Annotated in this window: 44 protein-coding genes and 1 other annotated feature; of the genes, 34 read left to right on the forward strand and 10 right to left on the reverse strand. The window is 29.7% G+C overall.

Annotated features, from left to right (window positions below):
* Nucleotides 1-193 precede the first annotated feature (193 nt).
* From JX287_RS01220 to ftsZ, 12 genes are all read left to right on the forward strand, one after another.
* Complete coding sequence (locus tag JX287_RS01220) at nt 194-1,189, forward strand: hypothetical protein (protein WP_204641417.1); 996 nt, start codon at nt 194-196, stop codon at nt 1,187-1,189.
* On the forward strand, nt 1,173-2,558 hold the full coding sequence (locus JX287_RS01225; protein ID WP_239650298.1) for a DnaD domain protein: 1,386 nt from the start codon (nt 1,173-1,175) through the stop codon (nt 2,556-2,558). The genes JX287_RS01220 and JX287_RS01225 overlap by 17 nt, the downstream gene beginning before the upstream one ends.
* A complete protein-coding gene (dnaI, locus tag JX287_RS01230; RefSeq protein ID WP_204641418.1) occupies nt 2,558-3,442 on the forward strand; it encodes a primosomal protein DnaI in 885 nt (294 codons plus the stop codon). Before JX287_RS01225 ends, dnaI begins: the two co-directional genes overlap by 1 nt.
* 146 nt (nt 3,443-3,588) lie before the next feature.
* The gene (gene mraZ, locus JX287_RS01235; protein WP_204641419.1) at nt 3,589-4,020 is read left to right on the forward strand and encodes a division/cell wall cluster transcriptional repressor MraZ; all 432 of its coding nucleotides are present in this window, start codon (nt 3,589-3,591) and stop codon (nt 4,018-4,020) included.
* 11 nt (nt 4,021-4,031) lie between these two features.
* A complete protein-coding gene (rsmH, locus tag JX287_RS01240) occupies nt 4,032-4,967 on the forward strand; it encodes a 16S rRNA (cytosine(1402)-N(4))-methyltransferase RsmH (RefSeq protein WP_204641420.1) in 936 nt (311 codons plus the stop codon).
* Between the two features lie 16 nt (nt 4,968-4,983).
* Nucleotides 4,984-5,310, forward strand: a complete 327-nt coding sequence (locus JX287_RS01245; protein ID WP_003145776.1) for a cell division protein FtsL — start codon at nt 4,984-4,986, stop codon at nt 5,308-5,310.
* A gap of 192 nt (nt 5,311-5,502) precedes the next feature.
* Nucleotides 5,503-7,509, forward strand: a complete 2,007-nt coding sequence (locus JX287_RS01250) for a penicillin-binding transpeptidase domain-containing protein (protein ID WP_239650299.1) — start codon at nt 5,503-5,505, stop codon at nt 7,507-7,509.
* A 9-nt stretch (nt 7,510-7,518) separates the two neighbouring features.
* Complete coding sequence (gene mraY, locus JX287_RS01255) at nt 7,519-8,502, forward strand: phospho-N-acetylmuramoyl-pentapeptide-transferase (protein WP_204641422.1); 984 nt, start codon at nt 7,519-7,521, stop codon at nt 8,500-8,502.
* 1 nt (nt 8,503) lies between these two features.
* Entirely contained in the window at nt 8,504-9,844 is a 1,341-nt protein-coding gene (gene murD, locus JX287_RS01260) for a UDP-N-acetylmuramoyl-L-alanine--D-glutamate ligase (protein WP_204641423.1), read from the forward strand.
* Between the two features lie 6 nt (nt 9,845-9,850).
* On the forward strand, nt 9,851-10,816 hold the full coding sequence (locus tag JX287_RS01265; RefSeq protein ID WP_204641424.1) for a cell division protein FtsQ/DivIB: 966 nt from the start codon (nt 9,851-9,853) through the stop codon (nt 10,814-10,816).
* Nucleotides 10,817-11,046: 230 nt separating this feature from the next.
* A complete protein-coding gene (gene ftsA / locus JX287_RS01270; RefSeq protein WP_239650300.1) occupies nt 11,047-12,420 on the forward strand; it encodes a cell division protein FtsA in 1,374 nt (457 codons plus the stop codon).
* Nucleotides 12,421-12,440: 20 nt separating this feature from the next.
* A complete protein-coding gene (gene ftsZ / locus JX287_RS01275) occupies nt 12,441-13,532 on the forward strand; it encodes a cell division protein FtsZ (RefSeq protein WP_204641426.1) in 1,092 nt (363 codons plus the stop codon).
* A 112-nt stretch (nt 13,533-13,644) separates the two neighbouring features.
* Here the strand turns inward: ftsZ and JX287_RS01280 are convergent, their stop codons facing one another.
* The 4 genes from JX287_RS01280 to JX287_RS01295 all read right to left on the reverse strand — a co-directional run bounded on the left by JX287_RS01280 (nt 13,645) and on the right by JX287_RS01295 (nt 17,477).
* Nucleotides 13,645-14,109, reverse strand: coding sequence for an OsmC family protein (locus tag JX287_RS01280; protein ID WP_204641427.1), 465 nt, complete (start codon nt 14,107-14,109; stop codon nt 13,645-13,647).
* Complete coding sequence (locus JX287_RS01285) at nt 14,102-15,277, reverse strand: cobalamin-independent methionine synthase II family protein (protein ID WP_204641428.1); 1,176 nt, start codon at nt 15,275-15,277, stop codon at nt 14,102-14,104. The genes JX287_RS01280 and JX287_RS01285 overlap by 8 nt, the downstream gene beginning before the upstream one ends.
* 2 nt (nt 15,278-15,279) lie before the next feature.
* Nucleotides 15,280-16,104, reverse strand: coding sequence for a phosphate/phosphite/phosphonate ABC transporter substrate-binding protein (locus tag JX287_RS01290; RefSeq protein WP_204641429.1), 825 nt, complete (start codon nt 16,102-16,104; stop codon nt 15,280-15,282).
* Nucleotides 16,105-16,349: 245 nt separating this feature from the next.
* On the reverse strand, nt 16,350-17,477 hold the full coding sequence (locus tag JX287_RS01295; RefSeq protein WP_204641430.1) for an acyl-CoA dehydrogenase family protein: 1,128 nt from the start codon (nt 17,475-17,477) through the stop codon (nt 16,350-16,352).
* A 375-nt stretch (nt 17,478-17,852) separates the two neighbouring features.
* Here JX287_RS01295 and JX287_RS01300 point away from each other — a divergent pair, with 375 nt between their 5' ends.
* The 12 genes from JX287_RS01300 (at nt 17,853) to brnQ (ending at nt 31,305) form a co-directional block, all read left to right on the forward strand.
* Nucleotides 17,853-19,295 carry an amino acid permease gene (locus JX287_RS01300; RefSeq protein ID WP_204641431.1) on the forward strand — a complete coding sequence of 481 codons (1,443 nt, stop codon included), beginning with the start codon at nt 17,853-17,855 and terminating at the stop codon, nt 19,293-19,295.
* Nucleotides 19,296-19,444: 149 nt separating this feature from the next.
* Entirely contained in the window at nt 19,445-20,059 is a 615-nt protein-coding gene (gene coaE, locus JX287_RS01305; RefSeq protein WP_239650301.1) for a dephospho-CoA kinase, read from the forward strand.
* Nucleotides 20,034-20,777 (forward strand): ABC transporter ATP-binding protein, encoded by a 744-nt coding sequence (locus JX287_RS01310; protein WP_204641433.1) that lies wholly within the window; start codon nt 20,034-20,036, stop codon nt 20,775-20,777. Before coaE ends, JX287_RS01310 begins: the two co-directional genes overlap by 26 nt.
* Nucleotides 20,770-22,008, forward strand: a complete 1,239-nt coding sequence (locus JX287_RS01315; protein WP_204641434.1) for an ABC transporter permease — start codon at nt 20,770-20,772, stop codon at nt 22,006-22,008. Before JX287_RS01310 ends, JX287_RS01315 begins: the two co-directional genes overlap by 8 nt.
* An 11-nt stretch (nt 22,009-22,019) precedes the next feature.
* Complete coding sequence (locus tag JX287_RS01320) at nt 22,020-23,420, forward strand: protoporphyrinogen/coproporphyrinogen oxidase (protein ID WP_204641435.1); 1,401 nt, start codon at nt 22,020-22,022, stop codon at nt 23,418-23,420.
* A gap of 31 nt (nt 23,421-23,451) precedes the next feature.
* On the forward strand, nt 23,452-24,876 hold the full coding sequence (locus JX287_RS01325; RefSeq protein WP_204641436.1) for a leucyl aminopeptidase: 1,425 nt from the start codon (nt 23,452-23,454) through the stop codon (nt 24,874-24,876).
* Nucleotides 24,877-24,982: 106 nt separating this feature from the next.
* Nucleotides 24,983-25,178 (forward strand) — a binding site (T-box leader).
* A gap of 204 nt (nt 25,179-25,382) precedes the next feature.
* Nucleotides 25,383-26,204: a transporter substrate-binding domain-containing protein gene (locus JX287_RS01330; protein ID WP_204641437.1), complete on the forward strand. Its 822-nt coding sequence runs from the start codon at nt 25,383-25,385 to the stop codon at nt 26,202-26,204.
* 19 nt (nt 26,205-26,223) lie between these two features.
* Nucleotides 26,224-26,865, forward strand: coding sequence for an amino acid ABC transporter permease (locus JX287_RS01335; RefSeq protein WP_204641438.1), 642 nt, complete (start codon nt 26,224-26,226; stop codon nt 26,863-26,865).
* 9 nt (nt 26,866-26,874) lie between these two features.
* Nucleotides 26,875-27,594 (forward strand): amino acid ABC transporter ATP-binding protein, encoded by a 720-nt coding sequence (locus JX287_RS01340; protein ID WP_204641439.1) that lies wholly within the window; start codon nt 26,875-26,877, stop codon nt 27,592-27,594.
* A 164-nt stretch (nt 27,595-27,758) separates the two neighbouring features.
* Entirely contained in the window at nt 27,759-28,028 is a 270-nt protein-coding gene (locus JX287_RS01345) for a hypothetical protein (RefSeq protein ID WP_204641440.1), read from the forward strand.
* A gap of 313 nt (nt 28,029-28,341) precedes the next feature.
* Nucleotides 28,342-29,643 (forward strand): NCS2 family permease, encoded by a 1,302-nt coding sequence (locus JX287_RS01350; RefSeq protein ID WP_204641441.1) that lies wholly within the window; start codon nt 28,342-28,344, stop codon nt 29,641-29,643.
* Nucleotides 29,644-29,973: 330 nt separating this feature from the next.
* Nucleotides 29,974-31,305, forward strand: a complete 1,332-nt coding sequence (brnQ, locus tag JX287_RS01355; protein WP_204641442.1) for a branched-chain amino acid transport system II carrier protein — start codon at nt 29,974-29,976, stop codon at nt 31,303-31,305.
* Between the two features lie 52 nt (nt 31,306-31,357).
* On the opposite strand, the gene JX287_RS01360 is transcribed toward brnQ, so the two are convergent.
* Nucleotides 31,358-32,521 (reverse strand): class I SAM-dependent methyltransferase, encoded by a 1,164-nt coding sequence (locus tag JX287_RS01360; RefSeq protein WP_204641443.1) that lies wholly within the window; start codon nt 32,519-32,521, stop codon nt 31,358-31,360.
* A 236-nt stretch (nt 32,522-32,757) separates the two neighbouring features.
* Between JX287_RS01360 and JX287_RS01365 the strand changes: the two genes are divergently transcribed.
* The 6 genes from JX287_RS01365 to JX287_RS08880 all read left to right on the forward strand — a co-directional run bounded on the left by JX287_RS01365 (nt 32,758) and on the right by JX287_RS08880 (nt 40,142).
* Nucleotides 32,758-34,254 (forward strand): UDP-N-acetylmuramoyl-L-alanyl-D-glutamate--2,6-diaminopimelate ligase, encoded by a 1,497-nt coding sequence (locus JX287_RS01365; protein ID WP_204641444.1) that lies wholly within the window; start codon nt 32,758-32,760, stop codon nt 34,252-34,254.
* A gap of 20 nt (nt 34,255-34,274) precedes the next feature.
* Entirely contained in the window at nt 34,275-35,840 is a 1,566-nt protein-coding gene (locus JX287_RS01370) for a peptide chain release factor 3 (RefSeq protein WP_204641445.1), read from the forward strand.
* 185 nt (nt 35,841-36,025) lie between these two features.
* Entirely contained in the window at nt 36,026-36,460 is a 435-nt protein-coding gene (locus JX287_RS01375; RefSeq protein WP_204641446.1) for a GtrA family protein, read from the forward strand.
* Complete coding sequence (locus tag JX287_RS01380) at nt 36,460-37,293, forward strand: Cof-type HAD-IIB family hydrolase (RefSeq protein WP_204641447.1); 834 nt, start codon at nt 36,460-36,462, stop codon at nt 37,291-37,293. The genes JX287_RS01375 and JX287_RS01380 overlap by 1 nt, the downstream gene beginning before the upstream one ends.
* 137 nt (nt 37,294-37,430) lie before the next feature.
* The gene (secD, locus tag JX287_RS01385) at nt 37,431-39,725 is read left to right on the forward strand and encodes a protein translocase subunit SecD (RefSeq protein ID WP_204641448.1); all 2,295 of its coding nucleotides are present in this window, start codon (nt 37,431-37,433) and stop codon (nt 39,723-39,725) included.
* A 192-nt stretch (nt 39,726-39,917) separates the two neighbouring features.
* Nucleotides 39,918-40,142 (forward strand): hypothetical protein, encoded by a 225-nt coding sequence (locus JX287_RS08880; RefSeq protein WP_239650302.1) that lies wholly within the window; start codon nt 39,918-39,920, stop codon nt 40,140-40,142.
* Nucleotides 40,143-40,306: 164 nt separating this feature from the next.
* Here JX287_RS08880 and arsS read toward each other — a convergent pair whose 3' ends face one another.
* The 3 genes from arsS to JX287_RS01405 form a co-directional block, all read right to left on the reverse strand.
* Nucleotides 40,307-41,251, reverse strand: coding sequence for an arsenosugar biosynthesis radical SAM (seleno)protein ArsS (arsS, locus tag JX287_RS01395; RefSeq protein ID WP_204641449.1), 945 nt, complete (start codon nt 41,249-41,251; stop codon nt 40,307-40,309).
* Nucleotides 41,252-41,258: 7 nt separating this feature from the next.
* Complete coding sequence (locus JX287_RS01400) at nt 41,259-41,597, reverse strand: arsenosugar biosynthesis-associated peroxidase-like protein (protein WP_048802266.1); 339 nt, start codon at nt 41,595-41,597, stop codon at nt 41,259-41,261.
* A gap of 292 nt (nt 41,598-41,889) precedes the next feature.
* Complete coding sequence (locus JX287_RS01405; protein ID WP_204641450.1) at nt 41,890-42,573, reverse strand: TIGR04283 family arsenosugar biosynthesis glycosyltransferase; 684 nt, start codon at nt 42,571-42,573, stop codon at nt 41,890-41,892.
* A 241-nt stretch (nt 42,574-42,814) separates the two neighbouring features.
* Here JX287_RS01405 and JX287_RS01410 point away from each other — a divergent pair, with 241 nt between their 5' ends.
* The 3 genes from JX287_RS01410 to JX287_RS01420 are packed head-to-tail and all read left to right on the forward strand — an operon-like array spanning nt 42,815 to nt 44,712.
* On the forward strand, nt 42,815-43,207 hold the full coding sequence (locus tag JX287_RS01410) for a GntR family transcriptional regulator (protein WP_204641451.1): 393 nt from the start codon (nt 42,815-42,817) through the stop codon (nt 43,205-43,207).
* Nucleotides 43,191-43,904, forward strand: a complete 714-nt coding sequence (locus JX287_RS01415; RefSeq protein ID WP_204641452.1) for an ATP-binding cassette domain-containing protein — start codon at nt 43,191-43,193, stop codon at nt 43,902-43,904. Before JX287_RS01410 ends, JX287_RS01415 begins: the two co-directional genes overlap by 17 nt.
* On the forward strand, nt 43,897-44,712 hold the full coding sequence (locus tag JX287_RS01420; protein WP_204641453.1) for a hypothetical protein: 816 nt from the start codon (nt 43,897-43,899) through the stop codon (nt 44,710-44,712). Before JX287_RS01415 ends, JX287_RS01420 begins: the two co-directional genes overlap by 8 nt.
* 144 nt (nt 44,713-44,856) lie before the next feature.
* Here the strand turns inward: JX287_RS01420 and rplA are convergent, their stop codons facing one another.
* Together rplA and rplK are read right to left on the reverse strand one after the other, a co-directional pair.
* A complete protein-coding gene (gene rplA, locus JX287_RS01425; protein ID WP_204641454.1) occupies nt 44,857-45,549 on the reverse strand; it encodes a 50S ribosomal protein L1 in 693 nt (230 codons plus the stop codon).
* 13 nt (nt 45,550-45,562) lie between these two features.
* Complete coding sequence (gene rplK, locus JX287_RS01430) at nt 45,563-45,988, reverse strand: 50S ribosomal protein L11 (RefSeq protein ID WP_003145837.1); 426 nt, start codon at nt 45,986-45,988, stop codon at nt 45,563-45,565.
* Nucleotides 45,989-46,471: 483 nt separating this feature from the next.
* Here rplK and rny point away from each other — a divergent pair, with 483 nt between their 5' ends.
* The gene (gene rny / locus JX287_RS01435; protein ID WP_204641456.1) at nt 46,472-48,025 is read left to right on the forward strand and encodes a ribonuclease Y; all 1,554 of its coding nucleotides are present in this window, start codon (nt 46,472-46,474) and stop codon (nt 48,023-48,025) included.
* Nucleotides 48,026-48,183: the final 158 nt, after the last annotated feature.

Raw genomic sequence — 48,183 nt, forward strand, 5'->3', positions numbered from 1 at the left:
ACCGAACACAGAAGTTAAGCTCTTTAGCGTCGAATGTAGTTGGGCTTACGCCCTGTGAGACTAGAACGTTGCCAGGCAACAGTGAGAGCCTTCCTTTTGGAAGGTTCTTTTTTTATACTTTATTTCATATATTTTGATTTTCTTAACAAAATAGAGTATTATTATATAGTAATATATTATTGGAGGTTTGGGAATGTTTTATTTAGAGGATGAAAAGACGTTAGTGCTTACAAATGAAAATAAAAAAGATATATTGAAAGCATTAAAATTAATTAATAATATTTCAGATAATAAAAATATCAAAGTTGCTTATATAAAAATCTTAGGTAAAGTTTTAGAATTTAATAAAGCTATAGAAACTTATTATCACTCACAAAAACCAGGATACAATGAAATTTATCAAGAAAGAATCAACAATCTTGATAATAGTAGTGATGAGTTCAGACGTGTAAAAGCTGAATTAAAACCGGTATTTGATGAAAATAGTTATAGTGCAGACGCAGAGAAAGAATTTAATTTAATTCTTACAAGAATTGAAAGTAGAACAACAATTCTTTTTGAAGATGAAAAAGAGTACAATTTTAATAACTATTTAATTACATTAATTAATAATAAAAAATTGGAAGAGTTTATATGGTTAAATACTCTATATAATATTTATAAAGAAGGTAAGAGCTTAAATTCTATAGTTCAAGATTACCAAAAACTTAGCGATGTTGAGTTTTCAGATCTTTATAAAATATATCTATTTGTAACTGATTATAATATTAATAAATTACTTTTACAAAATGAATCTAAGATTATTAATAATGAGTATTTAGAGGATTTTGAATCATTTTTCAACTATATGTATGAACTTATCGATGATTTGAGAACATTTGTTGCCAAAAATGATAAAAAAAATATACTAAGTTTCTCAACGAAACTAGAGAGTTATACCAATATTAATACACCGACAAAAGAAGAATTCCTAGAATGTGTTTATAAAGTTTTTAACTTTTTGAGGGCGTTTTATGAGAATGACAATGCTAAATTATTATTAGATAATATATATCCAATCTTAGTAAAATCGTTTTTCGCACCTTTAAAAAATGACGATAAGATTAAGTATGACTATAATCAAGATTTTATATATGCTTTAGAGTATACTCAAATTATTATAGAAGTTATGGATGATAAAAATGAATAATACCTTCTCAGAAAAAGATTTTTATTGTGTATATAATGATTATGATATTGCAAAACGTGCTAAAGAATTAAATTTATTGTATCTTCCTTTATTAGGGAATGATGCAATAAGTCTATATCACTTTTTAGGCAGTAAGATGCTTAGTGATAAAAATCTTTCTAAGAATTATTTACATTATGATATTTTAGATAATCTTGCATTATCAAATCATAAATTTATGGTCGCAAGAAAAAAATTAGAAGCAATGGGATTAATTCAATCTTTTTATATTGATAATGCAGGTGTTGGACAATTCGTCTATAAAATTAAAGAAGCATTAGATTTCACAACTTTTTTTAATACACCAGTATTAGCCCAATTATTAGAGAACACTCTAGGAAGTAGTGAATATAAAGAAATAGTTAATTATTATTCATTTGATAAAGTTAGCTTTAGAAGTTTTGAAGAAATTACAGCTAAATTTTCTGATGTATTTCATTTAGAAAACCTAAATGATTTTAGTTTTGATTACTTATCAAATAAAAACTCTTCAGGACCTAATTTCGATGAGTATTATTTTGATTTTGATAAATTAAATTATTATTTAGCAAATAGTTATCTAACTGATGTCATATCTAATGACGATATAAAAAATAAAATTTTAGGTATTGCACATATTTATAAGATGGATCCACAAGACATGGCGAAGGCTATTGAAAAATCAGTAGAAATTTCCAATGGTACGAGTGAAATCAATATTAAGATATTAACGGATTATATTATTCAATTAAATGTCAATGTTAGAAAACAAGAAGTTCCAACATTAGAACGTATGGTGAATAAAAATCTTAGCAGTACAAAAGATAACCATGAAACAGAGGAAGATTTGTTTATTAAAGAAGTAGACAATACAAACTTTATAACATTCCTTAATAAACAAAAAGGTATAGTCGTATCTAACATTGATGCTAAAAATATAAATGACCTACAAAGTAAATATAATTTTCCAACTGGAGTATTAAATATTTTATTAGAATATTCTATTAATCAAACTGGAAAAAACTCAATACCGCATATTAATTATATAGATAAAATTGCAAGTTCATGGAGTGCACAAAAACTTTTAGGTGCAAAGGATGCAATTGATTTTGTTAGAAATAATCGAAACTATAAACAAAATAATATAACTAATACTAAAAAGGTGTCTAAAAAACAAACAAATTATACAAGTGTGAAAAAAGGAAATTATGCACCGTTTCCTGAATATTTACAAAGTCGTCAAAGTAATTTCAATGGTGCAAAGAAAATAGAAGATAGAGTTGTTACAAAAGAAGACGAAGATGCATATAATAAAATGATGCAAGAATTAAATAACAAGAGGGACGTGTAGTGAAAAAATTATCTAATATTGTAGCTAGTAATACACAAGACTCATTCAAGAAGTTTATGTCAGAAAAAGTATTAAACGATTCTGAAATAATTAAATTTATTCGTGATAATAATTTCTCAAAAATTGATATAGAAAATAATTTTGAGAAGTTCTATCAGTTTTATATTTCAAAGGATAAATTACTAAATATAGAGCATAAACCAAAGTTAGTTTATAAGAATGAAGCAGTCAATATTTTATATGAAGAGACTGAAGAATATAAACAAAAAGTAGCGAATTTAAAAACGTCGAATAAGGTAAAAACAGAATTTATACCCAAAAGAGTTTTAACATATACTTTTGAGAACTTATCAAGAAATAGAGAAAAAGGTATTTTAGCAACAGAAATAATAAAAATATGTAAAAGCATTATTAATAAACAATCAACAAGAGGTGTCTATGTTTATGGACCGACAGGAACTGGAAAAACCTACTTAATGGGATCTATTTATAACTATTTTAAACAAAATGGAAAAGAACCTGCAATCTTATATTATCCAGAATTTATTAGAAAGATTAAGTCTAAAATAAGTAATAATAGTTATGATTTATATATCGATTTAATCAGAGATGAAGAGATACTAATAATAGATGACATCGGTGCTGAAAATATTACAGAATTTATACGTGATGAAGTACTAGGACCAATTATTAATCATAGAGAAGCTGAAAAGTTACCGACATTTTTCTCTTCTAACTTAAGTATAGATGACCTGGCAGAATTACTATCAAATGGTAAAACAACAGTAGATAGAACGAAAGCTTTAAGGATTGTTGAAAGAATACATTCGTTATGTTCTTCTCATTTTTTAGATGGTGAAAACGAAAGAGAATATTATAACTAAATAAACCAGGTACTTATAAAATTTTTATTTTATAAGTACTTGGTATTTTTTTGGTAAAAAATTCAAAAAAATTAATTTTTTTTTAGAAATTAGTGGAAAAAAGTGGGGAAATGTGGTAAATTATAAAGGTAAGGTGGTGAGAAGTAGTGTTTATTGGTCAATACAATAATAAAATGGATGCCAAAGGAAGGCTTAGTATTCCAATTAAGTTCAGAGATGAACTAGGTGAAAAATTTATTATCACAAGAGGTCTAGACTCTTGTTTATTCGGCTATTCACTACAAGAGTGGCAAAAGGTGGAAAGTAAGATAAAATCACTACCTATCACTAAGAAAAATGCTCGTACTTTCCAACGTTTCTTCTTTTCTGGAGCCACTGAAGTTGAGATAGATAAACAAGGAAGAATTAACATTCCTAACGCATTAATAGAACATGCTTTTTTAGATAAAGAATGTGTGGTAAATGGTTTATCTAATAGGATAGAAATTTGGGCTAAAAATCGCTGGGAAGATTTACTTGTTGAAAGTGAAGCTAGCGTAGAAGAAATAGCAGAAGAATTAGAAGATTTTGATTTTTAGGATGGATGAAAATGTTTAAACATTATAGTGTATTATTAAATGAAGCTGTAGAAGGCTTAAATATAAAAGAAGACGGTATTTATGTAGATTGTACCTTAGGAGGAGCAGGACATAGCTTAGAGATTTTAAAACGTTTAAAAACTGGTAAACTATATGCTTTCGATCAAGATAATGTGGCATTAGAAAATGCCAAACAAAAATTAGCTGAGTACAGTGATAAAGTTGTCTTTATTAAATCTAACTTTGTTAATTTAAAAGAAAAATTAGCAGAGCATGGTGTTCATGAAGTTGATGGTGTATTATACGATTTAGGAGTATCATCACCTCAATTAGATACACCTGAAAGAGGTTTTAGTTATAATTATGATACTAAATTAGATATGAGAATGGATACTGATGCAAAAATCAGTGCCTATGAAGTAGTTAATGAATACAGTTATCATGATTTGGTTAAAATATTTTATCGCTATGGAGAAGAAAATTTTTCAAAACAAATTGCGAGAAATATTGAGAAAAAAAGAGAACAAAAACCTATTGAAACTACTTTTGAATTAGTAGAAATTATTAAAGATTCCATCCCTGCTGCAAAAAGAAGAACTGGAGGACACCCAGCTAAAAGAGTATTCCAAGCTATTCGTATTGCGGTAAATAATGAATTATCAGTATTTGAAGATTCACTTGAACAAGCGATTGAAATTGTTAGTGTAGGAGGAAGAATATCTGTTATTACATTCCATTCCTTAGAAGATAGAATTTGTAAGCAAATATTTAATTCATATGCAAAGGAAAAAGATATTCCAAAAAATCTACCAATTATGCCAGAAGAAAGTTTATCTAAATTAAAAGTAATTACGAGAAAACCTATATATCCTAGTGATATTGAATTAGAAGAAAATAATAGATCTAGAAGTGCCAAATTAAGAGTGGCAGAAGTTCAGATAAAATAGAGGAGGGAAAGTTTAAATGGCAACACTAAAGGTATATAGTAGAGAATACGGAGTAAGAAAAGTACAAGAAAAAGTAAAATTTAACTTTTTGGAAAAAACAGCTTATGGAGTTTTTGTAGGAGTTATTTTACTTGCTAACGTAGTTATGTTAAACTATAAGGGAGAGATTTATTCACTACGAAGTGCTCAACAAAAAAATGATATTGTAATATCAGAAAAACAAAAAAATAACAATGAACAAAAAGTTATGATAAACAATCTGTCATCTTACGAAAGAGTTAAAAAGATTGCTGAGACAGTAGGAATGAAAACTCAAAAAGATAGTATAAAGGTAGTGAGATAATTGATAAAACTTTTTAAGAAAATATTAACTTTAAAGTTTTTGGAAGATAGAAGAAGTTTAGAAAGAAAAGATTATATCTCTCGAGAAAGAACAAAAATTGTATTTTTTCTAATTTTTGTTTTTTTCTTTGTATGGATATTAATATTAAATATTGGACAAATGATGCTAATAGGGACTGTTAGAGGCCATAATTTGACAGAATTAGCAGATAAAAAGTATAAGATTGACAGTAGTTTACAACCAAATCGCGGGAAAATCTTTGATAGAAATGGCAACATACTAGCTGATAATATTGAATCTTATAAGATAGTCGCAGTAGTGTCTGATAAAGCAACTGATGATGATACGAATCCTCGTCATGTTATCGATATAGATAAAACTGCAGATGAATTATCTAAATTTATCAAATTAGATAGAAGTAAGATAAAAGAAATACTTAATAAAAAAGGTGTTTATCAAGTGGAATTTGGTACAGCTGGAAAAGATATTAGTGTTGAAGATAAGAAAAAAATAGAAGAGTTAAAACTTCCAGGTATTGAATTTATAGCAACAACAAAAAGATATTATCCAAATGGAAGCATGCTTGGAAACTTCTTAGGGTTTGCTCAGAATTCACCTGACAGTGATTTGATTACCGGTCGATTAGGAGTTGAAAAAACATTTGATTACTACTTAAGAGGAAAAGAGGGGCATATTACTTATGCTAAAGATGCATGGGGAAAAGTAGTTTCTAATATACCAAAAGTAGAAACCAAACCTGTAGATGGAGCGGATATCTATTTAACTATTGATAAAAATATTCAAGGATTTATTGACAATACTTTGAAAGATATTCATGATAAATATGAACCAGAAAGTGCATTCGCGATAGCAATTAGTCCTAAAACAGGAGAAATACTAGGTTTAGGACAAACTCCAGCATTTAATCCAAATACTCAAGAAAATCTTTCAAGCGCTTGGTCGAATATATTTTATAATTCAGCCTATGAACCTGGTTCAACTTTAAAAACTTTTACTATGTCAATAATGGTTGAAAATAATATTTATAATCCAGAAGCCTACTATAGATCTGGTTCATACAAAGTAGAAGATGCTACTATTTTTGACTGGAATAAAACTGGATGGGGAACAATAACTCAACGTCATGGATTCCAACAATCTTCAAATACATTGATGTTAACACTTTTAAATGAATTAGGGACTGAAAAACTAAAAAGTGGTTTAGAAAGTTTTGGATTTGGAAGAAGTACGAATTCACTTTATGGAAATGAAGCAACAGGAGATTTAGTATTTAATAACAAAGTATCTGCTTCGACTACTGTATTTGGTCAAGGTAGTACAGTTACGGCAATGCAGATGGTTCAAGCAGAGACGGCAATTTTAAATGATGGTCAAATGTTGGCACCGTATTTCTTACAGCGAGTTCATGATAAAACATTGGATAAAGATGTTAATATTGGGAAGAAAACAGTGGTAGGAAATCCAATATCAAAACAAACAGCTGATATAATGAAAGAGGAACTATACGGGGTTGTTAATGGTTCTTGGGCACAAGGTGGTAAACGATATGCCGTGGAAAACTACAGTACATCAGGAAAAACCGGAACGGGCGAGGTAGTGGATCCTAAGACAAGGACTTATTTTAAGAGTCCATTTAAAGTTCTGCACTCGTTTATTGGTTATGCACCAAGTGAAGACCCTCAAGTTATTTTATATGTTGGTATGAAATTACCAACAAAAGAGCTAGGAGCTAGTAGTGCATACGGGGCATCTGAGATTTTTAAACCGATAATGGAAAATACATTAAATTATTTAAATGTAAAAAAAGCTGATGATAACAGCACTGTAAAAAGTTATCAAATGGAAAATGTTGTAGGTGAGAACGTTAATTCAACAGTACTAAAATTACAACAAAAAACTAAAAATATTATAACAATTGGCTCTGGTAATAATATTATTGGACAATATCCTTCGGCTGATAATGTAATAAAAGAAGATGAAAGAGTATTTCTGTTAGTTTCGGATAATAATATAGTATTACCTAATTTCATAGGATGGTCTAAGATTGATGTCATAAATTATGCTAAATTAGCCGGCTTAGATATTGAAACTGAAGGGAATGGGTTTGCAAAACAACAATCAATTCCTGCGCAGAGATTTATAAAAAAAGGGGACAAGATAAAAATAAAATTTAGTTAGGAGAACGAAATGAGTAATTCAGATACAGTATTTGCTATATCGTTATTATTGGTAGCATTTTTTCTGACAGTGTTAATGCTACCAAGATTAATCAAATATTTACATGTTCTAAAATTTGGACAAGCAATTAGAGAAGAAGGCCCACAAAGTCATATGCATAAAAAAGGTACTCCAACAATGGGAGGAATATCTTTTATAGTTTCAATAGTAATTTCACTTATTATTGCAATGATCTTGGATAGTGGAAACATTCAATATTATATTTTATTCATTTATACAACTATCTCATTTTCAATTATTGGTTATATAGATGATATGCTTATCGTAGTTAAGAAGAAAAATGATGGACTTGCTCCAAGAAAAAAATTAATGCTACAAATACTATTTTCTGTAATATTTTATATCTTAGTTACATTTATTTATAAAGATATAAATTATATACATATTCCAGGATTAGATTATAATCTTAATATTTCATATTTATATCTAATCTTCTTAGTATTTTGGCAAACAGGATTTTCTAATGCGGTTAATTTAACTGATGGATTAGACGGTCTAGCAACAAGTGTTACAATTATTACCACTAGTACATTTGCTTTATTAGCGTATAAGGAAAATAATTTTCCTGTATTAGTTTTCTGTTTGACTATAGTTGGAGCACTTTTAGGATTTTTATTATTTAATAAAAATCCAGCAAAAATCTTTATGGGGGATACTGGATCTTTAGCTTTAGGAGGAATTTTAGCAGCGATTTCAGTAATCCTGCATAAAGAGATAGCATTCTTATTTATAGGTTTAGTATATATACTTGAGACTTTATCTGTAATAATTCAGGTGGCTTACTTTAAAAAAACAGGTAAAAGAATTTTTAAAATGTCACCGTTACATCACCATTTTGAGTTATCAGGATATGGCGAAGTAAAAACTGTGTATATTTTTGTTGCTATAGCAGTGGTATCATCAGCTATAGGATACTTTATAGGGGTTATTTAAAATGATTAATTTAGAAGATAAAAAAATATTAGTGTTAGGATTTGCAAGAAGTGGTTATTCAACTGCAAAAATCTTAAACAAACTTGGATATGATGTTACTTTAAATGCATATGATGATTTAAGTAATGATGAAAAAGCAACCGAGTTGAAAAAATTAGGAGTTAAAGTTATTGGTGGAGGACATCCACTAGAACTTTTAGAAAACATTGATTTAATAGTAAAAAATCCAGGAATAAAATATGAGATAGATATTTTACAAAAAGCTATTGAAAAAAATATTGATATAATAACTGAGATTGAGTTAGCAAATACATTGTTTAATATCGATATGGTAGCTATAACTGGAACGAATGGTAAAACTACGACTACTCAGATGACTTTTGATATATTAAAAGCAGCCAATAAAGATGTTTATTTAGCGGGTAATATTGGTTATCCAGCAATAGAAGTTGCATACAATCATCCTAATTCATTAATAATTACGGAAGTTTCATCTTTCCAATTACAAGGAACAAAATATTTTAAACCATCTGTTGCTACTATAACAAATCTAGGTGTTGGTCATTTAGATTATCATGGAAGCGTTGAAAACTATAGAAATGCAAAAAGAAATATTTATAAAAATCAAACAAATGATGATATTCTTATCCTAAACATTAAAGAAAAAGAAAAATATGATTTGGAAACAATTCATTCTAATGTTCTTTTCTATGATACTAAAGAAAATAATGAAGCTAGCATAATGGTAAAAAATAATATCGTTACATATGATGAAGTAGAGTTATTTGATATTACTAAGCTTTCATTACCAGGAATGCACAATGTTGAAAATGCTATTAATGCCGCTGTGATTTCATATATTAAAGGTGCAAGAATAGAAGTTATTCAAGAAGTACTGTATGAATTTAGTGGAGTTAAACACAGATTACAATATGTAGGTGAGCATAACGGGGTTAAGTACTACAATGATTCGAAAGCAACGAATCCAGTAGCGACAACTACAGCACTTTCAGGCTTTGAAAAGAATATTATACTCATATGTGGTGGGAAAGACAGAGGAATTGATTTTAAAGAATTAGTTCCATTTTTCCCAAGAATTAAGGCAATGGTTGTTGTAGGAGAAAGTAAAGAAATTCTATATAGTTTAGCTGTTAACAATAAAGTTAATTGCCATAGGGCGATAAAAGTTGATGATGCTACTATTTTAGCAAACACACTTGCTGTAGAGGGGGATACAATATTATTATCACCTGCTTGTGCATCATGGGATCAATATAAATGCTTTGAAGATCGTGGAGATGAATTTATAGCAACATTTAAGAAAATTATTCAAGAGGACTAAAAAACTATGAACAAGAAGAGTAAGAAGTTACTAGTAAAAATGAACAATGAAAAAAGAAGAAGTTCATTGGAAAAAATAAAAAGAAAAAAGAAACGTGAAGCAATATTTATAGTAACTTTATTTTTAATTGTAATAGGAGTATTTGTACTTTTATTCAGTAGTTATTTGAAATTGAAAACTATTGATGTAGAAGGTAACAATCAAATTACTAAGGAAGAAATTCTTGAAGCAGGAAACATTAATAATGATCTTCGAACATGGTCGATAAAAGATGATGAAATCCAAAATAATATAAAATCAAGATTTGATATATTTAAGTCAGTAACAGTAAAATCTAAATTACCTTCATCTATAAAAATTCAAGTAGAAGAATATAGTTTTATCGCACAAAATAAAAAAGAAGACGGTAGTATAGAAATAATAATGGAAAATGGGAAACCATATCCTGGTAAAATTAGAAATAATTATAATTTGCCTATTATAGAAAATTTCAATGATGATAGTAATAACCTTGAGGAAGTATATAAGAATCTAAACAAGTTAAAACAAGAAGTTCGATTACAAATATCTGAAATAATAAATGATGAAAGTGATAGAATAATAATTTATATGAAAGATGGTCAAAAAGTTAAAGCTTTAAGAGTAGACTTTGCGGATAAGTTAAATTATTACGAAGAAATATCTAAATATATTGAAGACAAAAATAATACTACTTTAAACTTAATAAACGGTGCATATCTTGAAACACCAAAAACAGAAAAAGTTAGAAATGATAATATTAAGAGACTACTATCAAGACAGGGATTAAATGATGATGAGAAATCAAATAAAGATAATGAAAGTGTAGAAAAAGAAGAAAAAGTACAACAAAGTAATAAATCTGGAAATTCTACTACAAATAATCAAAGTAATTCTTCTAACAAGAACAATAATAGCAAACAACAATCAACACGTAATAAGAAAAATGAATAGTCAAAAAAGCATCCTAAATTTTGTATTTCGGATGCTTTTTTTATTGAAAAATTATATAAAAGAAAAAAACTTATTCGTTATATTACAAATTGAAAATATTTTAATAAAATTTAATTTTTTTTGATGTTTTTCATATTTTTTTTTCTAATTTTATGTTATAATTTAGTATGTGTAAATAAAATATGTGTGTATTTACAATTTTATTATAATAACAAAGTTTAAAGGAAGGAGTGTTTGACTTGAGTTCACAATTGTATACTTCAATAGATCTAGGATCATCTAGTATAAAAGTGATAATAGCAGATGTAGTATATGAAAAATTGAATATACTCGGTGTTGGTGTTGTTAAAACAACGTCTGTTAAGCGTGGAAACATTATTGATGTAGAATCTGCTTCTAGAGATATTCAAAAAGCAATAGATATTGCGAAAAGTGAAGCTAATAAGGACATAAGATCATTATATGTAGCAGTTCCAAGTATACACACTCATATTAAAAAAAGTGTAGCGGAAATTAAATTTAATACAAAACACGATATTGATGGTAGAGATATCGAAGAAGTAATTGAAGAAGCAAAAATACTACCATTACCACGAGAAAGAGAAGTGGTACAAGTAATTCCAGATTACTATCGTCTTGATGATATTGAAAATATTAGAAAACCAAAAGGAATGACTGTTCATAATTCATTTGAAGTAACAGGAAATAGAGTTTTAACTTCTAAGACTCATCTTCACACAATATATAAGAGTATTGAAAACCTAAGATTAGATTGTAACGAGACATTCTGTACATCTCATTCATTAGGTGAATTACTATTAAATGATGAAGAAAAAGATTATGGATCAGTAATTATTGATATTGGAGCAGGACTGACGACTGTGAGTTATTTTGAAGATGGAATCCTTCAATTATCACAATCAATTGAGTTAGCAGGTGAAGATATTACACGTACAATATCAGATGTTTTAAATGTCCCATTAAAACGTGCAGAAGAGATAAAAGTTACTCAAGGGCATGCTTTTTATGACTTAGCATCACCACAGGTAATTATTGATTTAGATAACCTAGAACCGGATGAGGAACCATATACTCAAAAAGAGTTGGCTGACTACATAGAAGAAATCGTAGAAGAGATTATTTTACGCTCATTTGATGTATTGAGAAAAGCTGGTATAAATAGAGTAAAAGGAAATGTTGTCCTAACAGGTGGAACAACACTTATGCCTGGTGTTCTTGACCTAGCAAAAGATATGCTAAGAAAAATGAATGTAAGAATTGGGTCACCAAAAATTATAGGTGCTAATTCACCAGAATTATCTGTTGTTGTAGGTACATTAACAAGTAGCTACAAAATTGAATCGTTGTTTGGATATCAAGTAACTGATGAAGTACCGACAATAAAAAATACAAATTCAACATTTGAAAATGTTTCTGTAGTAGAAGAAATCACAGTAAATAGTTCAAAGGTTGAAGCACCAGTAATAAGCGAAGCTCATGAAGATGTTCGTGAAGAAGAAACTTATTATGAAGAAGAGAAAAAAGAAGAAGACAAAAACTTTTTTGACAAAATAACTAAAATGTATAATTCGTTTTTTGAATAATAATCAGGAGGAAATAAATAATGTTTGAAGAATTTGATCAATCAGCAGTAATTAAAGTAGTAGGTGTTGGTGGCGGTGGTGGTAACGCCGTTGACCGAATGGTAGAAAGCGGAATTCAAAACGTTGAGTTTATCGCAGTTAATACAGATGCTCAAGCTTTAAAACGCTCTAAAGCAAACGTTAGAATTCAAATCGGAGAAAAATTAACTAAAGGTCTTGGAGCAGGGGCTAACCCAGAAGTTGGGCGCAAAGCTGCTGAAGAAACTAAAGATAAAATTGAAGAAGCATTAGCAGGTGCGGATATGGTATTCGTAACTTCTGGTATGGGAGGAGGAACTGGTACTGGAGCAGCTCCAATCGTAGCAAGTATTGCTAAAGAATTAGGTGCTTTAACTGTAGGTGTTGTTACTCGTCCATTCAACTTTGAAGGTAAAAAACGTCAAGTACAATCTACAGCTGGAATTAACTCACTTAAAGGTGCTGTAGATACACTTATCGTTATCCCTAACGATAGATTATTAGATATCGTAGATAAGTCTACTCCAATGATGCAAGCTTTCGTTGAAGCTGATAATGTGTTACGTCAAGGGGTTCAAGGTATTTCTGACTTAATTAATGTTTCTGGTACTGTTAACCTTGACTTTGCTGATGTTAAAGCAATTATGGCTGATCAAGGTTCTGCATTAATGGGTATTGGGGTAGCTTCAGGTGAAAACAGAGCTATCGAAGCAGCTAAAAAAGCTATTTCATCTCCATTACTTGAAACATCAATCGTTGGAGCTAAAGGTGTGTTATTAAACATTACAGGTGGTCCATCACTAAGTTTATTTGAAGCTCAAGCAGCAGCAAGTATCGTTCAAGAAGCAAGTGATGACGAAGTGAATATGATCTTCGGTACAGTGTTTAACGAAGAATTAGAAAAAACTGATGAAATCATCGTAACTGTTATTGCTACTGGATTTGAAGAAGATGGAGTAAGTGTAGAAAGAGATATCTTAGCACAACGTCCAGCACAACCAGAAGCTAGCTCATTCACAAGTGGGTACGGTAAAAACGAAGTAGAACAAGAAATGTATCCACGTCCAAGAAGAAGAACAAGAAGAGAAATCTAATAAAAAGAAAGAAAATCGGATAAATATCTGATTTTCTTTTTTGTATGCTTCATTAAAATATTTAATTAAAAAATCCTGATAAAGTTGTTTTTTATCAGGATGTTTTTGAATTTTAATCTATTAAAATAAATTTTATATCGAAGTTAATTACATGTTTTAAAGTGTTGTATATAAATGATTTATTAAGAGCTGTATTACAAAATTTTAGTAAATCATTTTCATCATAATCAGCATATAGATAATATGTAATGTTACAAAAATCTATTTTTGGTTCTTCGTCGTATCCTTTAACACCGATTAGAGAAAGTGGATTTTTTAAATTTAGATGTATTTTTCCTTCAAGTTCTTCAATATCAATATTAAGTTGTTTGCTTTGTGATACAATACTATGGGCAATTCCACCTAAGATAGAAGCTGCAAAATAATTAATACTACTTGCATAATCAGCATTAATGTCAAAACTAATTTCACTAGATATATTTATACAATCATTATTAGTGTACATCTTAAATATATTACTAGATAAAATTCCTCTAAAAGTTAAATCATAATTTTTAGATTCATATAGATTACTCATATCGTTTCCTCAATGTAATTTTAGCTTCATTTAGGCGAGCTAATTTTTTATCAATAATCTCCATTGTACTTACCGGTCTATTTGCAAATGTAGCAAAACCACAGTCAGGATTTAACCAAATTCTTTCTTTAGGAATATATTGCATTACTTCTTCTACACGATTTAGGATATCTTCTAATGGTTCTATATCGTCTGTTCTTGGATTCATAACACCCAATCCTAGTATACAATTATCCCTTATTAAAGTACTATTGAATAATGAAGATATTTCTCCAGCACGAGGAGTAGAAAACTCTAATGTAAGTATATTAGGAAGAGTTTCTTCGAATAATGGAAGTAGAGGAGTATAAGGTCCAGTAAGTAGAATACTTTCATCACGACTCCAATTACCACGACATACATGAAGAGAAACTAATATTTCTTTTTCTTTAGCATAATCAATTACAGATTTAATTAATTTAGTAGCAAATTTTAATTCTTCAGTAGGATCTTTTTTCTCAGATAATGCTGCACACATAAAAGATCTTGTCTTACCTTCAGAAAATACCACTTCGGTTAGTACAGGTTCATCAAATTGAATAACATCTATGCCTATTTTTGCTAATGAATCAATTTCTTCTTTTAATACTTTAATTATGTCTTCTCCTAGAGAATCTTTGCTATCGTAATATTGTTTTGATAGAGCAGGTAACCACATGGACCTAGTTATTAAATAAGGACCTGGTAATGTTGCTTTGATTTTCTTATCGCTTAATTTTTTTAGTTCAATTATTTCATCAGCTACCAGAGGTTTATTATATTTTACTTTTCCTGTACAAATTGCATTTTTTATACTAATTGCAGGAACGTCTAATATTTCTAGAATTTGTTCAAAACCTTGTTTGTCCTCAATATAATCAAACATATCAGCCATACTCATCATTGTAACACCTTCCAAACGTTCAGCAATAAATGAAACATAATTATCTCGATTTAGTTCACCACTAGTGATTATATCAATATAATTTTTTTCTTGAAGTTCAACTACATATTTTGTTTCATCATCTAGGATTTCTTGATATGTTTTTAAGTCGATATTTCCTTTATTTAATTTTCGTTTTGCGGTCAATAGTTTTTTACTACGAGGCATACTTCCAAGAAGAGAAACTAAGAAAGATGAATTAGTCATAATTATTCACCATGAAACTCTTTAAAAAAATCTAAATATTCATTGGCTTCAGTAAGTTGTTTAAACCCAGAAGTACGACCAGATACCCATTCTTTTAATCCTTCCATATCCATCATTTCTTTATGCTCAGGATTATTGTAATCCATTTTGTGTAATACTTCTATAAATTTTTCAAAACGAGCTACGTCTAATTCTGGATGTCCTGAGAAGATACAGTGATCAAAGAAATCTGTTTTTGATAAAATTTTCACCTGATTTTTATCTAGAGTTCCATCTGCAATCCAAGCATTATAGTTTAAATCTAGCATCCAAGTAGCAGCTACTTCATCATTTTTTAAAGCTATTGCTGAATCAAGTTCTCCACCGACATGGTCACCATGAAGTCCGACACCGATATCGAAACGTTTTTCAGTATAATCTTTATCAAATTCTAAACCAAGTTTGTGAAGATGGTTAATAGGAATTAATCTGGCTTGTGGTGAATCAATTGCACCGAAACCTATTGTTTTATTTCTTAAGTCTTGAATAGAGTTAATGTTACTATTAGCTTTTACTACTAAATATGAACTACGATCACGGTCAGTATCACGCATAGAACCATTTAACGCATTTCCGTTAGTGCGTAGGTGAGTATCTAACCATGCTAAAGGAGAATTCCAAGCTACATCAATTTCTTTAGCTAATAAACCATCAACTTGACCTTTGTAATCTTTGTAATAAACTGGTTCAATAGGAAAGTTTTCATCCTCAAAAAATTTCGCAATAATTCCCCAAATTACAGTTACTTTTGGGTCATAGATTACAGCTCCAACTTTTAATTTTGACATAATATTATTCCTCTTTTCTAATTTGTATTTTTTAAATAAAGGGGAGTGACTCAAAAATCGTGATTTCGAAGAAACAAGATTTTGTCGAGTCACCCCCGCACAGTTTATTAGATAATTTAAATGGCTTTTATAAAGCGAATTTAGATATTAATAAACCACTGCGTTTATAAGTTTTCATATGAACTTTGTTAAAATTTTAGGGCTTTTGGGTCAGCCCCTTAAAAATTTGATTTCATTAGTAATTATTATGGTAATTGTTGCCCAGTAATTGCTTTTCCTAACCAAATTGTAAGTACATCAACACTAGGTGCCATAATATGACTTGCGAATGCATCTCTTAGATAGCGTTCCATATTTCCAACACGGTTATATGCTTTACCACCACCAACACGCATACCAAGACGAGCTAATTCGATAGCAGCTTCACTCGCAAAAATTCTAGCTGATAAAATTTTTGCTAACATATCACTTTCTTTAGCTAAGAAACTACGAGCAGCTTCATTCGTTCCTAAAATAGCAGCATTTGTTTGACTGTAAATTTTTGCTAGATGAATTTGAACAGTTTCAATTTCACTTAATGATTTTCCATCAGGATATTTTCTATTAGTTGTATGAGCTACCGCTTCGTCTAAAATTGCTTCGCATAGTCCACTATAAACAGCGGCAAGACCTGTAATGAAGTAAGTGGCGACAATTGTGAATACTTGATCAACTCCAGAGCCTGCTTTACCTATGCGTAGTTCTTTATCTAATTCAACATCATTAATTGCCATTTGACAAGAAACATTTCCACGCATACCAAGACCGTGCCATGTAGATGTTTTAAATTCTAGTCCTTTGCTTCCAAGTGGGAATACCCAGTTATCAATTCCACCTTCAACATCAGAAGGAGTAAGTACCAAGTAGTAAGAAGCAAATTCAGCAGATGTTACCATACTTTTTAGTCCATTGAAAATCACTGAGTTATCTTTAAATTCAGTTTTCACATCAGAAATGTAGAAGTGAGTACCAGTACCTAATTCGCTGTAAGCAAGTGCCATAAATTTTTCATTTTCTACGATGTCTTTACAGATTTTTGATTTAAGATTATCATCTGCATAAGATAATATACAATTTAATGCAACATTGTGCATCATATAGCATAAACCAACAGTAGCACTCGATTTAGCGAAAGCACGACAAGCATCAGCATGTTCTTGCATATCTTTACCTAATCCGCCTAGTTCTGTAGGAATCATAAGTTTAAAGTATCCAGCTTTTCCTAATTCTTTAAATACTTCCTCTGGAAATCTTTCTTGTTCATCAATTTCTTTAGCAATAGGGTCAATATATTTTTTTGCAAATTCCCTAGCTTCGTTATAAAATGTTGTCATAATAATGCCTCCTAATATTAATAGAATAATACTTTCTACAAAGAATTATATAGCTAAAGTGAAAATCTGTAAATGCTTTAACTTTTGATATAATAATGATTATAATAAAATACTTTTTTAAAAATAAATTGAATTATTGTGAAAATTGGCGATATAAACTGTAACCATTTTAACAAAAATATTATATTCTAGAATATAAAATAAAATTTCATTAAATGATATACATTATCAATTAAATGAAGTTAATTAGAAATGCTTTCTGAAATTTTTCAAAAATAACAATAAAATTTCAGAAAATTATTTACAAAATACAAATCTTCTAGTATAATCTATATTTATATACTTATAATATAATTTTAAGAAAGGATGAAGAAAATGACAGATTCAAAAATGGAAAGAAAGTTACAAGCTCGCCATATTAGTATGATTGCTATAGGTGGATGTATAGGTACAGGATTATTTATGGCAAGTGGAGCAGTTGTTAGTAAAGCAGGTTCGTATGGAGCAGTTCTTACTTATGCATTAATCGGTGTTATTATTTACTTTTTAATGGCATCAATAGGAGAATTAGCAACATTTTATCCAGTTTCAGGTTCTTTTGGAGCTTATGCTACACGTTTTATAGATCCTGGTGTTGGATTTGGAGTTGGTTGGTTGTTTTGGATACTATGGATATTAGTAGCTAGTGTTGATATTATTACACTATCGAAGATATTACATTATTGGGAATTCTTTAGACAATTTTCAACATTTTCTATATGTATAGTGTTTTTAGTTTTATTATATTTATTAAATTTAGTAAGTGTTAAAGTTTTTGGTGAAGTTGAATATTGGATAACAATCATTAAAGTATTGACTGTTATAGCATTCTTAATAGTAGGAGCTGCAATCATTTTTGGAGTTACTGGAAATAGCGAAGCTGGTATTCATACATTCATCCAAAATGGTGAAAAAACAAGTAGTGCCGGAGCGTTAGGTTTATTTGGAGTTTTATCTACAGCGGCTTTCTCATTTGGAGGAACAGAGGTAGTTGCAGTTACAGCTGGTGAATCACCTAATCCGAAAGAAACAATGCCAAAAGCTGTAAAACAAGTATTCTGGAGAATATTAATATTCTATATTGCTACAATGTTAATTATATCTTCGATCGTTTCAGCAAATGATCCTAGACTATTAGACACAAACAATGTTACTGCATCACCATTTACTATTGTTTTCCAAAATATTGGATTAGAAATAGCAGCTGTAATTATGAATGCTGTAATACTTACATCGGTATTATCAGCAGCAAATTCAGGTATGTATGTTTCAAGTAGACAATTATTCTCATTAAGTTCACATGATTACGGACCAAAAGTATTTAAGAAATTGAATAGTAATTCAATTCCTGTATTTGCTTTAACAGTATCTGCATTATTTATGGTTCTTTGTTTCATATTTGAAAAACTTAATCCAAGTGGTTACTACATGTTATTATCAATGGTAGGAATTATAGTAATGATTATTTGGATGGTATCATTAGTTTCGCAAATTCGTCTACGTAAAGCGATTGCTAAACAAGGGAAAAAAGCTGAGGAAGTATTACCGTATACATCGAAAACTGGAGTTGTAGGTTCTTACATTGCATTACTATCATTTGCCACAATAATTTTACTTCAATTAGTTTCAGATTATGCAACTGGTGGTTTTGTAAAAATGTCGTACAACTTAGTTTGTCCAGCGATTGGTGTACTAATGTATTTAACATTTAAAGTAGTTACAAAACGAAAATTTGTAAAACTTGAGGAAATGGATATTCATCCATATAAAGAAAAATAATATTAATATTTACTCTCTCTATCTAAGGATTAAACAAAGATAGAGAGAGTAATTTTTATGTGTTATATTTTTTATTGATTCGTAAAATGTGGTAAATGATTACGGTTTATGATAAAATTGTACATAAGAAACTTAATGGAGTTGATATTGTGAATATAGGAATTACGGGAAGTATAGCATGTGGAAAAAGTACAGTATCAAATTATCTGAGGGATAAAGGATATACTATAATTGATGCTGATATATTAGGTCATACTGCACTAACTGATGATGAAGTGAGAGAAAAACTTGAGAAACGTTTTGGTTTAAGGATTATTGAGAATAATGAGATAAGCCGTGAAAAACTAGGGAAATTAGTCTTTGGCAATGAGGAGAATTTAAAAATACTTAATAGTATTGTACATCCTTATATAAGAAAACAAATTTTACAATTACAAGAAATACATAGAGATGAACGATTAGTTTTTTTAGATATAGCACTCTTGTTTGAAGCTGGCTTTGAAGATTTAGTTGAAAAGATAATAGTAGTTCATGTAGATGAAAAAATACAATTAAATAGATTGATGAATCGAAATTCTCTTTCTTCAGAGGGGGCTATGAATAGAATAAAAAGTCAAATGAGCTCAAAAGATAAATCAGAGCTTGGCAACTATGTAATTAATAATAGTAACACTAAAGAAGAAACATATAGACAGATTGATTTGATAATAGAAGAGTTAGAGAGGGGAATAATAAATAATGACAAATGTATTAGAAATAAGTAATTTAGGTGGAGGTTATAATCGAAGAAAAATTATCGAAGACATTAATATCCAAATACCTAAAGGTAGTATAACTGCATTAATTGGTCTTAATGGTGCAGGTAAAAGTACAACTATTAAACATATTTTAGGTTTACTAAGACCTATTGAAGGTGAAATAAAAGTCAATGGAATAACAATTACTAGGAATAATGAAAAATATAGAAAAAGTATAAGTTATATTCCAGAGTCGCCAGTCTTATATGAAGAGCTAACATTAGAAGAACATATTAATCTCACAGCAATGGCTTATGGATTGAATATGGAGGATACTTGGAAAAGAGCTGAAAAATTATTAGATTTATTTAAGTTGAAAGATAAGAAAAAGTTCTTTCCCGTACATTTTTCAAAAGGTATGAAGCAAAAAGTTATGATAATTTGTGCTTTTTTAGTAGAACCAAATTTATATATAATTGATGAACCATTTTTAGGATTAGATCCTATTGCAATAAACGACCTAATTAACTTAATGTGTGAAAGAAGAGCAGAAGGAGCTAGTATTCTTATGTCTACACATATTCTTGCAACAGCAGAAAAATATTGTGATAACTTTGTAATAATTCACGAAGGGAAAATTTTAGCAAATGGTAATTTAGAACAACTAAGAGCCGAATTCAATATGGCAGGTGCGTCTTTAGATGAAATATATTTATCACTAACAGTGCGAGGAAATAATGAGTAATATTGAAAATATTTTTTATGACAGACAAAAGAAAGAGCAAGAGTTAAAGTTAACCTATAGTAAGTACATTTTTAATTCGCACCTTATAATGTTTCTTATTATAGTTTTGGGAGCAGTGCTTATAAATTATTCGAAATGGGTTGCTATTGCAAGCAAAGTGGAATTATACTCAGTTTACTTAGCAGCAACTGTTGCCTTTAGTTATTATTTAGTAAGTTCTAAAATAAAAACTCATATTAAAGAAGCGGATGCAGTATTTTTATTACCATTAGAAAAATATTATAGAAAAGTTGGGTTGAAAACTGTAATAAACAGTACAATAGTTCATATAATTACTATTATAATTTTCTATTTTGCTACAAAGCCAATTACTAATCTTATTGGTAATATAGATAGACTAAGTATTTTTATGTTATTAATAGTAATAATATGGAACAATTTATTAAAATATTTCCAAGTTATTCACTACAAAGAAGTGATTTGGAGTAAACTACTACTATTTATTGTAATCTTTATCCAGTTGCTAGAGGTGTTTTTTGAGAACACAGCTATTCGTGTTATTTATTTTATTAGTATAATTGTATTAGCGGTATTTACTTTACACATTATGAAAAATGCAGGAAGTAAAGTAAATGATAAAGATCAAGAAAAATATGTCGTGAACTGGAATCAAGCGGCTGACTATGATAAGCACCGTATGGAAAACTATTTGAAATTTGTAAATATGTTTGTTGATGTACCATTGAGTGGGATAAAAGTTGCAAGAAGAAAGTACTTTGATGTGCTACTACCAAAATTAACTAAAGATAATTTTAAAGGAGAATATAGTTTTAAATATTATTACTACAGAGTATTCTTAAGGCAAGAAAATACAGTTTACCTAGCATTAAGATTAATGTTATTAGCAGCGCTTGTAATTTTTAGTTTTAAAAATGCATACGTTAGTGGATTAGCTATCATTTCATATAGTTATTTAACTATTATTCAGCTAGTTCCGTTATATAAACAAATGAGTAATAATATTTGGAACAGTATTTTACCAATAAGTGAAAATATAAAAATTAAAAGTTATAAAAAGTTGTTAACTATCGTTATCTTTATAACTACGGTTATTTTAACTGTGATTTCTGCATTTTTGACTAGCTTCAGTGGAGTTAATATGGTAGTTATAGTTGGTTCATTAGTTATAGCTAACATAATATCTAAAATTTTTATTGAGAAAGTTAAATAGAAGGATGTAACATGAAAAATATAGCAATTATAGGAGGGGATTTATCGGGAGTTAGCTGTGCTTACTTTCTAGATAAGTTTTCAGGAGTAAACTCAAAAAAGTTTAATATTGACCTAATTGAAAGAGATTTAGAATTTGCAAATGACAGATTTGGAAAATTTCAAATTGGGCAAGAAATCTATGATAATGGATGGCATAATTCAATTAGTGAACAAGGTGTATTATTTTATCTAATGATAGAACTTGGCTTACATAGATATTTAATTAAGAGTGGAGCAACGAAAAAGGTATTTTTTACAAGTGAAGGAATTAAATATTTACCAGAAAAAATGCTTTATGGTTTACCACTTGACAAAAGAGAATTGTTAATGTCTGATTTATTCACATTTAAAGAAAAATTATCTATCTTATATAATATGTATAATACCTTAGAAGATGAAGACATTAAAGAATTAACAGTTGAAGAATTTTTTAGAGCTGTTGTTAATGAGAAAATCTATGATAAACTAATAGAACCATTGTTAACAAGTTACTATGCTAGCGATATTTCAAATCAAAGTATGGTAAGTTTGATGCCAGAATTGTCATTTTTAACAATTCAAAAAGAAGATATTAATAAAGTGCTTGAAGAAATGTATAATAGAAATGTTATTGATAATATTACAGTAGGAGCAGATTATCGATTAAAATTCACTCTGAAATCTTTTATAGAAACACTAGAATCAAATTTCTCAGATAAAGTATTTTTAGAGTTAAATAGAAAAGTTGAAAAAATTGAAAAACGAGGGGATAAATATTTAGTTCATTCAAATGGTAGTATTTACTATTATGATTATATAGTATTAACCTTGAATCAAAAGAATTTTTTACCGTGGTTTAAGGATGATGAAAAAATTTCTGAGTTTTATTCAGATATGGATTATGTATCGAATATAGTTGTAACTCTAGTTTATAAGAGAGAGGATCTACATATTAATCGTGAAATAGGTGAAATAATTTTCCCGAAAAACGAAAGTGAGTATGTTACAAAATTAGAATACGTAAGTAATAAGTGGATAGATATAAAAATGAGTGGTATTCAAATCGTAAGAGCTTATATTAGTAGAGAAGAAGCTGTTATGAAACTCATGGATAAAACTGATGATGAGATTAAAGAAATTGTTGAAAAAGAAATTATTAAAGTACATGGAGTAGTAGGAAATGTTAATAAGTATTATATTAGTAGAATAAAAGATAATTATCGCTTTTGCTGTAGAGAATATAATAAAAGAATTAATGAGTTTGATGAGTATATGAAAAAACAATATCCTAATGTTTTTATAATAGGTAAATCAAAAAAAGGGACAACATTAGAAAATACAGTGCTAGAAGCCAAAGAAATAGCAAAAGAAATTCTAGAAAATATAAGATAAGAAGGGACGTACCAAGTACGAGGATAAAAAAATGAAATTTAACACAAACAAACTAGAAGGTGTAAAAGTATCACCAATATTTGAAAATGAAAATTATGACAGCAAACTTTTAGAATACACAAAATCAAAAGAATTATTTCTAGGAAAGTTTAATGAAATATATGTGAATTTACCATATAACGGAGAAAAAGAAATATTAATAGGATTAGGAAAAAGAAATGAGTTAGAAGAGGATAAAGTTCGTGAATTATTCTTTAAGCTAGTTAAAGTATTAGCAAAACACAAAGAGTTTGAAGCTCAAATTACTTTACCAAAACTAGAAAATATCCCAACTCAAAATATAGTGAATGCTGCAGTAGAAGGAGCATTGCACGCTACTTACAAATTTGATAAGTATAAATCAGATAGAAAAGACTTTCCAGAAATTACCATTAACTTAGCAACAGAGGAAAAACTAGATAATATTGAAGATGTAGTTAACGAAGCTTTTGATATTATAAGTGGTGTATTTTTTGCTCGTGATTTAGTAAATGAAAGAGCGGAGTATTTATATCCAGAAACACTTGCTAATATAGCTAGTAAAGAATTATCTGCTTTAGGTGCAGAAGTTGAAGTTTATGATGAAAAGCAATGTGAAGAATTAGGATTAAAAGGCTTATTAGCTGTAGGACGTGCATCTGATAGGAAACCAAGATTTATTGTTATGAAGTACTTAAATAATCCAGAAGAAAGTGAAGTAGTCGGACTAGTAGGTAAAGGTGTGACTTATGATACAGGTGGTTATTCAATTAAACAAACAGCCAATAGTATGGACATAATGCATTGTGATATGGGTGGAGCTGGAACAGTTATTGGCACAATGAAACTAATTGCTACAAGAAAATTAAAAACAAATGTTATTGCTCTTGTAGGTGCTTGTGAAAACATGATTGCTGGTGGTTCATATAAACCAGGTGATGTCATTTCAACTTTATCAGGAAAAACAGTAGAAGTGGCAAATACTGATGCTGAAGGACGTATTACTCTTGCAGATTCGGTTTACTATGCTACAGAAAAACTAAAAGTTAATAAAGTTATTGATTTAGCAACACTTACTGGAGCATGTTTAGTTGCATTAGGAGAGTTTTATACTGGAGCTGTGACAAACAACCAAGAATTTTATAATGAACTGAGCGAAGCGGCTAAGCAAGCAGGAGAAAGAGTATGGCAAATGCCAGTGGATAATAGTTTTAGAAGATTGAACAAATCATCAGTAGCTGATGTCAAAAATACAGGTGGGAGACTTGGGGGAACTATAACTGCGGGATTATTTATTGAGAATTTCGTAGCGAATAATGTTCCATGGATTCACCTAGATATTGCAGGAACAGCATATCTATCAAAAGGTGAAAAATATCTTCCAAAAGGTGCTACAGGAGTTCATGTTAAAACATTATATAATTTATTAAATAAATAATAAGTTACATCAAAAGAAGATATAGATAAAAATTAGAAAAAATATTAAAAATTCAAATTTTTACTTGACAAGAAAATATTAAAGGTGTAAAATAGTTAACAATAAAACAAAACCTTAGAAAAGAATAGTAATTTGGTAAAAAATTTTTAGCGAGCTAACGTTGGTGTGAGGTTAGTAATTTTTCTAGATGAACGCACTTTTTAGGCAATTATTAAATAATTGGTAACTCTGCCTTAAAGAGATTGAGTGGGTATACTAAATACCAAGAAAAGTGGCAACGCGGAATTGATTTCGTCTTTTTATAGTTTCTTAGGAAATTATAAAAAGACTTTTTTATTTATCTCGTGAAGTTACACAGACCATGGACTGTATTTCTATTATTAAGTATACCAAAAAGAGTGGCACCGCGAAATTTCGTCTCTTTGTAGCTAGGTTTACTAGTGGCAAAGGGATTTTTTATTTATAATTATTCTTTTTTAAAATTTAAAACATAAGGAGACAGGACAATGAAAAAATTATTATTATTCATTACATCAATTATCACAGTCGTAACATTAACAGCATGCTCAAGTAGCAGCACAAAAACAAAATCACAAGAACTTAAAGATAAAGGTAAAATTGTTTTAGGAGTATCACCAGACTATCCACCATATGAGTTTCTAACTACAGAAAATGGTAACAAAAAAGTTGTAGGTGCAGATATCTATTTAGCAGAGCAAGTTGCTAAAAAGCTAGGAGTTCAAGTTGAAATTCAAGAAATGGCATTCGATTCTTTAATTGCGGCTTTAAATGCTAATAAAGTTGATATGGTAATTTCTGGAGTTAATCCAACTGAGGAAAGAAAAAAAGCTGTTGACTTCTCAGATGTTTATTACACAAGTAAAGGTATTTTTGTAGTAAATAAAGACAGCGAAGAAATTAAATCAGTAGATGACTTAAAAAATAAAAAAATCGGTGTTCAAAAAGGTTCAACTTATGAAACTTACGCTAAAGAACAACTAAAAATGGATGAGAAAAATATCCAAGCTTTAACTGACGTGCCAAGCTTACTACAAGATTTAAAAAATAAAAAAATTGATGTAGTATTAATACCAGATGATGTTGCTAAAATCGCTATGAATAAATACACAGATATCAAAATTAGTACATTCACTGCAGAAAATGATCCAGAAGCAACGGGTATGGCAATAGCATTCAAAAAAGGACAAGGCGATAGCAATAAAGAATTATTAGAAAAAGTTAATGCAGTAATTAAAGAAATTCAAGAACAAAAAGCATTTGAAAAAGAACTTGATAAATATGCTAAAGTTGCTGCACAAAGTGAATAAAAGAGAGGTATAAAATAGAATGTTTGATTTTCTCCCAAATTATTATACAACGTATTTAGAAGCTACGGTAACAACTTTAAAAGTTTCACTTATAGCTTTACTAGTAGGATTAATACTTGGAATTTTAATATGTTTAGCAAAAATTAGTACATTTAAAGTACTTAATATAATAGCAGCAATTTATGTAGAAGTAATTAGAAACACTCCAATTTTAGTGCAAATTATGATTATCTACTTTGCATTACCTGAAGTCGGGATTTCATTTACACCATTTATGTCAGCGATAATTGCACTTTCAATTAACTCAGGGGCATATGTTAGTGAAATATTCCGATCTGGGATACTTGCAATTGATAAAGGTCAAATGGAAGCAGGCCGTTCTTTAGGGCTTAGTTACTTCCAAACTATGAAATTAATCATTTTACCACAGGCATTAAAAAATAGTTTACCAGCCTTAGGTAATGAGTTTATTTCACTAGTAAAAGAATCTTCAATAGTTTACTTCGTAGGTGTAGCAGATATTATGTTTACAGCGAACACTGTAAAAAATGCAACTTACCAAACATTTGGACCATACTTAGTAGCTGCAGCAATATACTTTATTATTACATCAATATTATCATTATTAGTAAAACGTTTAGAGAAAAAATTAACGAAGTAGGTGAAAAAATTGTTATTACAAATAAAAGATTTACATAAGAAATTCGGAAAATTAGAAGTATTAAAAGGTGTAAATATCAACGTTGAAAAAGGGGAGAAAATCGTAATTCTAGGTTCAAGTGGAAGTGGAAAAAGTACAGCATTGCGTTGTGTGAACTTATTAGAAATTCCTACAAGTGGACAGATTTTATACAATGGGAAAGATATTGCTAAACAAAATATTAATAAATATAGAAAAAAAGTAGGAATGGTATTCCAAAACTTTAACCTATTCCCAAATATGAGTGTACTAGAAAATATTACACTTGCTCCAAAAACTTTTGGAGATGACACTACTGAAAATATTGAGAAAAAAGCAGTAGAATTATTAAAAAGAGTTGGACTTGAAGATAAAAAAGATGTTTATCCAAACAGCCTTTCAGGTGGACAAAAACAACGTGTTGCAATCGCTCGTGCCTTAGCTAACTCACCAGAAGTATTACTATTTGATGAACCTACTAGTGCGCTAGATCCAGAAATGGTAAAAGAAGTACTAGATGTTATTAAAGAATTATCTGAAGAAGGATTAACTATGTTAATAGTTACTCACGAGATGAACTTTGCAAAAGAAGTAGCTGATAAAGTAATATTTATGGATGGAGGAGTAGTATTAGAAGAAGGAACTCCATCAGAAATCTTCGATAATCCAAAAGAAGAAAGAACTAAAGAATTCTTCTCAAAAATATTATAATAAAGAGCGTATCACTAAGAAATATATAATGTTTCTTAGTGATATTTTTTTTCATTATACATGCAGAAGTATAATGAAAACGTTTTATTTTATGTTAACTATATGGTATAATGTAGGTAGAAATTATAGAAGTAGGTGGATTATTTTTATAAGGAGGATAAATTATGAGTATATTAGAAAGTTTTGCAAGTTGGAGTCTAATTCTCATATTTCATATTTTGTTTAATGTGAAAATAAAAAGAGATAAACATTTTAAAATATGTTCTGTCTCGTTAATATTCGTTATTTTTTTAAGATTTTTCTTTTTTGATTATCATGACTTTCAAATTACAAAAATGGTCTATTTGTTCTTAATGCTATATGCTTTACAGATGCTTTTTGAATGGGAGAGTTTACTTAAATTAATAGGAGTTATTCCTGAGGATAAAGAATAATATCAAAAATTCTTTAAATCATTATGATAAACTATAAAGCTAGTTAAACATATGATTTAGAGAATTTTCTATTTAAATACGTATCTTAATGGAGTAATAAAACTTAAAAGTTCGGTTTTTAATGAATTTAATTATGTCAACTTTATTAATGTATATTAATTGTTTTGAATTCCGTTAATTATTGTTTGTAGATTCTTTAAAAATCTTTAAAATATGAACTTTTAAAATAAAAACTCTTGACTTTTATAATAGAAACGTATATTATTATTAATGTGCTTAGGCATTAATAAAAACTAAGGAGAATTTTCTATATATGTTAGAACGTCTTTTTAAACTAAGAGAAAATAAAACAGATGCTAGAACTGAAGTAGTTTCTGGTTTAATCACTTTTTTCTCAATGAGTTATATTTTAGTAGTAAACCCGGCTGTACTATCAGCAGCAGGTGTTCCATTAGATAGGGTATTTACAGCAACAATAATCGCGGTTTTAGTTGGTACTTTAATTATGGCGTTAGCAGCAAACTATCCGATAGTAGTTGCTCCAGGTATGGGGATTAACTCATATTTCGCTACATTAGCTGCTACATCAGGTTATAACTATAAAACTTTACTTGCAACGTGTTTTTTAGGTGCTGTTATTTTCGTAATATTATCAGCAACAAAATTCCGCGAAAGTTTAATCGATTCAATTCCTAATAATTTAAAATACGGGATTTCAGCAGCAATTGGTTTATTTATAGCGTTTTTAGGACTTAAAAACTCTTCTCTTATTGTAGCTAATCCTCATACAATTCTTTCACTAGGAGATTTAAAAAATCCTGTAGCCTATATGACAATTTTAGGTATCTTTATAATTCTTGTTCTATTAGCTTTAGAAGTTAAAGGAGCTATTTTTATTGGAATGGCAGTAGTTGCTATTATTTCATACTTTACAGGAATGTTAAAAGTAGAAAAAGTCTTTGGTATTCCTCATATGGATTTAAGCTTACTTTATAATCCAGTTAGTGAGAGTATCAATGCCTTACAATTAGGATTATATGGAATAGTCTTTACATTCCTAATGGTTACATTATTTGATACTACAGGTACAATGGTAGCAGTAACTACTCAAGCAGGGTTAGTAAAAAATGGAAAAATGGAAAAAGCAAAAGAAGCTTTATTAGCTGACTCATTTGCATCATTAGCAGGATCATTATTCGGATCAACTCCAACTTCAGCTTATATTGAATCATCTGCTGGAGTAGCAAATGGAGGACGTACAGGTTTAACAGCCTTAACAACAAGTTTCTTAGTAGTAATATCAATCTTTTTATTCCCATTAGCAAGTAGCTTAGCATCAGTTCCAGCAATTACTTCACCAGCATTAATCATTATTGGATCATTTATGATGGAAAGTATTGCAAAAATAGATTGGTCTGATATTACAGAAGCATTCCCAGCGTTTGTAACAATAGTCGGTATTCCTCTAACAGGTTCAATTAACGATGGAATTGCATTCGGATTTATCTTCTATGTAGTATTAAAACTATCAAAAAGACAATGGAAAGATATCCATCCACTAATGCATGTCTTTGCGATATTATTCGTAATACAATTACTTTGGTTACATGTATAATAGCGAACAATAAATTTAATATTAATAAATATATACCCTTTTTACTTTTTTTCAGTAAAAAGGGTATTATTATGTACTATAGTTATAAATTTATAATAAAATGTTTTGATATGTAAAAAAGAGTAAAGTATTAAGTTTTCTAGAATAAGGATATGTAATTATAGTGTTACAGTAACTGCGAATTCGTTTTCTTTTATATTGTAATTGTTTTCTGATAATTTTGAATAGAATTAAAAAATTCTTAATTATTTTTTAAAAAGTGTTTGCCTTTTTTCGAGAGATATAGTATTATAGTTATATTATATAAATTAAGAAAGGAAAATATTTAATATGAAAAAAGGTTTATTAACCGGATTGTTATTATTTGGTATCTTTTTTGGTGCTGGAAACTTAATCTTTCCACCAGCATTAGGAGTAAGTGCAGGAGAAAATTTCTGGCCTGCAATTTTAGGGTTCGTTGTTTCTGGAGTAGGGATAGCAATCGTTACACTTATCGTTGGAGCACTTAATCCAAACGGTTATGGGGCAGAAATGGATGAAAAAATTTCACCATTATTCTCAACTACGTATTTGGTTCTACTTTACTTATCAATTGGACCATTATTTGCGATTCCAAGAACTGCAGCAACAGCATTTGATATTGGAGTAGCACCAGTTGTAGCAGGAAGCAGTTTACCATGGTTATTAATTTTTACAGTTATTTATTTTGTATGTGCGTTTTTATTAGCGATAAACCCAACTAAAATTTTAAACAGTGTAGGTAAAATTTTAACACCTATTTTTGCTTTATTAATCGTAATTTTAGTAATCTTAGGTGTATCTAAATTTAATTCGACAGGAGAAGCAGCTAAAACATATGCAACTAACGGATTAGCATTTGGTACTGGATTTATCGAAGGTTATAACACTCTTGACGCCCTTGCTTCAGTAGCGTTCTGTATCATTGCAATGAGTGCTTTAAAACAATTAGGATTCAAAGATAAAAAAGAATTCTTATCTAGTGTTTGGATTGCTGGTATTGCAACAGGAATTGGATTTAGTATCTTATATGTTGGATTAGGATTATTAGGTAACAAATTTGCAGTTCCTGCAGAGGTATTAGCTAATGCTAAAGTTAACAAAGGTGCATACGTACTTTCTGAATCAGCACGTTTAATTTTTGGAACATACGGAAGTGTCTTCTTAGGAATCATGGTAATTCTTACATGTTTCACTACAACAGTAGGATTAATCGTTGCAACTTCAGAATTCTTTAACGAAAAACTCCCTCAACTTTCATACAAAGTTTATGCTGTTATCTTTACAATTGTAGGTTTTTCTATTGCAAACGTAGGATTACAAAGTGTTATTCAATTCTCAGTACCAATGCTATTATTCCTATACCCAATCACAATCGCATTAGTACTAATTGTTATTGTTAACAAATATGTTGCTTTATCAAAATTAGGAATGCAATTAACTATGGCAGTAGTGACATTAATCTCTATTCTTTCTGTAGTAGGAAGCACATTCAAAGTAGCGTCTTTAAGTGGTTTAATCGCAAAACTTCCATTAGCAGCACAAAGTTTAGAATGGTTAGTACCTGCAGTAGTTTGCTTAGTAATTGCAGCGGTATTACCAAATAGACAAAAAGGAAAAGTTTACGATTTTAGTGAACTATAATTTTAAGAATATTAAAAGCATTAGCTCGAATTCAAGAGCCAATGCTTTATTTTTATATAAGTTTATTTACTTCCTCTAGTAAGAACATCTTCACATTTAATGATGAAGTGAATTTTTCAAGATTAACTATTTTATCTTTATCAATGTTATTCGATACTTTATAAGCACGAATAAGTTGATTTTTAGGTGTATTTTCCGCTGAGATAAACTCCACTATGTCAGATCTATATCCAAACGCTTCTAGCACTTCACTACGCACGGAATCAGTAAGAAGTGTAGAGAATTTTTCTTTAACAATTCCATGTTTTAGCATAAATGGAAGGAAATCAGAGTTAAGTTGTCCGTTAACTTCTTTTTGACAACATGGTACAGCGAAGAATACTTTCGCCTTCCAACCAAGAGCTTTTAGTATTGCTATATCCGTTGCAGTATTACATGCATGTAGACTAATAACCATATCTATCTCATCTTTATTCTCGTAATCAATTACATCACCGTAAATGAAACTTAGGTTGGTAAAGTTAAGTTTCTTAGCAATATTATTACAGTGTTCAATGACCTCTTTTTTTAGATCTATTCCAATGATTTTAACATTCATTTTTAAAACTTCAGTTAAATAGTAATAGGTAGAAAAAGTTAAGTAACTCTTACCACTACCAAAATCTAAGATTGTAATCTGTTTATTAGAATCTAATTGGGTAGTAGCTTGTTTAATAAATTCAAGGTATTTGTTTATTTGTTTAAATTTATTGTACTTACTTTTAACAACTTTACCATCTTTATTTTGTATACCTAGTTCGATTAAAAAGTCATATTTTTGTTTTTCGTCTAGGAAGTACTCTTTTTTCTTATTGTGATCGAATGAGACAACTTTGGCAGTTGTTTTTTTTCTATTCACGCTAATTTTGAATTTTTTAGATACTTTAATATTTATATTTTCATCAATAGTAACTATATTTATGTCTTTTGCTAATTCGAAAAGTTCAGTAATGACTTTTTCGATACTTTCAGAATCTGTGGTAACAAGGTTCGTATGTTTTATTATTCTTTTATAACGATATTCTAATTGTAAGTTAATACAGTTTTTAATATTAACTAATTTTCCAATGACTTTATCAAGTTCTAATTCTTTATTGCGAATATTTGAAAAAGTTATTTTGTTAATGTTGCTATTGGCTATATGACTTAATATTTCGGAAATAATTTCGTGTTCCATCGTTGCTCCTTAAAGTTTCTTTAATAATGATTTCTTATATATATTACACTAGATTTTATTAATTATCAACATAACGAGTGGAGATAATTAGTATCGTATTTAAAATTTTCATAAGAATTTTGTAGTAATTATAATAAATGATAATAGAATAGGTAAATTATTACCGTTGTTGGTTGAGTATTACTACTATGCGTGGTATAATTTAGTAGTTAGAAAATAAGAAAAAGGTAGATAGTATGAATATTTTAGATATTATTGATAATATAAAAATAAAAACTATTTATGGAAAATTACCAAATAGTGTAAATAGCATTTCCCAAGATTCACGAAAAATAGGAAAAGGGGATGTTTTTGTCGCTATTAAAGGTTATACTGTAGATGGTCACAACTTTATAGAAAAAGTTATTGAGCAAGGGGCAGCATTAGTAATAGCTAGTCGTTATGAAAATTATAATGTAGAAAATTGTGCTGTTATTGTTGTTAGAGAGCATGAAATTGAAAAAATTGCTAGTATGATAGCTAAAAAGATTAATGAGGGTATTGATATTCACACAGTTGCAGTAACTGGAACAAATGGTAAGACGAGTATATCTACATTAGTTCATAATATGCTGCGTAACCTAGGAGAAAGTAGTGCGTATATTGGAACAAATGGATTTGGTAAAAATGATGATGAACCGCTTTATTTTGGTAATACAACTCCTGATGTAGTAACATTACATAATCAAATCGGTGAGCTACGTCGTGAAAACATTAAAAATCTTGCCTTTGAAGCATCATCACACGCAATGGCTTTAGGGCGTATTTATAATGTTGACATCGATGTTGCTATATTTACAAATCTAACGCATGAGCATTTGGATTTCCATGGGGATATGCAAACTTATGCCTATGATAAGAGTTTATTATTCTCAACATTAGGGAATAATCTATCAGAAGCGAAGTTTGGTGTATTGAATAAAGATGACAGTTATTATAAAATTATTTCTAAATGCTTATATCAACAAGAAATTAATTACTCTATCAAAGATGAAAATGCGGATTTTTATGCATATAATATTAAACAATATAAAGAAGATAAAATCTATAAAACAAGTTTTACACTAAAATCTCCGGAAGGTATTTTTGAATGTACTACTAACTATATTGGAGATTTTATGGTAAGTAATGTACTTGCTGCTCTCATTGCTGTGTGGCTAAAAGGTTGTAGTGTAGAACAGCTAGTTGGTATTTTACCTAAGCTTGGAGCATTATACGGTAGAATGGAAATCTTAGGTGATGAGCTACCGATAGATATAATAAGTGACTTTGCACATACTCCAGATGGATATGAAAAATTATTAGAAGCAACTAGAGAAATAAGAAAAGGAAAACGTACCCTTCTAGTAACAGGAATGGGTGGAGGACGAGATATTTCAAAAGGACCATTAATTGGAGAAATCATCTCAGAAGCAGATTATGTTGTTATTACTACAGATAGTCCACGTGATGAAGATGTAGAAGTTCTTATGGGTTCAATTGAAAAAGGTATGACTCATAAAAATTATGAAAAAGTATGGTTCAGAACAGATGCGGTTAAACGCATAATTGAATTATCAGAACCAGGAGACGTAGTAATCTTAGCTTCAAAAGGGCGTGAAGATTATGAAATTCTTCAAGGTGGTAAAAAAGTTTGGCATTCAGATCCAATCGTTGCTGTAGAAGAAGCGAAAAAGAAATTTAATATAAAATAAAAAATTGAAAGGAAAATAACGTGGTAGAAAAAATTAGAGAACAAGTAGAAAAAAGAAGAACGTTTGCCATTATCTCTCACCCGGATGCTGGTAAAACTACATTAACTGAAAAATTACTTTTATTCGGTGGAGCAATTCGTGAAGCTGGGACGGTAAAAGGTAAGAAAACAGGAAAATATGCAAAAAGTGACTGGATGGATATAGAGAAACAACGTGGTATCTCTGTAACATCTTCAGTAATGCAACTTGACTATGATAACAAAATTATTAATATCTTAGATACTCCAGGGCACGAAGATTTCTCAGAAGACACATATCGTACACTTATGGCTGTTGATAGTGCAGTGATGGTAATCGATGGAGCGAAAGGGATTGAGGCGCAGACATTAAAACTTTTCAAAGTTTGTCGTATGCGTGGAATTCCGATTTTCACGTTTATCAACAAAGTTGACCGTGAAATTAAAGATCCTTTAGAATTATTAGCTGAGATTGAAGATAAATTAGAAATTGAAACATATCCGATGAACCTACCAGTAGGTATGGGACAAAACTTCTTCGGTATTATGGATAGAAAAAATCATTTTATTGAACCGTTCAATGAAGATAGTGATTTTGTAGAATTAGATGAAGAGTATAATATTGTAGATAATAATCCACTTGTTCAAGATACTATGTATCAAAAATGTGTAGAAGATATGATTCTTATTACTGAAGCGGGTGTTGATTATGATTATGAAAAACAACTAAAAGGTGAGCAAACACCGGTATTCTTCGGATCAGCATTATCATCATTTGGTGTAGAAAGTTTCTTAAACTATTATGTAGATAACGCACCAACACCAAAAGGTCGTCGTGGAGTAAATGAAGAAGATATCCAACCAATAGGAGAGGATTTCTCAGGATTCATTTTCAAAATTCAAGCCAATATGGACCCTAAACACCGCGATAGAATTGCATTCTTGCGTGTATGTTCAGGTGAATTCAACCGTGGTATGGATGTAAACTTAGCAAGAACAGGAAAAAAACTAAAAATCTCTCGTTCAACTAACTTTATGGCTGATGATAAGGCTACAGTTGATGTAGCTTATGCGGGAGATATTATCGGTCTTTACGATAGTGGAAATTATCAAATCGGAGATACTTTATATCAAAATAAAAAAGTTGAATTTGAAGCACTTCCTTCATTTACACCGGAAATTTTCGTAAAAGTTTCAGCAAAAAACGTACTGAAACAAAAACATTTCCACAAAGGTGTAGAGCAACTTGTGCAAGAAGGAGCAATTCAATACTATAAAACGTTACATACGAACCAAATTATTTTAGGAGCAGTAGGACAACTACAATTTGAAGTATTTGAGCATCGCATGAAAAATGAATACAATACAGAAGTAATAATGGAACGTATTGGACAAAAAACTACTCGCTGGATTGAAAATGAAGATTCAATCAATGAAAACATGTCAAGTTCAAGAAGTATTCTAGTTAAAGACTTATATGATAACTATGTATTCTTATTCGAGAATGACTTCGCGATGAACTGGTTTAGCGATAAATATCCAGAAGTGAAACTTTTCAGTAAACTATAAATTAAAGAGAGTGTCTCCCAAAAATGAGATACTCTTTTTTTGATATAGATCTTATATATATGTCAATTTTATTAAGTTGAAAATTTGTGGTTTAGTTAACATGAATTAACATGTAAAAATTTGAAAAAAATTCTTTATAGGTATATAATTAAGTGTTGGCAAAATTTTAATATAAAGAGGATAGCATGAGAAATTTAATAAATAAAATGCTGGATCTTTACAAAGAACCTAAATACAAAAGTATAGCAAATTACATATTTTTTGGAGTTTGTACGACACTTGTAAATGTAGTTACATACTTTATTTTGTATTACTATGGGATGGAAGTTAGACCAGCGAATTTAATATCTATAACATTATCAATTTTATTCGCATATTTTGTTAATGCTAAATACGTATTTAACTCTAAAGCTGCTGGATTTAAGAAAGTTCTATATGAACTTACAAAATTCTTTACAGCTAGACTATCTACACTTGTTATAGAAGTATTCGGAGTTGAGTTATTCATTTACTTAGGAATGAATGCATATTTAAGTAAATTTATTATTCAATTCGTAGTACTTGTTGCTAATTATGTAATTAGTAAATTTTTAGTTTTCACAAAGGAGAAAAATAACTAATGAAATGGTTTATTACTGATATGGATGGAACGTTCTTGAATGATAAAAAAGAAGTTGCACCAAATGCGAAAGATGTGATTGTTAAACTGCAAGATAAAGGAAGTAAATTCATAATTGCCACAGGAAGACCTGATATTGCTGTAAAACACTATTATCACAACTTAGGAATGAACGATGTAGTTATTTCTAACAATGGAAGTTTAATTAGAAATCTATTAACAGGTGAGATAGTATATCAAAAGAGCTTTAAAATAGAAGAAATAGAAAAGATATACAGTATGTTTAAAGAATTAAACGATGATGAGATAGAATTTCATGTTTATACGTTAAACTATATATACTGTACACATTTATCATTTAGCATGGCGCGTATGAAACGCATAGAAGCGAATATGCCAGAGGAATTAAAAACACCGATGTATATTCACGAAGACATTATTGGTGAGCTTAAGAAAAACAATGAAGATTGCCAAAAAATTATGATGATTGCAAAAGATCATGATAAAGTGGTGGATTTCTTTAACAAGGTTAGTGAAGTGTTAGAAGTTGATGGAACATTTTCAGCGACTAATTTCTTTGATATCATGCCGAAAGGATGTAACAAAGGTACTGCAATTGAAAAATTAGCCGAATATTACAAATCTCCGATTGAAGATTGTGTAGTATTTGGTGACAATTTTAACGACAAAGAAATGTTTGATGTAGCAGGATGGAGTGTTTGTCCAAATAATGCAAAAGAAGAAATTCAAAATATGTGTGATGAAGTTATCGGAAATAATAATGATTTTTCTGTCATTAAATATGTAGAAGATTATTATAAAAAAATTAAATAAATACTTGATAACTTAGCGAAAATTTGATAAATTAGAAGGTAGCGTATTAATTACCTATATAGCGATTTACATATAAATAATTTTATATTTGATTACTATAAATTGTACAATGAAAAATAAAATAAAGGAGAACTTTCATGAGAGGAAGAAGAAATGAGAAGAAAAAGTTCAGTAGAATAATTGCTTTCCTGTCATTAGTAATTATTATCCTTACTTCTATAGGATTAACTTCAAAATCTAATGCAGAAAAAGTAAATCTTGGACTGGATCTTCAAGGAGGATTTGAGGTACTATACCAAGTAGAACCTCTTAAAGAAGGTCAAACTATAGATGAAGCAGCTGTAAAAGCAACTGCAGATACTATTAGTAGACGTATTAACATTCTTGGGGTAAGTGAGCCGGTTATTACTGTTGAATCAGGAAATAGAATTCGTGTTGAACTTGCAGGTGTTAAAGATCAAGAATCAGCTCGTAAAGTACTGTCAACACAAGCGAACCTTACTATTCGTGATATTGAAGATAAAGTTCTTTTAGACGGATCTGATTTACAAGAAAATGGAGCTTCTCAAGGATTTGATCAAAACAACAAGCCAGATGTTAACTTGAAGTTAAAAGATGCTGATAAATTCGGTAATATAACTTCAGAAATCAGTAAACGAGGTCAAGGGCAAAACTTAATGGTTATTTGGATGGATTTCAATGAAGGAGACTCATTCAAAGCTGAGGCTTCTAAAGAGAAACCTAAATATGTTTCTGCACCACAAGTAGCACAAACTATTAACTCTAAAGATGTTCAAATCACTGGTAACTTTACTGTAAAAGAAGCTAAAGAAATGGCAGCTTTATTAAACTCAGGTGCATTACCAGTTAAATTAACAGAAATTTACTCTAACTCAGTAGGTGCTCAATTCGGTGCCGATGCATTAAATCAAACGGTATATGCAGGTGCTATCGCATTAGCTATTATCTGTTTATTCATGTTAGTTATTTATCGTGTACCTGGATTTGTAGCAAGTGTAATGATGGTTGCTTACGTATATATCACAGTAGTATTCTTCAATATGATTTCAGGGGTGTTAACACTTCCTGGTATTGCAGCTCTGATTCTTGGGGTTGGTATGGCAGTTGATGCCAATATCATCATGTACGAAAGAATTAAAGAAGAAGTACGTGCTGGATATCCATTGAAAAAGGCATATTTAGACGGTGCTAAACAATCATTATGGACAATTTTCGACTCGCAGTTTACAACAGTTATCGCTGCAGTAGTACTATTCATCTTTGGTACAAGTAGTGTTAAAGGTTTCGCGACAATGTTACTATTATCAATACTTGTCAGCTTTATAACTGCGGTATTTGGTACTAGATTATTACTAAGTTTATTAGTAAACTCTAATATCTTTAATAATCACCCAGGGTACTTCGGTGTAAGTAAGAAGAGTATTCATGAAACTAAGTTTGGTATTAACTCACTTAACTTAAGCACAAAATTTGAATGGTTAAGCTTTACTAAGCACATGAAGAAATTCTTCGCTTTAAGCATTGCAATTATGATTGCAGGATCTATTTCTCTAGGAATGAATAAACTTAACCTAGGAATTGACTTCTCTAGTGGTACTCGTATAGACGTAGCTGCTAACACTGAATTATCAGTAGATAAAGTTCAAGAAGATTTAAACAATCTAAAAGTAAAAGATGAAAAAATAGTTTTATCACCAGATAAAAAACAAGCGACAATTCACTCTAAAGAGAGTTTTGGACAAGAAAAATCAATCGAAATAAAAGAATACTTTGCTAAAAAATATGAAAAAGATGCGAACCTAAGTGTTGTATCTCCAGTAATAGGTAAAGAATTAGCTAAGAATGCATTATTCGCATTAATGTATGCATCAATAGGTATCATTATCTATGTGGCATTCAGATTTGAATGGCGTATGGGACTTACAAGTGTTATCGCCTTACTACACGACGTATGTATAATTATCTTCATAACAAGTTTATTAAGACTAGAAGTAGATATTACATTCATTGCAGCGGTATTAACGATTGTAGGTTACTCAATCAACGATACTATCGTTACATTTGACCGTATTCGTGAACATATGCGTCATGAAAAAGTATTAAAATCAAAAGAACAAATTTATAAACTTGTAGACGTATCACTAAGACAAACATTAACTCGTTCTATCAATACGGTATTAACAGTTATAATCACAGTAGTAGTTATGTTATTACTAGGAAGTAGTTCAATCTACTCATTCAACGTAGCATTACTTATCGGTTTAGTCTTTGGTTTATATTCATCACTATTTATCGCAGCTCAACTATGGGCAGTATTAAAAGTACGTGAATTAAACAAAAAAGGAAAAATTGAAGTTAGTGTTCGTCAATCTCCAAGAGAGAGAAAAGAAAACGATAAAGTTTTAGTATAGAAAAATAAAGACTTAAAATTAAGAGTTTGTATAATAAATACGGGGTATGGAAAAAATTCCAACCCCGTGTTATTTTGGCTTTTTGGTAAATTTAGATTATGGAGAAAATCGAGCAAGTCTATTGATAATAATAAATTTGAAGCAAATATATAGTACATTTATGTTTCATTTGATAGAATAATATTATTAAACTTGAGAGGTGTAAATATATTAGATAATGTTTTATCTTTAGGGAGTAATGGATCAGATGATAAAATTAAAGAATCAATAAATAGTATTATTGGTAGTAATCAAGTTCCCTCTTTTGTTGGTGATATCTTAAATAAAGCACTTGAAAAATTAAATCAAGGTAAAGGTGCAGGATTAGTATCTCCAATGATTAATAAAGCTCTGGAATCATATTCAAAATATAATTAACTAATGCCTGATATGAATGAGCTATTCAAACTTACAAGTAATAATAGAATTAGTGATGTTGCCGGGAACATTATTAATACATTAATAAAAAAAATAAGAAGCCAAAGTTCATGGCTTCTTTTCGTATTTAATTAGCATAACCTATGCTAGCAAGTCTCTCCACCTCAAGATGAACCAGCTCCTGCTGTACACCCGTAACAATGCATACCTGTAACGATTCTACGTACACCGGTATGATTATCTACAAGCTGACTCACATGGTTGATTTCTCCAGAGATTTTTAGTTTTTCAATATAATTAAAGTCGCAATCATATAAAGATCCATCTGGACCAACAGAAATCATGTTTCTACACATTAGCCCTGGTAGTGTTGCAGGATTATATGCTTTATATAGTTTATTCATATATCCTTCGTAAAGATCTTCTCTATGAAGAAATTCAGAGAATCTACCGATTGGATTATTTGTTATTGCGAATAAGTTATTAAAGACAATTTCGAAATTGTCATATAGTTTTTTCTTATAAGTTTTTTCTAGTGCTTCTTGTTTAGGAGGTAAAAACGCTCCATTTGGATTATAAACTAGGTTTAATACTAGATCTTCTTCTTTACCGTAACCTAGTTCATTAAGTCTTCTCAGTACTTCTATTGACTTTGGAAAAACACCTTTACCACGTTGTTTAGCGACAACTTTTTCGTTGTAGTAGGGCAATGAGGCTACTACTTGAACTTTCAAGTCACGGTATAATTCTGGTATATCTCTATAAGCTGGAACATCAAGGATGATTAGGTTTGTTCTTACAATTATAGTTTTTGCATATTGTGAGATTTCTTTTATAAACCATCTGAAATTAGGGTTCATCTCAGGAGCTCCGCCAGTGATATCCATTGTTTTATACTTACCAACCTTGAATGCTTCGATTATTTGTTCAAAAGTTTCTCGAACCATGTTATTTTTTCTTGTAGGTCCACCATCAACATGACAGTGACTACATGTAATATTACATAAGCTACCTACATTAATTTGCATTACTTCTGGAAATTCTTCGGTTAATAAGTACTGTTTTTCCTCTACTTGATCAAAAAATTTGGGTATATTTAATTCAGTCATAATAAATTTAGTTTGTTAATTTATCTGATAGTTCTTTACTTTGAAGACCGTGCACTAAGGTAATACCAGCTTTCATTGCAGCAGCAACATGAATAGCTTCTGCGATTTGATCTTGGTCGCATCCTTCTTCAAGACATGTACTAGTATATGCATCTATACAATAAGGACATGCTTCAGCATGAGCTACAGCAAGAGCAATAAGAGCTTTTTCTCGAGTTGTTAATTCACCTTCAGCCATTACATTACCGTAGTAATTCATGAAGTTTTTCCAATGTTCAGGTGCATCTTCACCAAATTTCCCTTCACCAAATTCTATTAAATGTTTCTTTTTAAAATATTCTGCCATATTTATTCTCTCCTCTAAAATTTGTATATAAGTTAATTATAAGTTAGTTTCCATAAATAATCAATGAAATTGAACTATATATAATGTATAAAAAAATATATAATTTTAAATTAAAAATAGGAGTAACTCAAAAATCGTGATTTCAGAGAAATAGATTTTGTTAAGTCAACTCCTAAAAGTTAGTAAATATCTAAGGGGGTTATATATAGTGAACTTAAATATCAGTAATTATAGGTATTTTTATAAACTTTTTAAATGTTAAGTACTTAGTCTTAGCATTATATAAATAAAATTACCTCACATCTTTATACATTTTTGCTAATTCTTCAACAGGAACACCACGGCGATACATCTTCTGAAATTTTTGCATCTGCCACATTGTTTTAACAGTATGATTTTTATATCTTCTAGTTGATGATGTAATAGGGGAGTCGATTACTGTAATTTTGTAACTTCGTGAACTTAAATCTTCTGATAGTTTGTAATCTTCCATTAAAGGCATATCTTTATATCCACCAATTTCTTCAAATACTTGTTTTTTTATGAATATAGCTTGATCTCCAAATGCTAGGTTGGTAATACTAGCCCGCATATTAGAAACTAATGAATTAACCCACATAGGAAAACTATTTGGATAGAATCTAATCTTTAGACAACCGACCTCAGTGGGGCAAGAAAGTACTTTTTCTATTACATCTTTTTGAAGAACACTATCACAATGAACAAACCATAGTATGTCTCCTTTTGCGATTTTAGCCCCGTAATTCATCTGATTTGCTCGTCCTTTTTTATCTGATAAGTGGTATGAATAACCAAAATAAGAGAGTTCATCTAGTATTTCTTTTGTTTTATCTGTAGAACCACCATCAATGAAAAGTACCTCGTGTTCTTTAATATTATGCAAACAATATAGATTATAAATGAAATCACGTATTGTTCTTTCTTCGTTATAAATTGGCACAATAATAGTAATCATAAATACACTCCTAAAATAATAGTTAATACAATTATAACATGATAAGAAATTTTTCAAAATAAAAAAATATATATAAATTACTAGATTAAATTTGTGTTTAATAAAAACTAAAATTAATTTTAAAATATTTATTGACAAACTAACTGTATCTATTGTATAATCACAGTAGATACAAGGAAACGTTTTTAATATCTGAATAATGTTGTAGTTTGCTTAAAATAAATTAATAAGGAGGACAATGATGAATATAAAACTTTCTAACATGTCATCTGTTCCGATATATCAGCAGGTGGCAACGCAAATTAAAAGTAATATTCTAGATGGTAGCTTAAAATATAATGATCAATTACCTTCTATTAGGAGCTTAGCAAAAGAGTTAGAGGTTGGTATCATTACAATAAAAAAATCATATGAGGTATTGTTACAAGAAGAGCTAATATATTCAAAAGGTGCTGTTGGATATTTTGTAAATGATATAGATTTAGCTACTATCTTAACGATAAAAAAAGAAGAATACTTAGACGAACTTAAGAGTATAATTGATAAGGCTGTTAATGATGGACTTAATTTAAATGATATTAAGGATATATTTAATAGTGTATTGGAGGAGAAAAGTTATGATAAAAGTGAATAAATTATTAATTAATAAAAGAACATTTCAACTTGGTCCAATTGATTTGGAGTTAGAAGAAGGGTATGTCTATGCAATTACAGGTAACAGTGGAAGTGGTAAAACATTATTTCTTCAAACACTTTTAGGAGGTTTACCTTCAGAGAAAAATGTAATTACTTATGATAATCTAAATTTTCATGAAAATGAAGTAGATATTAAAAATCTTTACTCATATGTAGCGGATAAACCTTTGTTTTCAGATTCTTTACGAGTATATGAGGTTCTATATAAAATATATAAATTAGATGTTAGATTTAATTTAGAGAAATGTTTTGAATTTCTGAGTAAACATAAAGTATATCGTCATAAGAAAATATATGAACTTTCACAAGGAGAGAGGAAAATACTATTATTTTCTATAGGAATTTATACAAAATCTAAACTATTAATTTTAGATAATCCATTTTCTGGTGTTGGTTTAATAGCTAGAAAAGAAATGATAGCGCTTCTTAGAGAATATATGGATGAAGATAAAACTATTATTATAGTGACTGAAGAACCCTACATAATACAGAGTTTAGCAGATTACATTATTGTTTTTGAAAATGGGAGAATTACGATTAACGAAGATATCGTCGAATTACAAGCACGATTTAATACGACTAATATAGAGAGTATTTTACTTTCTGTATTGAAAGGAGAGGTTGAAAATGATTAAACAACAATATGAAACAAAATTTGGAGCGATTTGGAATATAATATCAAATAGAAATTATTCGATGCCGTTGTTCTATAAAAGCCTGTATATACTATATTACTTCGTCACTATTATTGAAATACTTGAATTATTATTTGCTAAAACATATATAATATTAGCTCTGATTAGCTCATTAATTATAGTCATAAATGGAAGAAAATATGATGATCCTGAGCAACAGTTTATTGAATACCTTCCTATTTCATTTAATAATAAAGCAAGATACATTTATTATACTACATATATAAGTCTATTTGTAGGAGGACTGGTTGCATTTGTGCTTGATTTTCTGTATCGTAGAGTCAATCCGATTGAGTATAGTTATGCTATAGTTGTAGTTATAGCTTTATCTAATTTAGTGATAATACAGATGATATATACTAAAAAATCATTTATATACTTTATTTTAGGAGATATTTTAATTTACCAATTAATAGTAAGCATATTTAGATTTTCATTACTTGGAGTTTATAGTGGATTTACAGGACCAAAATATGATATTGCACAATTTAATATTATAAAATTATTATTGTTAATAGTAATTACAATAGTTTATCACTTTGTGAGTGTAAATATTATAAGCAATAGTAAAAGGGATACTAAAGTAAGTAAAAAGGATAGAATAAAACTTATATTAATTTTGGTGCTATTGTTAAGTTCAAGTGGATATAAATTTTATAAAGATGCTAGTAAAGATTTTGTAGAAGGAGTAAAAGAAGCGTCTAAAACTGGAATAGTAACAATATACGATAATTCAATGAAAAAGTAAAAGAACGTAAAATAAGAAAACAGAATACTAAAATAGACAGTTCCTTTTTAAATAAGTTATAGAGGAACTGTCTTTTATTCTGAAAGTGAAGAGGAGAAAAAAAGAAGACTTAGATAACCAAATCTTCTTTTTATTAAATAATTCTTATTTGAATTCTGCAGTGTTAACGCGAACTCCAGGACCCATAGTTGTAGTTACAGCTACAGATTTGAAGTAAGTTCCTTTAGCAGCAGCTGGTTTAGCTTTAGCTAAAGCGTCTTGAACAGCGTTGAAGTTTTCAACTAAGTCTTCAGTTGGGAATGAAACTTTACCGATTGGAGTATGAACAACACCAGCTTTTTCAGCACGGTATTCAACTTTACCAGCTTTGATTTCATTAACTGCTTTAGTAACGTCCATAGTTACAGTACCAGTTTTAGGGTTTGGCATTAATCCTTTAGGTCCTAATACACGACCGATTTTACCAACTTCTCCCATCATGTCTGGAGTAGCTACGATTACGTCAAAATCAAACCAACCTTGTTGGATTTTAGTGATGTATTCACCTTGTCCTACGTAGTCAGCTCCTGCTGCTTCAGCTTCTGCTGCTTTATCACCTTTAGCAAAAACTAAAACTTTTGCAGTTTTACCAGTTCCTTTAGGAAGAACTACTGCTCCACGAACTTGTTGATCGTTTTTACGAGTGTCAACTCCTAAACGGAATGCAACTTCTACAGTTGCGTCAAATTTTACTGTACTTGTTTTTTTAGCTAATTCGATTGCTTCTACTACAGAGTATAGACTAGAAGAATCTACTAATTTAGCTGCTTCAAGATATTTTTTACCTTTTTTTGCCATTATAATTATCCTCCTATTCTCCTACTAAGATACCCATACTTCTTGCAGTACCTTCAATCATACGCATAGCTGCTTCTACAGAAGCTGCATTTAAGTCAGCCATTTTAAGTTCAGCGATTTCTTGAACTTGAGCTTTTGAAACTGTAGCAACTTTGTCACGGTTAGGTACAGAAGATGCTTTTTCAATTTTAGCTGCTTTTTTAAGTAATACTGGTGCAGGTGGTGTTTTAGTAATGAAAGTAAATGAACGGTCTTCATATACTGAGATTACTACTGGAATGATTAATCCTGCTTGGTCTTGTGTACGAGCATTGAATTCTTTACAGAATCCCATGATGTTTACACCAGCTTGACCTAACGCTGGACCAACTGGTGGAGCTGGGTTAGCTTTACCTGCTGGTACTTGTAATTTAACAACTTTTATAACTTTTTTAGCCACGATAAAACCTCCTATATATTTTTCGTGATGTGGTCATTTGAACGTCTTGAAATTTTTCGTTCTCCCACTCAATCAAGTTTTGTATTTTTACATACTTGACTATAATACCATAGCATATAAGTAATTGCAAGTATTTTGTTAAGTTTTTTTAAAAAAAATTCTAACTTTATAATCATGAGTAAAAATAGTTCTACTTAATTATTGAGTAGATAGTAAAATAATACAACTAAGTCGTTTAAAATTCAAGTGATAATGTAAAGTATTTAATAATGATGTGGAGTAAATTTTAAAGAAAAATATAAATGATTTATACATAGAAGAAAAGTTATTGTAAACTATGATTTTCCCTTAGTGAACTATTGACTTTTTACTGTAGGTAGTGTAGAATTGTAGTTATGGTATATAACAAATTGTTGATATTTAAATGTTAACAAAATAGTGATATCATAATAAAAATTTTTCAAAATGGAAAGAGGTTGCAAGATGATTTATGGAATAATCAGTGTTGCAGCTTTACTTGTTGGACTTTTATTTGGATATATCATTTCAAAAAATTCTATTCAAAAAAAATTAGAATTATCTAAGCAAGATGCGGACCATATTATTGGTGAAGCAAGAAAAGAGGCTAGATATATAGTAGAAAAAGAAACTACTATAGCTAAAAAAGAGGCTGAAGAGATAATTAATATTGCTAATAAAGAAGCAGAATTTAAAAAACAAGATATTCAAAGACAAGAAGATAGAATCGTTCAAAAAGAATCTTCATTAGAACGTCAAACAGAACTTCTAAATAAAAAAGATGAATTGTTAAGTTCAAGAGAGATGAAATTGGAAGAGAAATCTCAATTACTTGAAGAAAAGAGTACTGAGGTTAATCAACTTAAGATTCAACAAGAAACAGAGTTGCAAAGGATTGCAAACTTAACAGAAGAACAAGCTCGTGAAGAGATTATGGCCGCAGTTGAAACTGATATGGCTAAAGATATGGCAATATATATAAGAAATAAAGAACTAGAGGCGAAAAGCGTTGCTGATAAACGTGCTAAAGAACTTATCGTTCAATCATTACAACGTTTTGCAACAGATGTAGTTAGTGAAACTACAGTATCTGTTGTTGATCTTCCAAGTGATGACATGAAAGGTCGTATTATCGGTCGTGAGGGAAGAAATATTCGTACTTTAGAAACATTAACTGGTGTTGATTTAATTATTGATGATACACCAGAGGCAGTTATTCTTTCTGGATATGACCCAATTCGTCGTGAAGTTGCAAAAACAGCGATTAAATCACTTATTGATGATGGTCGTATTCACCCTTCAAAAATTGAGGAAGCTGTTGACAAAGCGCGTAAAAATATTGATCAAGTTATTCGAGATGCTGGGGAGCAAGCTACATTTGATCTTGGAATCCACAATATGCATCCAGACTTAGTTAAAATCGTTGGTAAACTAAAATATAGAACAAGTTATGGTCAAAATGGACTACAACACTCTATCGAAGTAGCCTATATCGCTGGACTTATAGCAGCCGAGTTAGACTTAGACGTTGCTACAGCTCGTCGCGCAGGTTTACTACACGATATCGGTAAAGCGCTTGATCATGAAATTGAAGGTTCTCACGTTGAAATTGGTGTTGCTTTAGCACTTAAATATAAAGAGAATTCGATTGTTGTTAATGCAATTGCTTCACACCATGGTGATACTGAACCTACAAATCCTATTTCTGTCATTGTTGCCACAGCGGATGCACTTTCTGCATCACGCCCAGGAGCTCGAAGAGAGTCATTAGAAAACTATATTAAACGTCTACAAAAACTTGAAGAAATCGCAAATGAACACAAAGGTGTTGAAAAAACATTCGCTATTCAAGCAGGTCGTGAGATTCGAGTAATCGTAAATCCTGAAGAAGTAGATGATACAAAAACTTACAAAATTGCCAAAGAAGTTAAAAATAAAATCGAAGAAACGATGCAATATCCAGGAAACATTAAAGTTAATGTTATCCGTGAGGTTAGAGCGGTTAAGCTTGCAAGATAATAAATTAAGCGATTGGATTATCCAGTCGCTTTTTTGTATGCTTATATTTATATAGTTTTAAATAATTATTACTTTTATATCGTATAAAAATTATAATTAATTTTTCATGTAGTTAATATGATTCGTATAAAATATTATAAAAGAAGTTAATTTAATAG

It is taken from the genome of Gemella haemolysans, assembly GCF_901873445.1.
GTDB lineage: Bacteria > Bacillota > Bacilli > Staphylococcales > Gemellaceae > Gemella > Gemella haemolysans_C.

Coding starts and splice junctions, on each gene's coding strand:
- JX287_RS01220 (WP_204641417.1), top strand. CDS start 194: ATGTTTTATTTAGAGGATGAAAAGACGTTAGTGCTTACAAATGAAAAT.
- JX287_RS01225 (WP_239650298.1), top strand. CDS start 1,173: ATGATAAAAATGAATAATACCTTCTCAGAAAAAGATTTTTATTGTGTA.
- rsmH (WP_204641420.1), top strand. CDS start 4,032: ATGTTTAAACATTATAGTGTATTATTAAATGAAGCTGTAGAAGGCTTA.
- JX287_RS01245 (WP_003145776.1), top strand. CDS start 4,984: ATGGCAACACTAAAGGTATATAGTAGAGAATACGGAGTAAGAAAAGTA.
- mraY (WP_204641422.1), top strand. CDS start 7,519: ATGAGTAATTCAGATACAGTATTTGCTATATCGTTATTATTGGTAGCA.
- murD (WP_204641423.1), top strand. CDS start 8,504: ATGATTAATTTAGAAGATAAAAAAATATTAGTGTTAGGATTTGCAAGA.
- JX287_RS01265 (WP_204641424.1), top strand. CDS start 9,851: ATGAACAAGAAGAGTAAGAAGTTACTAGTAAAAATGAACAATGAAAAA.
- ftsZ (WP_204641426.1), top strand. CDS start 12,441: ATGTTTGAAGAATTTGATCAATCAGCAGTAATTAAAGTAGTAGGTGTT.
- JX287_RS01280 (WP_204641427.1), bottom strand. CDS start 14,109: ATGAGTAATCTATATGAATCTAAAAATTATGATTTAACTTTTAGAGGA.
- JX287_RS01285 (WP_204641428.1), bottom strand. CDS start 15,277: ATGACTAATTCATCTTTCTTAGTTTCTCTTCTTGGAAGTATGCCTCGT.
- JX287_RS01290 (WP_204641429.1), bottom strand. CDS start 16,104: ATGTCAAAATTAAAAGTTGGAGCTGTAATCTATGACCCAAAAGTAACT.
- JX287_RS01295 (WP_204641430.1), bottom strand. CDS start 17,477: ATGACAACATTTTATAACGAAGCTAGGGAATTTGCAAAAAAATATATT.
- JX287_RS01300 (WP_204641431.1), top strand. CDS start 17,853: ATGACAGATTCAAAAATGGAAAGAAAGTTACAAGCTCGCCATATTAGT.
- JX287_RS01310 (WP_204641433.1), top strand. CDS start 20,034: ATGACAAATGTATTAGAAATAAGTAATTTAGGTGGAGGTTATAATCGA.
- JX287_RS01315 (WP_204641434.1), top strand. CDS start 20,770: ATGAGTAATATTGAAAATATTTTTTATGACAGACAAAAGAAAGAGCAA.
- JX287_RS01320 (WP_204641435.1), top strand. CDS start 22,020: ATGAAAAATATAGCAATTATAGGAGGGGATTTATCGGGAGTTAGCTGT.
- JX287_RS01325 (WP_204641436.1), top strand. CDS start 23,452: ATGAAATTTAACACAAACAAACTAGAAGGTGTAAAAGTATCACCAATA.
- JX287_RS01330 (WP_204641437.1), top strand. CDS start 25,383: ATGAAAAAATTATTATTATTCATTACATCAATTATCACAGTCGTAACA.
- JX287_RS01335 (WP_204641438.1), top strand. CDS start 26,224: ATGTTTGATTTTCTCCCAAATTATTATACAACGTATTTAGAAGCTACG.
- JX287_RS01345 (WP_204641440.1), top strand. CDS start 27,759: ATGAGTATATTAGAAAGTTTTGCAAGTTGGAGTCTAATTCTCATATTT.
- JX287_RS01350 (WP_204641441.1), top strand. CDS start 28,342: ATGTTAGAACGTCTTTTTAAACTAAGAGAAAATAAAACAGATGCTAGA.
- brnQ (WP_204641442.1), top strand. CDS start 29,974: ATGAAAAAAGGTTTATTAACCGGATTGTTATTATTTGGTATCTTTTTT.
- JX287_RS01360 (WP_204641443.1), bottom strand. CDS start 32,521: ATGGAACACGAAATTATTTCCGAAATATTAAGTCATATAGCCAATAGC.
- JX287_RS01365 (WP_204641444.1), top strand. CDS start 32,758: ATGAATATTTTAGATATTATTGATAATATAAAAATAAAAACTATTTAT.
- JX287_RS01375 (WP_204641446.1), top strand. CDS start 36,026: ATGAGAAATTTAATAAATAAAATGCTGGATCTTTACAAAGAACCTAAA.
- JX287_RS01380 (WP_204641447.1), top strand. CDS start 36,460: ATGAAATGGTTTATTACTGATATGGATGGAACGTTCTTGAATGATAAA.
- secD (WP_204641448.1), top strand. CDS start 37,431: ATGAGAGGAAGAAGAAATGAGAAGAAAAAGTTCAGTAGAATAATTGCT.
- arsS (WP_204641449.1), bottom strand. CDS start 41,251: ATGACTGAATTAAATATACCCAAATTTTTTGATCAAGTAGAGGAAAAA.
- JX287_RS01400 (WP_048802266.1), bottom strand. CDS start 41,597: ATGGCAGAATATTTTAAAAAGAAACATTTAATAGAATTTGGTGAAGGG.
- JX287_RS01405 (WP_204641450.1), bottom strand. CDS start 42,573: ATGATTACTATTATTGTGCCAATTTATAACGAAGAAAGAACAATACGT.
- JX287_RS01410 (WP_204641451.1), top strand. CDS start 42,815: ATGAATATAAAACTTTCTAACATGTCATCTGTTCCGATATATCAGCAG.
- JX287_RS01415 (WP_204641452.1), top strand. CDS start 43,191: ATGATAAAAGTGAATAAATTATTAATTAATAAAAGAACATTTCAACTT.
- JX287_RS01420 (WP_204641453.1), top strand. CDS start 43,897: ATGATTAAACAACAATATGAAACAAAATTTGGAGCGATTTGGAATATA.
- rplA (WP_204641454.1), bottom strand. CDS start 45,549: ATGGCAAAAAAAGGTAAAAAATATCTTGAAGCAGCTAAATTAGTAGAT.
- rny (WP_204641456.1), top strand. CDS start 46,472: ATGATTTATGGAATAATCAGTGTTGCAGCTTTACTTGTTGGACTTTTA.